The organism is Ruegeria sp. CDSA089 (assembly GCF_059612205.1).
Genome location: NZ_JBXWQD010000001.1, coordinates 392,235 through 445,979 on the forward strand (window position 1 = coordinate 392,235; position 53,745 = coordinate 445,979).

At 59.8% G+C, this 53,745-nt stretch carries 57 protein-coding genes (1 of these 57 cut by a window edge); 26 read left to right on the forward strand and 31 right to left on the reverse strand.

Annotated elements, in window-relative coordinates; translation table 11 throughout:
* Nucleotides 1-82: 82 nt before the first annotated feature.
* The 3 genes from AC2FJ6_RS01960 to AC2FJ6_RS01970 form a co-directional block, all read right to left on the reverse strand.
* On the reverse strand, nt 83-1,192 hold the full coding sequence (locus tag AC2FJ6_RS01960; protein ID WP_170774392.1) for a YhaZ family DNA alkylation repair protein: 1,110 nt from the start codon (nt 1,190-1,192) through the stop codon (nt 83-85).
* A 3-nt stretch (nt 1,193-1,195) separates the two neighbouring features.
* Nucleotides 1,196-1,975, reverse strand: a complete 780-nt coding sequence (locus AC2FJ6_RS01965; RefSeq protein ID WP_170774394.1) for an SDR family oxidoreductase — start codon at nt 1,973-1,975, stop codon at nt 1,196-1,198.
* A gap of 73 nt (nt 1,976-2,048) precedes the next feature.
* Nucleotides 2,049-2,411, reverse strand: a complete 363-nt coding sequence (locus tag AC2FJ6_RS01970; RefSeq protein ID WP_170774396.1) for a nuclear transport factor 2 family protein — start codon at nt 2,409-2,411, stop codon at nt 2,049-2,051.
* Between the two features lie 109 nt (nt 2,412-2,520).
* Here AC2FJ6_RS01970 and AC2FJ6_RS01975 point away from each other — a divergent pair, with 109 nt between their 5' ends.
* The 3 genes from AC2FJ6_RS01975 (at nt 2,521) to AC2FJ6_RS01985 (ending at nt 6,670) form a co-directional block, all read left to right on the forward strand.
* The gene (locus AC2FJ6_RS01975; RefSeq protein WP_170774398.1) at nt 2,521-4,125 is read left to right on the forward strand and encodes a peptide chain release factor 3; all 1,605 of its coding nucleotides are present in this window, start codon (nt 2,521-2,523) and stop codon (nt 4,123-4,125) included.
* Between the two features lie 18 nt (nt 4,126-4,143).
* Nucleotides 4,144-5,082, forward strand: coding sequence for a glycosyltransferase family 2 protein (locus AC2FJ6_RS01980; protein WP_170774400.1), 939 nt, complete (start codon nt 4,144-4,146; stop codon nt 5,080-5,082).
* A gap of 184 nt (nt 5,083-5,266) precedes the next feature.
* Nucleotides 5,267-6,670 (forward strand): DEAD/DEAH box helicase, encoded by a 1,404-nt coding sequence (locus AC2FJ6_RS01985; RefSeq protein WP_170774402.1) that lies wholly within the window; start codon nt 5,267-5,269, stop codon nt 6,668-6,670.
* Here the strand turns inward: AC2FJ6_RS01985 and AC2FJ6_RS01990 are convergent.
* Genes AC2FJ6_RS01990 through AC2FJ6_RS02000 form a run of 3 tightly spaced genes read right to left on the reverse strand, consistent with a single transcriptional unit; the run spans nt 6,667 to nt 8,665 of the window.
* Nucleotides 6,667-7,569 carry an EamA family transporter gene (locus tag AC2FJ6_RS01990; protein ID WP_480857304.1) on the reverse strand — a complete coding sequence of 301 codons (903 nt, stop codon included), beginning with the start codon at nt 7,567-7,569 and terminating at the stop codon, nt 6,667-6,669. The two genes, AC2FJ6_RS01985 and AC2FJ6_RS01990, sit on opposite strands and share 4 nt — an antisense overlap.
* Before the next feature lie 21 nt (nt 7,570-7,590).
* Entirely contained in the window at nt 7,591-8,469 is an 879-nt protein-coding gene (locus AC2FJ6_RS01995) for a fatty acid desaturase (RefSeq protein WP_496668289.1), read from the reverse strand.
* Nucleotides 8,462-8,665, reverse strand: a complete 204-nt coding sequence (locus AC2FJ6_RS02000) for a DUF2061 domain-containing protein (protein ID WP_170774408.1) — start codon at nt 8,663-8,665, stop codon at nt 8,462-8,464. Before AC2FJ6_RS02000 ends, AC2FJ6_RS01995 begins: the two co-directional genes overlap by 8 nt.
* A gap of 106 nt (nt 8,666-8,771) precedes the next feature.
* Between AC2FJ6_RS02000 and AC2FJ6_RS02005 the strand changes: the two genes are divergently transcribed.
* Together AC2FJ6_RS02005 and AC2FJ6_RS02010 are read left to right on the forward strand one after the other, a co-directional pair.
* Nucleotides 8,772-9,632: a helix-turn-helix domain-containing protein gene (locus AC2FJ6_RS02005; RefSeq protein ID WP_480548200.1), complete on the forward strand. Its 861-nt coding sequence runs from the start codon at nt 8,772-8,774 to the stop codon at nt 9,630-9,632.
* A gap of 71 nt (nt 9,633-9,703) precedes the next feature.
* Nucleotides 9,704-9,886, forward strand: coding sequence for a hypothetical protein (locus tag AC2FJ6_RS02010; RefSeq protein ID WP_170354385.1), 183 nt, complete (start codon nt 9,704-9,706; stop codon nt 9,884-9,886).
* Here the strand turns inward: AC2FJ6_RS02010 and AC2FJ6_RS02015 are convergent.
* From AC2FJ6_RS02015 to bcoG, 3 genes are read right to left on the reverse strand one after another with little or no spacing between them, the layout of a single operon-like run.
* Nucleotides 9,883-10,644, reverse strand: coding sequence for an SDR family oxidoreductase (locus AC2FJ6_RS02015; RefSeq protein WP_496668291.1), 762 nt, complete (start codon nt 10,642-10,644; stop codon nt 9,883-9,885). The two genes, AC2FJ6_RS02010 and AC2FJ6_RS02015, sit on opposite strands and share 4 nt — an antisense overlap.
* Nucleotides 10,641-12,122, reverse strand: a complete 1,482-nt coding sequence (locus AC2FJ6_RS02020) for a carnitine 3-dehydrogenase (RefSeq protein WP_170774414.1) — start codon at nt 12,120-12,122, stop codon at nt 10,641-10,643. The genes AC2FJ6_RS02015 and AC2FJ6_RS02020 overlap by 4 nt, the downstream gene beginning before the upstream one ends.
* A gap of 48 nt (nt 12,123-12,170) precedes the next feature.
* Nucleotides 12,171-13,085: a 3-dehydrocarnitine:acetyl-CoA trimethylamine transferase BcoG gene (gene bcoG, locus AC2FJ6_RS02025; protein WP_170774416.1), complete on the reverse strand. Its 915-nt coding sequence runs from the start codon at nt 13,083-13,085 to the stop codon at nt 12,171-12,173.
* A 131-nt stretch (nt 13,086-13,216) separates the two neighbouring features.
* Here bcoG and AC2FJ6_RS02030 point away from each other — a divergent pair, with 131 nt between their 5' ends.
* Nucleotides 13,217-14,203: a GlxA family transcriptional regulator gene (locus tag AC2FJ6_RS02030; RefSeq protein WP_170788710.1), complete on the forward strand. Its 987-nt coding sequence runs from the start codon at nt 13,217-13,219 to the stop codon at nt 14,201-14,203.
* 88 nt (nt 14,204-14,291) lie between these two features.
* Here AC2FJ6_RS02030 and AC2FJ6_RS02035 read toward each other — a convergent pair whose 3' ends face one another.
* From AC2FJ6_RS02035 to AC2FJ6_RS02045, 3 genes are read right to left on the reverse strand one after another with little or no spacing between them, the layout of a single operon-like run.
* Nucleotides 14,292-15,338 (reverse strand): aldo/keto reductase, encoded by a 1,047-nt coding sequence (locus tag AC2FJ6_RS02035; protein ID WP_480897235.1) that lies wholly within the window; start codon nt 15,336-15,338, stop codon nt 14,292-14,294.
* 32 nt (nt 15,339-15,370) lie between these two features.
* Complete coding sequence (locus AC2FJ6_RS02040) at nt 15,371-15,829, reverse strand: DNA polymerase III subunit chi (protein ID WP_480874152.1); 459 nt, start codon at nt 15,827-15,829, stop codon at nt 15,371-15,373.
* Nucleotides 15,830-15,833: 4 nt separating this feature from the next.
* On the reverse strand, nt 15,834-17,300 hold the full coding sequence (locus tag AC2FJ6_RS02045; protein WP_496668293.1) for a leucyl aminopeptidase: 1,467 nt from the start codon (nt 17,298-17,300) through the stop codon (nt 15,834-15,836).
* Between the two features lie 231 nt (nt 17,301-17,531).
* Here AC2FJ6_RS02045 and lptG point away from each other — a divergent pair, with 231 nt between their 5' ends.
* From lptG to rsmA, 5 genes are all read left to right on the forward strand, one after another.
* Nucleotides 17,532-18,632: an LPS export ABC transporter permease LptG gene (lptG, locus tag AC2FJ6_RS02050; RefSeq protein ID WP_496668295.1), complete on the forward strand. Its 1,101-nt coding sequence runs from the start codon at nt 17,532-17,534 to the stop codon at nt 18,630-18,632.
* Nucleotides 18,632-20,794, forward strand: coding sequence for an LPS-assembly protein LptD (locus AC2FJ6_RS02055; RefSeq protein ID WP_170774429.1), 2,163 nt, complete (start codon nt 18,632-18,634; stop codon nt 20,792-20,794). The genes lptG and AC2FJ6_RS02055 overlap by 1 nt, the downstream gene beginning before the upstream one ends.
* Nucleotides 20,785-22,038: a peptidylprolyl isomerase gene (locus tag AC2FJ6_RS02060; protein WP_170774430.1), complete on the forward strand. Its 1,254-nt coding sequence runs from the start codon at nt 20,785-20,787 to the stop codon at nt 22,036-22,038. Before AC2FJ6_RS02055 ends, AC2FJ6_RS02060 begins: the two co-directional genes overlap by 10 nt.
* On the forward strand, nt 22,035-23,000 hold the full coding sequence (gene pdxA, locus AC2FJ6_RS02065; protein ID WP_496668297.1) for a 4-hydroxythreonine-4-phosphate dehydrogenase PdxA: 966 nt from the start codon (nt 22,035-22,037) through the stop codon (nt 22,998-23,000). The genes AC2FJ6_RS02060 and pdxA overlap by 4 nt, the downstream gene beginning before the upstream one ends.
* Before the next feature lie 81 nt (nt 23,001-23,081).
* The gene (gene rsmA / locus AC2FJ6_RS02070; RefSeq protein WP_170788717.1) at nt 23,082-23,924 is read left to right on the forward strand and encodes a 16S rRNA (adenine(1518)-N(6)/adenine(1519)-N(6))-dimethyltransferase RsmA; all 843 of its coding nucleotides are present in this window, start codon (nt 23,082-23,084) and stop codon (nt 23,922-23,924) included.
* A 55-nt stretch (nt 23,925-23,979) separates the two neighbouring features.
* Here the strand turns inward: rsmA and AC2FJ6_RS02075 are convergent, their stop codons facing one another.
* The 3 genes from AC2FJ6_RS02075 to prfA all read right to left on the reverse strand — a co-directional run bounded on the left by AC2FJ6_RS02075 (nt 23,980) and on the right by prfA (nt 26,690).
* Nucleotides 23,980-24,555, reverse strand: coding sequence for a DUF4167 domain-containing protein (locus AC2FJ6_RS02075; protein ID WP_170774436.1), 576 nt, complete (start codon nt 24,553-24,555; stop codon nt 23,980-23,982).
* 237 nt (nt 24,556-24,792) lie between these two features.
* Nucleotides 24,793-25,638 carry a peptide chain release factor N(5)-glutamine methyltransferase gene (gene prmC, locus AC2FJ6_RS02080; RefSeq protein WP_496668299.1) on the reverse strand — a complete coding sequence of 282 codons (846 nt, stop codon included), beginning with the start codon at nt 25,636-25,638 and terminating at the stop codon, nt 24,793-24,795.
* On the reverse strand, nt 25,635-26,690 hold the full coding sequence (prfA, locus tag AC2FJ6_RS02085) for a peptide chain release factor 1 (protein WP_496668301.1): 1,056 nt from the start codon (nt 26,688-26,690) through the stop codon (nt 25,635-25,637). Before prfA ends, prmC begins: the two co-directional genes overlap by 4 nt.
* A 108-nt stretch (nt 26,691-26,798) precedes the next feature.
* Between prfA and AC2FJ6_RS02090 the strand changes: the two genes are divergently transcribed.
* Nucleotides 26,799-27,041 carry a hypothetical protein gene (locus AC2FJ6_RS02090; protein WP_496668303.1) on the forward strand — a complete coding sequence of 81 codons (243 nt, stop codon included), beginning with the start codon at nt 26,799-26,801 and terminating at the stop codon, nt 27,039-27,041.
* On the opposite strand, the gene AC2FJ6_RS02095 is transcribed toward AC2FJ6_RS02090, so the two are convergent.
* The 4 genes from AC2FJ6_RS02095 to AC2FJ6_RS02110 all read right to left on the reverse strand — a co-directional run bounded on the left by AC2FJ6_RS02095 (nt 26,982) and on the right by AC2FJ6_RS02110 (nt 30,608).
* Nucleotides 26,982-27,389 (reverse strand): DUF1499 domain-containing protein, encoded by a 408-nt coding sequence (locus AC2FJ6_RS02095; RefSeq protein ID WP_170774445.1) that lies wholly within the window; start codon nt 27,387-27,389, stop codon nt 26,982-26,984. The genes AC2FJ6_RS02090 and AC2FJ6_RS02095 overlap by 60 nt on opposite strands.
* Before the next feature lie 66 nt (nt 27,390-27,455).
* Nucleotides 27,456-28,403, reverse strand: a complete 948-nt coding sequence (speB, locus tag AC2FJ6_RS02100; RefSeq protein ID WP_170774447.1) for an agmatinase — start codon at nt 28,401-28,403, stop codon at nt 27,456-27,458.
* A gap of 63 nt (nt 28,404-28,466) precedes the next feature.
* Entirely contained in the window at nt 28,467-29,432 is a 966-nt protein-coding gene (gene speB / locus AC2FJ6_RS02105) for an agmatinase (RefSeq protein ID WP_170774449.1), read from the reverse strand.
* 12 nt (nt 29,433-29,444) lie between these two features.
* The gene (locus AC2FJ6_RS02110; RefSeq protein WP_170774451.1) at nt 29,445-30,608 is read right to left on the reverse strand and encodes a M20 aminoacylase family protein; all 1,164 of its coding nucleotides are present in this window, start codon (nt 30,606-30,608) and stop codon (nt 29,445-29,447) included.
* Between the two features lie 66 nt (nt 30,609-30,674).
* Between AC2FJ6_RS02110 and mazG the strand changes: the two genes are divergently transcribed.
* The 3 genes from mazG (at nt 30,675) to AC2FJ6_RS02125 (ending at nt 32,980) form a co-directional block, all read left to right on the forward strand.
* Nucleotides 30,675-31,532, forward strand: coding sequence for a nucleoside triphosphate pyrophosphohydrolase (mazG, locus tag AC2FJ6_RS02115; RefSeq protein ID WP_170774452.1), 858 nt, complete (start codon nt 30,675-30,677; stop codon nt 31,530-31,532).
* A 63-nt stretch (nt 31,533-31,595) separates the two neighbouring features.
* Nucleotides 31,596-32,534, forward strand: a complete 939-nt coding sequence (locus AC2FJ6_RS02120; RefSeq protein ID WP_170774454.1) for a nucleoside hydrolase — start codon at nt 31,596-31,598, stop codon at nt 32,532-32,534.
* Complete coding sequence (locus AC2FJ6_RS02125; protein WP_496668305.1) at nt 32,531-32,980, forward strand: GNAT family N-acetyltransferase; 450 nt, start codon at nt 32,531-32,533, stop codon at nt 32,978-32,980. Before AC2FJ6_RS02120 ends, AC2FJ6_RS02125 begins: the two co-directional genes overlap by 4 nt.
* A gap of 35 nt (nt 32,981-33,015) precedes the next feature.
* On the opposite strand, the gene AC2FJ6_RS02130 is transcribed toward AC2FJ6_RS02125, so the two are convergent.
* The 5 genes from AC2FJ6_RS02130 to AC2FJ6_RS02150 all read right to left on the reverse strand — a co-directional run bounded on the left by AC2FJ6_RS02130 (nt 33,016) and on the right by AC2FJ6_RS02150 (nt 37,108).
* Nucleotides 33,016-33,183, reverse strand: coding sequence for a hypothetical protein (locus tag AC2FJ6_RS02130; RefSeq protein WP_170774459.1), 168 nt, complete (start codon nt 33,181-33,183; stop codon nt 33,016-33,018).
* Nucleotides 33,184-33,507: 324 nt separating this feature from the next.
* Nucleotides 33,508-34,785 (reverse strand): phosphopyruvate hydratase, encoded by a 1,278-nt coding sequence (gene eno, locus AC2FJ6_RS02135; protein WP_170788726.1) that lies wholly within the window; start codon nt 34,783-34,785, stop codon nt 33,508-33,510.
* Between the two features lie 124 nt (nt 34,786-34,909).
* A complete protein-coding gene (locus AC2FJ6_RS02140) occupies nt 34,910-35,791 on the reverse strand; it encodes a DMT family transporter (protein ID WP_496668307.1) in 882 nt (293 codons plus the stop codon).
* Between the two features lie 124 nt (nt 35,792-35,915).
* Nucleotides 35,916-36,329, reverse strand: a complete 414-nt coding sequence (locus AC2FJ6_RS02145; RefSeq protein ID WP_170774464.1) for a Fur family transcriptional regulator — start codon at nt 36,327-36,329, stop codon at nt 35,916-35,918.
* Between the two features lie 74 nt (nt 36,330-36,403).
* Nucleotides 36,404-37,108 (reverse strand): endonuclease/exonuclease/phosphatase family protein, encoded by a 705-nt coding sequence (locus AC2FJ6_RS02150; protein WP_170774466.1) that lies wholly within the window; start codon nt 37,106-37,108, stop codon nt 36,404-36,406.
* A gap of 165 nt (nt 37,109-37,273) precedes the next feature.
* Between AC2FJ6_RS02150 and AC2FJ6_RS02155 the strand changes: the two genes are divergently transcribed.
* Nucleotides 37,274-38,185 (forward strand): FHA domain-containing protein, encoded by a 912-nt coding sequence (locus AC2FJ6_RS02155; protein ID WP_170774468.1) that lies wholly within the window; start codon nt 37,274-37,276, stop codon nt 38,183-38,185.
* On the opposite strand, the gene AC2FJ6_RS02160 is transcribed toward AC2FJ6_RS02155, so the two are convergent.
* A complete protein-coding gene (locus AC2FJ6_RS02160; RefSeq protein ID WP_170774619.1) occupies nt 38,161-39,579 on the reverse strand; it encodes a protein adenylyltransferase SelO in 1,419 nt (472 codons plus the stop codon). The two genes, AC2FJ6_RS02155 and AC2FJ6_RS02160, sit on opposite strands and share 25 nt — an antisense overlap.
* 87 nt (nt 39,580-39,666) lie before the next feature.
* Here AC2FJ6_RS02160 and AC2FJ6_RS02165 point away from each other — a divergent pair, with 87 nt between their 5' ends.
* Nucleotides 39,667-40,086, forward strand: a complete 420-nt coding sequence (locus AC2FJ6_RS02165; RefSeq protein ID WP_170774469.1) for a cupin domain-containing protein — start codon at nt 39,667-39,669, stop codon at nt 40,084-40,086.
* Between the two features lie 3 nt (nt 40,087-40,089).
* Nucleotides 40,090-40,980 carry a fatty acid desaturase gene (locus AC2FJ6_RS02170; protein ID WP_170774471.1) on the forward strand — a complete coding sequence of 297 codons (891 nt, stop codon included), beginning with the start codon at nt 40,090-40,092 and terminating at the stop codon, nt 40,978-40,980.
* Between the two features lie 65 nt (nt 40,981-41,045).
* Here AC2FJ6_RS02170 and AC2FJ6_RS02175 read toward each other — a convergent pair whose 3' ends face one another.
* Both AC2FJ6_RS02175 and AC2FJ6_RS02180 read right to left on the reverse strand, forming a co-directional pair.
* Nucleotides 41,046-42,020, reverse strand: a complete 975-nt coding sequence (locus AC2FJ6_RS02175) for a leishmanolysin-related zinc metalloendopeptidase (RefSeq protein ID WP_170774473.1) — start codon at nt 42,018-42,020, stop codon at nt 41,046-41,048.
* Between the two features lie 197 nt (nt 42,021-42,217).
* Nucleotides 42,218-43,351, reverse strand: coding sequence for an anhydro-N-acetylmuramic acid kinase (locus AC2FJ6_RS02180; protein WP_170774475.1), 1,134 nt, complete (start codon nt 43,349-43,351; stop codon nt 42,218-42,220).
* A 181-nt stretch (nt 43,352-43,532) separates the two neighbouring features.
* On the opposite strand from AC2FJ6_RS02180, the gene tyrS reads away from it, so the two are divergent.
* On the forward strand, nt 43,533-44,777 hold the full coding sequence (gene tyrS / locus AC2FJ6_RS02185; RefSeq protein ID WP_170774478.1) for a tyrosine--tRNA ligase: 1,245 nt from the start codon (nt 43,533-43,535) through the stop codon (nt 44,775-44,777).
* 69 nt (nt 44,778-44,846) lie between these two features.
* On the opposite strand, the gene AC2FJ6_RS02190 is transcribed toward tyrS, so the two are convergent.
* The gene (locus tag AC2FJ6_RS02190; RefSeq protein ID WP_496668309.1) at nt 44,847-45,635 is read right to left on the reverse strand and encodes a hypothetical protein; all 789 of its coding nucleotides are present in this window, start codon (nt 45,633-45,635) and stop codon (nt 44,847-44,849) included.
* Nucleotides 45,636-45,841: 206 nt separating this feature from the next.
* On the opposite strand from AC2FJ6_RS02190, the gene AC2FJ6_RS02195 reads away from it, so the two are divergent.
* Complete coding sequence (locus AC2FJ6_RS02195) at nt 45,842-46,597, forward strand: 3-hydroxyacyl-CoA dehydrogenase (protein ID WP_170774482.1); 756 nt, start codon at nt 45,842-45,844, stop codon at nt 46,595-46,597.
* A 9-nt stretch (nt 46,598-46,606) separates the two neighbouring features.
* Nucleotides 46,607-47,155, forward strand: a complete 549-nt coding sequence (locus tag AC2FJ6_RS02200) for a sugar O-acetyltransferase (protein ID WP_170774484.1) — start codon at nt 46,607-46,609, stop codon at nt 47,153-47,155.
* Here AC2FJ6_RS02200 and AC2FJ6_RS02205 read toward each other — a convergent pair.
* The 3 genes from AC2FJ6_RS02205 to AC2FJ6_RS02215 form a co-directional block, all read right to left on the reverse strand.
* A complete protein-coding gene (locus AC2FJ6_RS02205) occupies nt 47,152-48,960 on the reverse strand; it encodes an ABC-F family ATP-binding cassette domain-containing protein (protein WP_496668311.1) in 1,809 nt (602 codons plus the stop codon). The genes AC2FJ6_RS02200 and AC2FJ6_RS02205 overlap by 4 nt on opposite strands.
* A 69-nt stretch (nt 48,961-49,029) precedes the next feature.
* Complete coding sequence (locus AC2FJ6_RS02210) at nt 49,030-49,764, reverse strand: GNAT family N-acetyltransferase (protein ID WP_496668313.1); 735 nt, start codon at nt 49,762-49,764, stop codon at nt 49,030-49,032.
* 102 nt (nt 49,765-49,866) lie between these two features.
* Nucleotides 49,867-50,343: an outer membrane protein assembly factor BamE gene (locus AC2FJ6_RS02215; RefSeq protein ID WP_170774488.1), complete on the reverse strand. Its 477-nt coding sequence runs from the start codon at nt 50,341-50,343 to the stop codon at nt 49,867-49,869.
* Between the two features lie 85 nt (nt 50,344-50,428).
* Between AC2FJ6_RS02215 and AC2FJ6_RS02220 the strand changes: the two genes are divergently transcribed.
* From AC2FJ6_RS02220 to ihfA, 5 genes are all read left to right on the forward strand, one after another.
* Nucleotides 50,429-50,965 (forward strand): YceD family protein, encoded by a 537-nt coding sequence (locus tag AC2FJ6_RS02220; RefSeq protein ID WP_170774490.1) that lies wholly within the window; start codon nt 50,429-50,431, stop codon nt 50,963-50,965.
* Between the two features lie 206 nt (nt 50,966-51,171).
* On the forward strand, nt 51,172-51,378 hold the full coding sequence (gene rpmF, locus AC2FJ6_RS02225; protein ID WP_037316137.1) for a 50S ribosomal protein L32: 207 nt from the start codon (nt 51,172-51,174) through the stop codon (nt 51,376-51,378).
* Nucleotides 51,379-51,402: 24 nt separating this feature from the next.
* Complete coding sequence (plsX, locus tag AC2FJ6_RS02230; protein WP_170774492.1) at nt 51,403-52,491, forward strand: phosphate acyltransferase PlsX; 1,089 nt, start codon at nt 51,403-51,405, stop codon at nt 52,489-52,491.
* Nucleotides 52,492-52,512: 21 nt separating this feature from the next.
* Nucleotides 52,513-53,484, forward strand: coding sequence for a beta-ketoacyl-ACP synthase III (locus AC2FJ6_RS02235; RefSeq protein WP_170774494.1), 972 nt, complete (start codon nt 52,513-52,515; stop codon nt 53,482-53,484).
* A 96-nt stretch (nt 53,485-53,580) separates the two neighbouring features.
* On the forward strand, nt 53,581-53,745 hold the 5' portion of the coding sequence (gene ihfA, locus AC2FJ6_RS02240) for an integration host factor subunit alpha (protein ID WP_120633007.1). It continues 138 nt past the right edge of the window; 165 of the gene's 303 nt are visible here — the first part of the coding sequence; it begins with the start codon at nt 53,581-53,583; the stop codon falls past the right edge of the window.

Sequence of the window (53,745 nt, forward strand, 5' to 3'; positions counted from 1 at the left end):
CTATCCCCTGTGTTTGGTTAGGGATCAGCTAATGCAGCAAGCGCCCTCGCGCAATCCGCACATGTGCGATTTTACAAAAGCGTTACTCTAGCAGTTGGAAGTCCACGCCCGCACGCACATGTCCGTTCACCTGAACCTCAAGCCGGTGCGGACCCGGCACCAGTTTGAACGTGGTGGCATTGCCCTTCAGCTTGTGGGTCTTGCTAAGCGTCAGAGCGCCATCGCGCAGCGCGGTCTGTTTCAACTTATGCACCTTGGCCGAGGTTTTTCCGCCAGAGCGTTGAAAGTGAATGATATAATCAATCAATACAGGCTGATCCCCGGTCCCGCCAAGGGATACATCGAAGGTCAACGCTCCTCCGATTCTGGCCTCATCGTTGACCTGAATGTCGGCCGAGATCGCCGCATCAGGATCAAACCCAAGCATCTTCATCGCACCGGGATGGCCGGATTTCACCAGTCCGCGTAGGGTGTGGCTAGTCATCCAACGCAACTCATCCGCATCCTGACCGCCCTCGCGCCATTGCAGTAAACGGTCCAGCACCAGATCGGGGTCTTTCTTGGTGATATCGTTCAGATGGTTCGCCACCGACCGCGTCACGTATCGCGTCGGATCTCTGTGCAGGCGATCCAGCAAAGGCAACGGGTCGGTCAGTTCCAGGCCCACCGCCTGCCCCCATGGCAAACGCGGGCGAGTGCCTTCGCTGACCAAGCGCCGCACATGATAGCTGTCATGCGCGCACCACGCCTGCATCCTGTCCAGCACCTTGTCCTGATGGGCGTTCAGGAACGGGCGAATGGCCCATTCCATCGAGAATCTCTGCGTCAGTTCCTCAAGCACGTCCAATGCCAGATCGGGATGGGCGAGGCCAACGGCCACTACCCAATCGCCCAAGGGTGCAAAGATGAAATCACCGAAATCATCATCTGTCTTTGACGGGTCCAGCGGCGGTGGCAGCGCACTTAACAGCCTAGGCGCAATGTCCGGCAGCGCGCCGGGGATGGCCTGTTGAAGGCAGTCGGCTATCCACGCCATGCGCTCTTTCAATTCCAGATCCAGCAGGCGGGACATGACCTGAACCTCGAACACCTCTGCCTCGAAAGCGGGGTCGGCCGCCGAAAAAAGCCCCGCCAGATAGCGGGTCTTTTCTGCATTAAACAGCTGGTCTTTCAGTGAAAAATTCTGCGCCATCGCCTACATCGTCAAATTGGTTCCGCCACCGTCCAGTAGGATGTTCTGGCCCACGATAAAGCCCGCATGTTGCGAACACAGAAAGGCGCAGGCAGCCCCAAATTCCTGCCGTGTGCCATAGCGGCGCGCAGGGATCGTGGCGGCGCGCTCTGCACGGGCGTCTTCCATCGAGATGTTCTTTTGCAGCGAAACCGCACTATCTAGGGACTCCGCGCGGTCAGTGGCGTGGATACCCGGCAGCAGATTGTTGATTGTCACCCCTTGCGGGGCTACCTGCCGCGCGGTTCCCGCGACGTAGCCGGTCAACCCAGTCCGCGCCGCGTTCGACAGGCCGAGCACGGCAATCGGCGCGCGCACCGATTGCGAAGTGATATTGACCACACGCCCCCAGCCCTTTTCCATCATCCCCGGCAACAACGCCTTCATGAAAGCAATCGGTGTCAGCATGTTGGCATCCAGCGCTTTGATGAAGTCTTCACGCTCCCAATCCGACCACATACCCGGAGGCGGACCGCCCGCATTTGTCACAAGGATATCAACACCCTGTGCGGCTTCGGTCACCTGCGCCTGCCCCTCGGTCGAGGTCACATCACAGGCCACCGTCTGAACATCAACGCGATAGGTGTCCCGCAAGCGCGCGGCTTCGGCCTCAAGCGCCTCGGCTCCGCGGGCGTTCATCACCAGATTGACACCGGCCTCGGCCAAAGCTTCGGCACAGCCCAGACCCAAACCCTTGCTGCTGGCACAGACCAGCGCGCGTTTTCCTTTAATACCTAGATCCATCTGATCCTCCCCATCTGTTATTGTTGCCATGTCTAGCACCGGCCAGACGGAGAAGACCAGATTTCAAGCAATATCAGTAAAAGAACTCTTCCCGAACGATCTTGCCATTTGCGACGTGATAGACACCAACTTCTTTCATATCAAAGGCTTCACCGGTCTCTTTTACCTTACCTTGGACCTCGAAGATCACAGCAAAACGGTCTTCACCATGGGGCATCGGGTCGCTGACCGAGGCACCGGAAACCTCATGCGCGCCTTCCCACCATTCATGTTTGCCCCGGATCGCGTCGCGACCGTGGGTTTCGCGGCCCATATCCATGAAATCCTGCGCTTCGACCGAGACGGCATCCTCAGCATAGAGTTTCTCAAGATTTTCCTTGGCGCGGTCCTCGCGGCAACCTGCGACCAGCTCGTCGGCAATCTCTTTCAAATTCATTGTCTCTCTCCACTATTTGTTCACTATATGTTCTTATTGCCATAGGTGTATGGCTCGAACCACCCCCTTTGTCTTGCCTCGGCAAGATTCCCCGCCTATACGCGCGATTATGCTTGATACCTCGAACCAACCCACCCTGCCGCCCGAGATCGCCCGTCGCCGGACCTTCGCGATCATCTCGCACCCTGATGCGGGCAAAACGACGCTGACGGAAAAGTTCCTGCTTTATGGCGGCGCGATCCAGATGGCCGGTCAGGTGCGCGCCAAGGGTGAGGCGCGGCGCACGCGCTCGGATTTCATGCAGATGGAGAAGGATCGCGGTATCTCGGTTTCCGCCTCGGCCATGTCGTTTGATTATGGGAACTTCCGGTTCAATCTGGTGGACACGCCCGGCCACAGCGATTTCTCGGAAGATACCTATCGCACTCTGACTGCCGTGGACGCCGCCGTCATGGTAATCGACGGCGCGAAAGGTGTGGAAAGCCAGACGCAGAAACTGTTCGAGGTTTGCCGCCTGCGCGATCTGCCGATCCTGACCTTCTGTAACAAGATGGACCGCGAAAGCCGCGATACGTTCGAGATCATTGACGAGATTCAGGAAATGCTGGCCATCGACGTCACGCCCGCCGCGTGGCCGATTGGCGTGGGTCGCGATTTCATCGGCTGCTATGACATGCTGCGCGACCGGCTGGAACTGATGGACCGCGCCGACCGCAACAAGGTAGCCGAGAGCATTCAGATCGACGGTCTGGATGACCCGAAACTAGCCGAACATGTTCCCGAGCACTTGCTTGAGAAACTGCTGGAAGAGGTCGAGATGGCGCGCGAATTGCTGCCCGCGCTGGACCCGCAGGCGGTTCTTGAGGGGCATATGACCCCCATCTGGTTCGGTTCGGCGATCAACTCGTTCGGTGTCAAAGAACTGATGGAGGGCATCGGCGCTTACGGCCCGCAGCCGCAAGTGCAATCGGCCGAACCACGTCAGATCGCGCCGGATGAAAAGAAGGTCGCAGGCTTTGTCTTCAAGGTTCAGGCCAATATGGACCCCAAGCACCGCGACCGGGTGGCCTTTGTACGGATGGCCTCGGGCCATTTCAAACGCGGCATGAAACTGACCCATGTGCGGTCCAAGAAGCCCATGGCAATCTCGAACCCGGTGCTGTTTCTGGCCTCGGATCGCGAACTAGCGGATGAAGCATGGGCCGGTGACATCATCGGCATCCCCAACCATGGCCAGTTGCGCATCGGCGACACGCTGACCGAAGGTGAGGCGCTGCGCGTGACCGGCATCCCGTCCTTCGCGCCGGAATTGCTGCAAGGCGTGCGTGCGGGCGACCCGATGAAGGCCAAGCACCTGGAAAAGGCACTCATGCAATTTGCCGAGGAAGGCGCAGCCAAGGTGTTCAAACCCTCGATTGGGTCGGGCTTTATCGTGGGTGTCGTCGGCGCGCTGCAATTCGAAGTGCTCGCCAGCCGGATCGAGATGGAATACGGCCTGCCTGTGCGGTTCGAGGCGTCTCAGTTCACATCCGCCCGCTGGGTCAGTGGTGACAAGGTGGCGGTGGACAAGTTCGTCAACGCCAACAAGCAGCACATCGCGCATGATCATGACGGCGACACCGTCTACCTGACACGTCTGCAATGGGATATCGACCGGGTGGTCCGGGACTATCCTGACCTGACCCTGACTGCGACCAAGGAAATGATGACGTGACCGGCCAAAGGGCCGCGCATGGGTGATAAATCGACCTGGGGCATCGTCTCGACGGTACGGGGGATGGCCCCGGACATCCTGCGTTTCGTGGCCTATCACCTCGACCTTGGGGTGGATCGGATGCATGTCTATCTGGACGAGCCCTGCCCCAAGGCCTTCAACGCCCTGAACCGGCACCCAAAGGTTGAGGTCCGCAATTGCGACGACGGGTTCTGGGCCAATCGTAAGCGGGAGCGCCCCGACAAGCATCAGGTGCGCCAGACAGCCAACGCCTCATTCACTTACCGAAAGGCCAGCGAAGACTGGTTGCTGCATATTGATCTGGACGAGTTTCTGTGTCCCGACCGCCCGGTAGCCGATCTGCTGGACGAGGTCGCGCAGGGTACCCCTTATATCCGCGTACGCCCGGAAGAGGCAGTGGCCGACGCCAAGGACCTGTACAAAGCCTATATCCCGTCCGGGCCTGATCGTGCCGCAACGGTGCAGGCGCTCTATCCCAACTATGGGGCTTTCGTGAAGGGTGGGTTTCTCAGTCACCTGCAAGGCAAGGTGTTTGCTCGCACCGGTTTGCCAGGCATCAACTTCCGCATTCACGGGTTGTTCCAGCATGGGGAACGCCTGATCTGCAAAGCGGAACTTGCCGAGGCTGCGCTCTGCCACCGGCACGCCCCGGATTGGGATCACTGGCTGGCGCATTACCGGTTCCGACTTGAGCGTGGGTCATACAAACCCGGAATGACGCCAAATGTCCCGCGGGATGAGGGCGGGATGAACATGAACGAACTGCTCAGCTGGATCGAAAGCGAGGACGGTGTCGACGGCTTGAGCGCGTTTTTCGATGAGATCAGCGGCGCGCACCCCGAGGTGCGGGCACGGCTTGAACAACACGGGTTGATCCGGCATCGGCCACTGGATCTGGACCGGAAGCTTGCGAAACATTTCCCCGGAAGCATCTGAATTGTTGCATTAAATCTGCACAGTATCGGAGCACAGGGGTCTGAAACCCTCTTCATTTGACCCTGCCCAACGTTTTTGTTATGTCCCGCCTCAGCCGAAATGCGCGGGATGCGCATGGCCATCCGGGCCCGGCACACCTTCATACGCGCGGGCCAGGTCGAGTGTCCGCAAAAACCGGACATACATGACAAAGTTTAACGAACTGAACCTGAACCCAAAGGTCCTCAAAGCCATTGAGGAAGCCGGATACGAAACCCCCACCCCGATTCAAGCCGGAGCGATTCCACCTGCGCTTGAAGGCAAGGATGTGCTGGGCATCGCCCAGACCGGCACCGGCAAAACCGCCAGCTTCACACTGCCGATGATCACCCTGCTGGCCCGTGGCCGCGCACGCGCGCGGATGCCGCGCTCGCTGGTGCTGTGCCCGACGCGGGAACTGGCCGCGCAGGTGGCTGAGAACTTCGACACCTACACCAAGCACCTGAAACTGACCAAAGCGCTGTTGATCGGCGGCGTCAGCTTCAAGGAACAAGAAGCTCTGATCGATCGGGGCGTCGACGTGCTGATCGCCACTCCGGGCCGCCTGCTGGACCATTTCGAACGTGGAAAGCTGCTGCTGACCGGTGTTCAGATCATGGTGGTGGATGAGGCCGACCGGATGCTGGATATGGGGTTCATCCCCGATATCGAGCGCATCTTCTCTCTGACGCCGTTCACCCGCCAGACGCTGTTCTTCTCAGCCACCATGGCGTCCGAGATTGAGCGGATTACCGACACATTCCTGTCTGCCCCTGCCCGGATCGAGGTTGCCCGTCAGGCCACCGCGTCCGAGACGATCGAACAGGGCGTGGTTATGTTCAAAGGTGGCCGTCGCGACCGCGAGGCCAGCGCCAAGCGCAAGGTTCTGCGCGCGCTGATCGACGCCGAGGGTGAAGGCTGCACCAACGCGATCATTTTCTGTAACCGCAAGACGGATGTAGATATCTGCGCGAAATCGCTGAAAAAATACGGCTATAACGCCGCCGCCATTCACGGCGATCTGGATCAGTCGCAGCGCATGAAAACCCTGGACGGATTCCGCGACGGCTCACTACGCCTGCTGGTGGCCTCGGACGTGGCCGCACGGGGGTTGGATATCCCCTCGGTCAGCCATGTGTTCAACTTTGACGTCCCCGGCCATGCCGAGGATTACGTTCACCGCATCGGTCGCACCGGTCGAGCGGGGCGCGAGGGAAAGGCGATCACGATCTGCTCGGGCCGTGATGAAAAGGCTCTGGACGCAATTGAGAAGCTGATCCAGAAGGACATTCCCCGGCTCGACAATCCGGTCAAGGAAGAGCCTAAGGACGAAAAGCCCAAGCGCGAGAAAAAGATTAAGCCTGTCGACGAGGCAAAGGTCGACAAAAAGCCCGAGCGCAAGAAGGACTCGGACCGTCGAAAGGACAAGGAACCGCGTGGCCGTGGTCGCCGAAACGATTCAGGTCCGGCGGTTGTTGGCATGGGTGATCACCTGCCCAGCTTCATCGCGCTGAGCTTTGACGAACGTCGCGCAGGCGTAACGGCGCTGGCCGAGGCGGACGCCTCCTAAATCGTCAACACAAGCGCCAGGATAGAGGCCCCCAGCAACGCCATCCCGGCGATCTCGCGCCGGGTGATGGTTTCGCGGAAGAACAGGATCGAAGCAAACAGGCTGAGGATCAGTTCGACCTGCCCCAGCGCCTTCACATAAGCCGCATTCTGCAATGTGAAGGCGAAAAACCAGCAAAACGACCCGCTCAGGCTGGTGAGGCCTACGAAGACACCGGTGCGCCGCGTCTCCCACACCGCGCGCAGTTCGGCGCGGTCTCGCCACAGCAGCCACAGCCCCATGCTGACGAATTGGAATGTCACAACAACGGCCAGCGTCACCAGCGCGCGGAACCATGCGTCGATCTCGCCAAGCTGCAGTGATGCGCCCCGGTAGCTGACTGAGGAAAAGGCGAACAGAATCCCCGACCCCAGCCCCAGCCGTGACGCGCGATTGGTCAGGTGTTTCCACCACGCACCGTCCCCTCCGGGGTTTTTCGACAGCAGCAGAACTGCGGTCAGGCCCATCAGAATGGCGACTAGCGCTCCGGCTGAAACCTGGTCGCCCAGAACGAGGAAACCGACGATAGCGGTCTGGATCACCTCGGTTTTCTTGAACGTGATTCCGACCGCGAAGTTGCGCTGCTTGAACAAGGAGACCACACAGATGGTTGCCAAGATCTGCGTTGTGCCGCCAATGGTCGCGAACAGCCAGAACAGGGGTGGCATCGAAGGCAAAGACAACTCGCTGAGTTGCAGTGCAGCCCAAAGCGCCAGAACGGCCAACGGCATCGAATAGGCAAATCTGGCAAAGGTCGCACCTGCGGCGGACAATTTCACGCTGCTCAGTGATTTTTGAAGCATAAACCGCACGGTCTGAAACGAGGCGGCGGCGATGGTGACGGGTATCCAGAGGCTCATACCGCCCCTTGTGGCCGCAATTTACCCCTTTGGCCAGAGCGGATGCGGCACCGGATCCTTGGCCTTTAGGAAATGGGCTCGAAACACCTGCGCGTAAGAGCGATAGACATAAGCCTCGTTCCGCGCCAAGTACGTGTCTTGCCCTGCGCGATACAAGGCGGGCAACCGGTACCACGGCGCCGCTGGATTCATGTGATGAACCACGTGCAGGTTGTTGTGAAGAAAGAGAAAGGCCAAGGGCCCCCGATCTTCGATGATCACCGTACGAGCCGAAGCCCGATCATGGGCGCGGTGTTCAAGAAAGGTTCGGATCTTCACCAAGCCTAGCCCCAGATATGCAGCCAGAACATAGGCCCAGATTGGCATGGGCGACAGCGACACAATCCACAGCACCACCAGAACACCGCATAGATGCAATGCCCAGGCAAGCAGTATTTTTGGTTGCAAAACGCACCGTAACTCATTCCGAACGAACACGAATTGACCAATGGCCGGGCCCAACACGATGCGCCCTAGTAACGTATTGTTCACTGCCAGCAAGCGTTTCTGCCAACCGCGCAGACCTGCCCAGACCTGTGGATCCAGATAGTTAGATTCGGGGTCGTCATAGGGGTCGGTCAGCGTCGCATCCCGATGATGTGCCAGATGCTGGTCGCGGAACCGGCGGTACGGAATGAACAGCGTCAACGGCAACGCCATCAACGCCTCATTCGACGCCTTTTGCCGAAAGGGGTGGCCGTGGATCGCTTCATGCGTCAGCGAAGAATGCAGTGCCGCCACGACGCCCACCAATGGCACAGCGGCCCAAACCGGCAAATAAAACAGCATCGCTAACCACGCCCCATAGCACCCAAGGATCAGGGCAAGGGTGCCCCATTCAGGCCCTGCACGCTCAGACATTGCGGCCCCATGAGATACCTGCCCATATACGTTCGTAAATCACGTAGAGCGTCAGGCCGATGGCCGTGTTGACCAAAGCCAAACCGCCCCCGATCGCGGCTGAGCCGGTTGCGACCAACCCCACAACGGTCATCACCACAAGGCCCACCGCATTCCACAATACGGCCTTCACGACTGATCTGCGTCGTGTCTCCATTCCGTCACCCATATTTTTGTTATGGCTTAAGAATTACGGATCACGCAGATGGTGAACATTCTGAATGTGATTAACAAAATTCATCATCTGTGATAAAACCAAACACATGTCCGAAAATATCGACAAACGAGACCGTGCCGCACAGTTCCGCCTCCGCCTTGCCCGCGCGATGGAGGAGCGGCACGTGAGCCAAAGTGCTCTGGCGCGAAACATCGGCGTAGATCGCTCGACCGTGTCGCAACTTCTGACCGGCGACGGAGCTCGTTTGCCGAATGCGCATGTGGTTGGTGGCTGCGCGTCAGCGCTGGGAGTTTCGGCGGATTGGCTCCTGTCGCTCTCGGACCGACCCGAAAGCGCGGCTGAACTTTTGGCGGGTGCGCTAACTGTGACTGAGGCCGCCCGCGCGTTGGTGGATGAGCGGATATTCGAATGGCATCAAGAGGCCGCCGGATACAAAATCCGTTATGTTCCAGCGACTTTGCCGGACATGTTAAAGACCCGCGCCGTGCTGGAATGGGAGTATGCTCCGCATCTGGGGCGGACGGCAGATCAGGCCATCGGCGCATCTGAGGACCGGTTGACCTGGATGCGCCGAGCGCAGTCGGACTACGAAATTGCCATGCCTTTGTTTGAAATCGAAAGCTTCGCAAGCGCAACGGGATATTACCGAGGGCTGGATCTGCAAACACGTCAGGATCAGATCGACCATCTACTTGCTCTGTGCGACCAACTCTACCCGCGCCTGCGCGTCTATCTGTTTGATGCAAAAAGGCTTTATTCGGCACCAGTCACGATCTTTGGCCCCTTGCTCTGCGTGTTCTATGCGGGCAGCCACTATATGGCGTTCCGCGACCGTGACCGGATCGAAACGTTCACCCGCCATTTTGACACTCTGGTCCGCGAGGCCGACGTCACCGCGCGGGATTTTCCCGGCCATCTGCGCGCGCTACGCGACAGTATGCGTTGAACTCAATTATGTGCTAACGTCACTGGGCGCGAACCCTTTCGCATTCCGATTATGAACGGAGGAGCACAGGAATGGACGCAATGCAAACCGCCCAATACGCACGGGCCTTATATTCCGCCCACGGAGACAGAGCCGAGGCGGAAGCTGCGCAGAAGATGCGTGAATGCGAGGCCGCCGGAAATATGCAACAGGCACAGGATTGGCAGGCGGTCCGCCAGACCATCCGCCAGATTCGTGGTCCCAATCAGGGCTAAATCTTGGGGTCGGGGTTGACGGTATGCCCGTCCACCGCGATCACTTGCCCAGAAACCAGCCGCGCCGCGTCTGACGCCAGAAACACGGCCATATCGGCAATGTCGCGCCCCTCGACAAACCGTCCCATCGAGGTACCTGCGGCATAGCCGTTATACACCTGATCGCGGGTCATGCCTTTGGCATTGGCTTCGCGGGCTAGAACGCCCTCCATCCGAGGGCCTTCGACCGCGCCGGGGCAGATCGTGTTGCAGCGTACGCCATGTGGGCCAAGCTCCATCGCCAGCGTTTTGGCCAGCCCGATGACCCCCCATTTCGCCGCCGCATAGGGCGCGCGATTGGGATATCCGTATTGCCCGGCCGTAGACGAGGTGATGATGATCGCCCCACTGCCCTGACGCTTGAGGATCGGCGCGGCGTATTTCGCACAAAGAAACGCCCCCTCAAGGTTGACCGCCAGACAGGCACGCCATTCGTCAAGCGCCACATCCTCGACCAACGCCGTCGGCCCGGCGATCCCGGCATTGGCGCAGAGCGTATCCAGCCCGCCCCAGTGCGCCGCAATCTCGGCGAACAGGGCAGCAACCGAGGGCTCATCCGCCACATCCACCTGCGACCGTTTCCAATGCTTTGGGCACGCGCTTAACGCCTCCGCATCCAGATCGGCGACCCAGACCTGCGCCCCAACGGCGTCGAACGCCTCGGCCATGGCCCGGCCGACGCCCGAGGCCCCGGCCGTGATCAGAACCCGCCCGCTCATGCAGGTTTACGGATCGCCGCCCCCGCGCCTTCGGGATAAGGCAACCCGGCCTGCGCCTCGGCAATGCGGGCCAGGGCCGCCTCGATCTGTGGCGACGGAGCACTTGGACGGCGGGTGTCCAGACTGACATGCAGCAGAAAGCTTTCACCCGTGGCCAGCAGTTTGTCGCCCTCATACATACTGTGGAAAACGTGCAGTTTTTTGCCCTGCCCCAACAGCATCTGCGTGCGCACCTGTATCTTTGCGCCTGCATGGACCTCATCCACATAGCGGATGTGGTTTTCAGCGGTGAAGTAGCTGCCGCCCGAGGCGATATAGTCCGCGTCGCAGCCAATAACCTCCATGAACCGATCGGTGGCGGCGGCGAAGGCTTCCAGATAGCGCGCCTCGTTCATGTGGCCGTTATAGTCGGTCCAATCCAGCGGCACGGCGCGCGACAGGGTCAGGATCGGTTGGCTGAGATCAGCCTGATCGATCGTAGGCAACGCACCGGGTTTCAGCATCGCATCATGCTGGTTCAGTACCGCCCCCGCGCCATAGTTTTGCGCCTTGAGCGCGCGCATCATGCCCACGAGGTTATTGTCGCGGATGCGCTCCAGTTCACGGATGGAATGCATCCCCGATTGCGCATCCGACTGATCAGCTATCAGATCAACCAACTCATCGGTGAACTCGGGCACATCCATCAGCTTGGTCCAGGGCCATTTCAGCGCTGGCCCAAACTGAGCCATAAAGTGCCGCATCCCGGCCTCGCCTCCGGCCACGCGGTAGGTCTCGAACAGGCCCATCTGCGCCCAGCGGATGCCGAACCCCATACGGATCGCCTCGTCCACCTCTTCGGTGGTGGCGATGCCATCCTTGACCAGCCACAGCGCCTCGCGCCAGACCGCCTCAAGGAAACGGTCGGCGATATGGGCGTCGATCTCTTTCTTGATGTGCAGCGGGAAGAACCCCACGGATTTCAACAGTTCCTGCGCGCGGGCAACCATTTCGGGCAGGTTCTTGTCGGTCGGCACCAGTTCGATCAGTGGCAGTAGATAAACCGGATTGAACGGATGCGTCACCACGATCTGTTCGGGCCGCAACGCACCCTCTTGCAGTTCCGAAGGTTTGAACCCGCTGGTCGAGGACCCAATGATCGCGCCCGGATCACACGCCTCCTGCAACCCCTTGTAAACCTTCAACTTAAGATCCAACCGCTCGGGCACACTTTCCTGAATCCACTCCGCGCCCTGCACGGCCTCAACCATATCTTCATGGAAACTCAGAGAACCCTCGGGTGGCAACGGAACATCACTCAGCCCCGGCAACGAACACCGCGCATTGTCCAGAACCTCCCCAATCTTGCGCTCAGCTTCAGGATCAGGGTCAAAAACCCGAACATCCCACCCGTTCAGCAAAAACCGCGCGGCCCAACCGCCGCCGATCACACCACCACCAATGATTGCCGCTGTTTTCACGTCGATCCGCCTCTTCATCTGGCTAAAAATATCCCGGGGGTTTGGGGGCAGGCCCCCAATCCGCGCTTATTTCGCCGCCGGCGCACGCTTGGTCAAACCCAGCTTCTCGCGCACCTCAGCAGGCCCAATGACCTTCGCGCCCATATTCTCGATAATGGTCCCCGCACGCTCGACCAACTGCCAGTTCTCGGCCAGAACGCCCTTGTCCAGCCACAGATTGTCCTCCAACCCAACCCGCACGTTGCCGCCAGCCAGCACCGAGGCCGCCACATAAGCCATCTGGTTCCGCCCCAAGGAAAACGCGCTGAACGTCCAGTCGTCGGGCACATTGTTCACCATGGCCATGAACGTATTCAGATCATCCGGCGCGCCCCACGGCACGCCCATGCACAGCTGAACCAAAGCGTTCGGTTCCAGCACCCCCTCTTTCACCAGTTGCTTGGCGAACCAAAGATGGCCAGTATCAAAGGCTTCAATCTCGGGCTTCACACCCATATCCGTCATCATCTGCCCCATCGCCCGCAGCGCGCCTGGGGTGTTGGTCATGACGTAATCCGCCTCGGCAAAGTTCATGGTACCGCAGTCCAGCGTGCAAATCTCAGGCAGACATTCCGCGATATGCGTGACGCGCTCGGAGGCGCCGATCATGTCGGTGCCCTCAGCCACCGGAAACGGGCTCTCGACGCCGCCGAACACGATATCCCCACCCATCCCGGCCGTCAGGTTCAGCACTACATCCACATCCGCATCGCGAATCCGGTCCGTCACCTCGCGATACAGGTCCAGCCGTCGGCTGGGTGCGCCGGTCTCGGGGTCGCGCACATGGCAATGCACCACCGCCGCCCCTGCTTTGGCCGCGGCAATCGCGCTGTCGGCAATCTGCTGCGGCGAGCGCGGTACATGCGGGCTGCGATCCTGCGTTCCGCCCGAGCCGGTCACGGCACAGGTGACAAATACTTCGCGGTTCATTTCCAAAGGCATGGCGTTCTCCCCAGCTTATACCCGGTTTTGCCCTGAGTTTTCCCCAGACTTCTCCCCGGCAATCGATTTGCGTTGCCTGCGACTCTGACGCAGCCTTGTGGAAACACTTGCCAGAATGCGAATCGAACTTGATGAAATCCGCAAAAAACATCCTCCAACCCGAACATCGCGCCCTGAAAACGGCTGTGCTGGTGCTGGACGACTGCAACACGCTTAGTTTTGCATCCGCTGTAGACCCCATGCGCGCAGCCAACCGTCTGGCCGATCGCCCCGCCTTTGACTGGGATTATGTCACTGCCACGCCTGAGCCCGCGATGCTGACCAGCGCACTGACCGTACCGGGTATCCCGCTGGCGCGCCTGCAAAGCTGCGACCTGATGATCGTGGTCGCAGGCTTCCAACTGGCGCGCCACGCAACCCCCAGTCTGTTGGCTGGACTACGCCGGATCGCAAACACCGGCGCCACAATGGCAGGCATCGACGGAGGCCCCTGGCTACTGGCCGAAGCAGGCCTGCTGGACGGCCACGCCGCAACAACCCATTGGGAAGATCTGGATAATTTCGCAGCCCGTTTCCCCGAAGTCGACGTCCGCCCCGACCGGTTCGCTGTCTCGCAAAACCGCCTCACCTCAGGCGGCGCAATCCCAGCGGTCGAAATGATGCTGCATATCATCGCCGCCCGCCACGGCGCAGGCTTCGCCGCACGCGTCTCGGGCCTATTCCTCTATGACGGCGCGCCCGACCCCAGCAAACCGCAAAGCCGCACCGGCGCCCCACACCGCCACACAGCGCTGACGGCCAAAGCCAACAGCCTGATGCAATCCGCGCTGGATGACCCCCTGCCGCTGACCAACATAGCCGAGACACTGGGTACCAGCCCCCGCACCCTGCAACAGCAATTCCGCCTGCGCCTAAACACCACGCCGCAAGACCACTACCTGCAACTGCGCCTGGCCGAGGCCCGCCGTCTGGTCACAGATACTGACATGCCGCTGATGGACGTAGCACTAGCCACAGGCTTTGCCTCGCAATCAAGCTTCGCCCGCGCCTTCCGCACGGCCCACGGCCTGTCGGCCCGTGACCTAAGACAAGAACGCGCGCACCCCACCCATCACTGACCGGATCCGCTTTGATCTGGCCAAAAATATCCCGGGGGAGACGCCCGTAAAGGGCGGCGGGGGCAGAGCCCCCGACCCACCGCGAAACCTAGTACGGCATCGGAAAGGCGCGATGGGCCGCGGTGATCTCGCTCAAAACTTCCGAGGACAACTCAAGATCCTTACCCGCAAGGATACGTTCCAGTTGCTTGACCGTCGTGGCCCCGAATATTGCCGACAACATGAACTTCCGTGTCTGGCACCATGCTAGCGACATCTGGACCGGGTCCAGCCCATGCCGATCTGCAATATCAAGATAGGCCGCAACCGCGTCAAACACACGATCTGACTTGCGCCCACCCATCTCGGCATTGATCGACATGCGCGATCCGTCGGGCACCGCACCGCCCTGATACTTACCAGTCAGGAACCCCGCAGCCAAAGGTGAGAACGCCATCAATCCCACATCCTCATGCACGCTCAACTCGGCCATATCGGTATCGAAATGCCGACAAAGCAGTGAATACTCATTCTGAACCGAAGCCACCCGTGGCCCCGCCCCTGCCTCAGCCAAGCGCAACCATTGCGCGGTGCCCCAAGCGCTTTCGTTGGACAGGCCAAAGGCGCGGATATTGCCCTTGTTCACCTGCACCTGCAGCGCCTCCAGACACTCCTGCATGTTGGCCAGCACTTCGTCGGTGTTGTCACCTGCCGGCGCAAAGGTCCAATTCTGGCGGAACATGTAGCTGCCCCGGTTTGGCCAGTGAAATTGGTAAAGGTCGATGCAGTCCGTCTTCAACCGCCGCAGGGATCCCTCGACCGCCTCTGGAATGGTTTGGGCAGAGATTGGAGCCCCGTTCCGCGCATGCGTAAACCCTGCTCCTGAATGTTTGGTCGCCAGCACATAGTCACTGCGGCGCGACGGGTTTGCCGCGTTCCAGTTCCCCAAGATCTCTTCGGTGCGCCCCACCGTTTCGGCCGAGATCGGGTTAACCGGATACATCTCGGCTGCGTCGACGAAATTGATCCCGGCCTCCAACGCCATATCCATCTGAATGTGGGCGTCCGCCTCGGATGTCTGGGTTCCGAATGTCATGGTCCCAAGACATAGATCGGTCACCATGATGCCGGTGCGGCCCAAAGGCTTCATTTCCATTTATCACTCTCCTGAAATCTGTACGGCAGGGCCTAAGCCTCGGCCTTCTTCTCCCATCGACCCGAGGCCTCGGACCAGTATTGCGCCGAACAACCTGCGTCAGTCAGTGCTTTCCACTGCCCCCGCGCGTGCTGCACCGCCTGTTCATCATTGCCGTCGAACAGGATGCATACCCGCTCCAACGCGTTCACTTCGTCCGGGGCAACAGCGGCACCGTCAACAGCCATCACACAAGCCGGATCATTGCCAGCCTGCGGGCCGGTGGTCAGCAAGATGGGCTGATCCGCGTCATGCGGACCTCCCGCAAGACCATGCGGCAGGAACCCATCCTCGGGCCCCAGCCACAGTTTTTCATCCAGCCAGTCCATCCGTGCGGGATCAGTGCCCCGCACGGCAATCCGCCACCCGGCCTGACGCGCCTTGTCCAGCAACACCGGCAAAGTGTGCTCCAGCGGGCGTTGGGTCAGGTGGTAGAAATAGACAGCCCCCATCCGATTACTCGAAATTGTCCTGCACAAACCGGCTGAGCGCCCGCACGCCCCATCCTGTTGCCCCTTTGGGCGCATAAGACGTCTCGGACGCGACCGAGGCCACACCAGCGATATCCAGGTGAATCCACGGCGTTTCCTCTTTCACGAACCGCTGCAGGAACTGCGCCGCCGTGATTGAGCCCGCAGGCCGTCCGCCCACGTTCTTCATATCCGCGATACGCGACTTCAACAGCTTGTCATAGGCATCACCCAACGGCATCCGCCACGCGCCCTCATCCTCGGCCTTGGCGGATTTCAGGAAGGCTTCGCAGAACGTGTCATTGTTCGAGAAGACCCCCGCATTCTCATGCCCCAGACCGATGATGATCGCGCCGGTCAGGGTCGCCAGATCGACCATGCCCACCGGGCTGAAGCGTTCCTGCGCGTACCACATCACGTCGCACAGGACCAATCGGCCCTCGGCATCGGTGTTGATGATCTCGACCGTGTCGCCTTTCATGGACTTGACCACATCGCCGGGACGCGTGGCATTACCCGAAGGCATGTTCTCGACCAGCCCGACAAGGCCGACTACATTGGCCTTAGCCTTGCGCTTGGCCAGCGCGCGCATGGTGCCAGCAACAACTCCTGCGCCGCCCATATCCATGGTCATGTCTTCCATGCCACCCGCAGGCTTCAACGAAATCCCGCCGGTATCGAACACAACGCCTTTGCCCACCAGCGCCAGCGGGGCATCGCCTTTGTCGCCACCGTTCCACTGCATCACCACAACCTTCGACGGGCTGACCGAACCCTGCCCGACGCTGAGCAACGTGCGCATGCCCAACTCTTCCAGCTTGTCCTCTTCCAGTACCTCGACTTCAAGGCCCAGCTCTTTCATCTCGGCCAGACGGTCGGCGAATTCGGTGGTGGTCAGAACGTTTGCAGGCTCATTGGTCAGATCGCGCGTCATTCGCACGCCGTCGGCAATGGCATAAAGGGGGGCAAATGCCGCCTCGACCTCATCGGGTTTTTGATGCGCGATCGTGACCGGAGCGGCCGCGTCGGTATCTTTTGTCTTGTGCGCATCGAAATCATAGCTGCGCAGGGCGATACCAAGGGCCAGTTCCTCGGTCCTAATCTGGTTCGCCGCCATGACCAATAGCGCTTTGCCGCCCGCCAGTTTGGCAAGCGCAACACCGCCCTTGCGGGCCTCAGCCGGATCAGGGCGGCGGGGCAGAATCAGGATGTCCAGTGCCTCGGCCACCATTCCTCCGGGCCAAGCCAGGGTGATCACGTCACCGCTTTTCACCTTGCCGAAGCGTTCGCTTTCCACCAGTCGTGCGACGGCGCCACGGGTCAGGCGATTGGCACGCCGTGCCGCTGGGCCCATCTTACCATCGTCCGTGATGATTATCGCCACGCGCCCCTCGGCGTGTGCCATTACGTCGATGTCGAAAGACTGAAACTGGATCGGGATAAGACTGCTCATGGTGAACTCCTGAAAATCTATTTCCCAAGACCTAGCCCGCGCTGCCCGGCTTGACCAGATAGCAGTTTTCCCCGACAGGCATTTGCAGTACAGTCGCGAAAAAATTCCGGCAGGTTGGTGGGAGAGTGCAGTGGTAAGACGGGGCAGGCATATGCCGTCGCAAATAAGCGCGGCCCGCGGTGAGTCCGACCCGTTGCCTCCCACAAATATTGGTCCGGCAGGATGGGTGCTATGATCCTCGACCGCTACTTCGCCCGCCGCTTCATGCAGAGTTTTTTAGTCATCGGCGCGATTTTCTTAACCCTGCTGATTCTGATCGACCTGATCGAACAGGTGCGCCGCTTCGACGACGAAAACCTGTCTTTCGGTCGCCTGCTGCATTTGACCCTGCTGAATACCCCCGCTGCCATCAGCGAGATGCTTCCCCTCTTGGTGATCCTGTCCACCATCGCGCTATTTGTCGGTCTGGCCCGCAGCTCAGAACTGGTGGTAACCCGCGCTACCGGGAGATCCGGAATTCGCGCGCTGTTGGCACCCGCCACGCTGGCGCTGGTCATCGGCGCAGGAGCGGTCGCCCTGCTGAACCCCATCGCCGCTGCCACGTCCGAGGAATATCAACGCCTGTCCGACAGCTACCGCAACAACGGAAGTTCGGCCTTTTCGATCAGCAGCGAAGGCCTGTGGTTGCGACAGGGCTCGCGCAATGGACAATCGGTAATCCACGCGCGTGGCACCGCAAATGGGAACACTTTGGTCCTGAACGAGGTGACAATCATCACCTTTTCACCTGACGGGACACCGAACCAGCAGATCCAGGCAGACGCGGCTGAACTTAAGGACGGGAATTGGATCCTCAGCAACGCAAAGGTCTGGCCGTTGATCCAAGGCGTCAATCCGGAAACCAACGCGACAGAGCATGAAAGGCTGGAGATTCCGACCTCGCTCACCCGTCAGCGTATTCTGGATACATTGGGCGATCAGGGATCCGTGTCGGTCTATGACCTGCCAGAACTGATCCGCGATTTGGGTGAAGCGGGGTTTTCGACCAAACAATATGAGGTCTGGCTGCAAGTTCAGCTTGCCCGGCCCTTCTTTCTGGTGGCAATGGTCCTGATCGGGGCCGCCTTCACCATGCGCCATGTAAGGTTCGGAGGCACCGGGATCGCGGTACTGTCGGCGGTTCTGCTGGGATTCGCCATCTACTTCGTAAGAAACTTTGCCCAAATTCTGGGAGAAAACGGACAATTGCCTATCTTCGTCGCGGCCTGGGCTCCGCCATTTGCAGCCATTCTTTTGTCGCTCGGCCTCCTTTTACACGCGGAGGACGGCTGATGCGTCTTTTCGCGCGTTTATTGTTGTCTGGTGCCGTCGCGCTCACACTGCCCGTAGCTGCGACAGCGCAAGCACAGCCCACAGCCGCCCCAGTGCAGGATCAGGAGCAACAGGATGAACCGGCGTTGCTGGTGGCCGACAAGATCTTTATCACCCCCGACCGCGTTCTGGTGGCTGAGGGCAATGTCGAGGCGTTTCAGGGCGACGCCAAAGTCACCGCCAACCGGATCACGTATAACCGCGACACCGGCGAGCTGAATCTGGAAGGCCCCGTGCGCATTGATCAGGCCGGGACAACCACGATTCTGGCGGATTCGGCCACGTTGGACAGCGGCATCCAAAACGGCCTGCTGATAGGTGCGCGGATGGTGTTCGAACAGCAGGTGCAGATTGCATCCGTTCAGGCCAAACGCGCGGGCGGACGGTATACGCAGTTCGACAAGGTCTCGGCCACATCCTGTCATATCTGTTCGGACGGCAGGCCGCCTCTTTGGCAGATCCGGGCGCGGAAAGTCACGCATGACCAGTTGGAGCGGCAACTATATTTCGAAGGCGCACAGTTCAGGATTCTGGACCTGCCTGTCTTCTACTTTCCTTATCTGCGCCTTCCCGATCCGACGCTGGACCGCGCCACGGGATTTCTGGTGCCGTCGATCCGCACGACGTCGCAGCTTGGGACCGGGGTTCAGGTTCCCTATTTCTTCAAGCTGGGTGATCACCGGGATCTGACGCTAACGCCTTATATCTCGCCCGAAACCAAAACGCTGGGCTATCGTTATCGGCAGGCGTTCAAGCGGGGGCGGATCGAAATAGATGGCGCGTATACACGTGACGATCTGGAACCCGGTGAGGATCGCGGGTTCTTATTTGCAAACGGATATTTTGGGCTTAACGACGGATATCTGCTCAGTTTCAACCTGCAAACCACGTCGGACGACGCGTATCTGGCCGATTATGGCCTGCCCGAATTCGACCGCCTGCGCAGTGAAATTGCATTGGAACGGTACGAGCGCGATACCGCATTCCGCACCAGCTTTATCCACTTCAAAACCCTGCGCGACAGTGAAGATCAGGATGAAATCCCATCGCGCATCTTCGATCTGTTCTACGAGAAACGCCTGTTTCCCAAATCGGTCGGAGGCGAAGTACGGCTAGGCGTCGAGACCCACGCGCATGAGCGCACCAGCGACGAAGACGTGCTGGGCCGCGACGTCGCACGGGCGACATTCGATGCGGAATGGCTTCGCAGCTGGACTTTTGCATCCGGGCTGCGTGCCGACGCGCAACTGGGTGCGTCTGTGGACACATTCAACATTCGCCATGACAGCAATTTTCCCGATCAGGTGACGCGCACCACGCCGCGCGCCGCGCTGACCCTGCGCTATCCGATGGCACGCCGCGAACAAAGCGGGGCAACACAGGTGCTGGAGCCGATTGCGCAGGTCGGTTGGACCCAGGTTTCGACCAATGATGTGCCGCTGGATGAAAGCACCTTTCAGGAATTCGACCAAGGGAACCTTTTGTCCCTGTCGCGCTTTCCCGCACCCGACAGGCGCGAGGATGGGGTCACGGGCGTATTCGGGCTCAACTGGTCCCGATATGCGGGCAATGGTCGCCGTGCGTTGGTTACAGTCGGGCAGGTCTATCGCGCAGATGCAGACCCCGAGTTCAACCTGACCTCGGGCTTGCAGGGAACCTCGTCCGATCTGTTGCTGGCCGGGCAGCTGCAAACCGCCAATGGTTGGTCCCTCGCGGGGCGCGGTCTGTTGAACGGCGATTTCAGCTTCGCCAAGGCCGAGATGCGCGCGGCCTGGCAAAGGGACACCGTTGGGATCGTAGGAAGTTACGTCTGGCAAGAACCCGACCCGGATGAAAATATCGACGACGAGATATCGGAAATACGTTTGGACGGGCGCTATACAATCGACCAAAACTGGCTGACCCAGGCCCTCGCCCGATATGATATTAGTGAATCCGAGCCGATCCGATACGGGCTTGGCGTCACCTACCGCAACGAATGCGTACAAGTTAACATGAGTGTCAGCAGGCGCTTTACTTCGTCATCAAGTATTGAGCCTTCGACAGAATTCGGCTTTACCGTAGCTTTGACGGGATATTCCGTTGAAGGCAGTGGCCAACAGTTCAAGAGAAGATGCAGTTGATTCCAGGTTTCTCAAGTTTCCTTCGTTCCGGTTGGCTTAAACCGGTTGCTCCGGTTTTGACCGCGCTTGTCCTTGCTTTCGTCGCTCCGCAAACGCAGGCCCAAAGCCTGTTCTCGCCTGCAATCAAGGTCAATCAGGATATCGTCACCTGGTACGAACTGGATCAACGGCAGCAATTCCTGACCGTTCTGGGCGCGCCGGGCGCATCAGACGAAGAAGTCCGCCAGGCCCTTATTGATGACCGTCTACGCCGACAGGTCATGCGTCAGGCCGGAATCTCGGCCAACCCCGAGGCCGTTCAACTGGGCATTGACGAGTTCGCAGCACGCGGCCAGCTTTCCAGCGATGAATTCCTGCAACTCCTTGCTGATGCCGGGGTATCACGTGAAACCGTACGTGATTTTATCGCCGACCAACTCTCGTGGCGTGATTTCATCAGCGCCCGGTTTATCTCGCAAGCGCGCCCGACCGAGGATGAGATTAACCGTGCCCTGGGCCAATCGGGCAGCGGCGGCCTTCAGGTTTTGCTCTCCGAAATCATCATCCCCGTGACACCGCAGACTCTGCCGCAAGTGCAATTGTTGGCCGACGAAATCGCTCTGGTTGAAGGGTTCGATGCCTTTTCAGCGGCGGCAACGCAATATTCGGCCGCCGGCACCCGCACCAATGGCGGTCAATTGGACTGGTTGAACCTGACCGAGCTTCCGCCCGCTTTGCAGCCGGTTATTCTTGGGTTGAAGACCGGTGACATCACCCAACCCATATCCCTGTCCAACGCCGTCGCACTGTTTCAGATGCGGGGCATCCGGGAAAGCGCAACAGCCGCGCCACAGTACTCCAAGGTCGATTACGCAATCTACAATCTGCCAGGCGGACGCAGCCCGGCAACCCTCGCGCGCGCAGCCGAATTGCGTGAAGAGGTCGATACCTGCGACGATCTCTACGGTATCGCACAGGATCAGCCCCCAGAAGTTCTGGAACGGATTGAGGCCGCACCAGCCGAGATTCCGCGCGATATAGCGCTGGAACTGGCCAAGCTGGACCTCAACGAGGTATCCACCACCCTGACCAGCAACAATGGTCAGACACTGCGCTTCCTGATGCTGTGCACGCGCACACTGGACCGTGGAGAAGAAACATCGCGGGCAGACGTCGCCAACGCCCTGACGCAGCAGCGCCTGCAAGCCTTTTCCGAAAGCCTTCTGGAGCAGCTGCGCGCCGACGCCACGATCGTCGAGCAATGATAGCCCCTATCGCGCTAAGCTGCGGTGACCCGGCCGGTATCGGCCCGGAAATCGCAGCAAAAGCTTGGGCCGAGCTGCGCGACACCTGCCCGTTCTTCTTCATCGGAGACGCAGCGCATTTGCCGGGCGGGACCCCGACCGCAAAAATTTCGGATCCGGCCGAGGCAATGAAACTTAGCGCCACGGCCCTGCCCGTCCTACAGCTCGACTTTCCCGAATCCGCTCTTCCCGGCCGCCCTGCCTCCGCCAACGCGCCAGGGGTCATTGATGCAATCGAGTTTGGCGTATCCCTGGTCCAATCCGGTGCGGCCTCCGCGCTGTGTACGGCACCGATCCACAAAAAGGCACTGATCGACGGCGCCGGTTTCGCCTATCCCGGCCATACCGAGTTTCTGGCGGCGCTTTCTGGTTGCAAACGGGTGGTGATGATGCTGGCCAGCGACCAGCTTCGTGTGGTGCCCGCAACGATCCACATTCCGCTGTCCCGCGTCCCGGCGGAACTGACCCCTGACCTCCTGCAAGACACGATCGAGATCACCGCGCATGGCCTACGCACCCAATTCGGCATCCCGAACCCTCGCATCGCCATCGCGGGCCTCAACCCTCACGCAGGCGAAGGCGGCAAAATGGGGCATGAGGAACTGGACTGGATCGGCCCCCTGATCGACGCGCTGCCCACCGATGGCTACACCGTGACCGGCCCGCACCCCGCCGACACGATGTTTCACGCCGCTGCCCGCGCCCGCTATGACGCGGCCATCGCCATGTATCACGACCAGGCGCTGATCCCGATCAAAACGCTGGATTTCGACCGGGGCGTGAACGTGACGCTGGGCCTGCCTTTCATCCGCACCTCACCCGATCACGGCACCGCCATGGATATTGCAGGGCAAGGCATCGCCAACCCCTCCAGCCTGATCGAGGCCCTGAAGCTTGCCCAACGCATGGCGCAAAGCACTTGACCCTTCACCTGGCTGAAAATATCCCCGCCGGAGGCACAAAAACTGGCGCACCGCCTCAACCCGCGCCACGGTAATCGGATCATGAGCGCCATCGACACCCTTCCCCCACTGCGCGAAGTCATCGCTGCACACCAGCTTTCGGCCCGCAAATCTCTGGGCCAGAATTTTCTGCTGGATCTGAACCTAACTGCCAAGATCGCCCGTCAGGCCGGTGATCTGACTACATGTGACGTGCTGGAAATCGGCCCCGGTCCCGGCGGCCTGACCCGTGGGCTTCTGTCCGAAGGCGCCCGTAAAGTCGTCGCCGTCGAAAAAGACACCCGCTGCATCGCGGCTCTCAACGAGATCGCAACCGCCTATCCTGGAAGGCTAGAGGTTATCAACGGCGACGCGCTTGAAATCAATCCGCTCGCCCACCTGACGCCCCCCATTCGTATTGCCGCGAACCTGCCCTACAATGTGGGCACCGAATTGCTGGTGCGCTGGCTGACCCCGCCGGAATGGCCCCCGTTCTGGCAAAGCCTCACCCTTATGTTCCAACGCGAAGTGGCCGAGCGGATCGTCGCCCAACCCGGCAGCAAAGCATATGGCCGCCTTGCCATCCTTGCGCAATGGCGGGCCGAGGCAAGGATCGCCATGTCCCTGCCGCCGGGTGCCTTTACGCCACCCCCAAAAGTTTCCAGCGCGGTGGTCCACCTGACCGCCCTGCCCGAGCCTCGTTTTCCGGCAGATGCAGCCACCCTGTCCCGCGTTGTCGCGGCAGCCTTCAACCAGCGGCGCAAAATGCTGCGCGCCTCGTTGAAAGGCGTCGCCCCCGATATCGAAGACAGGTTGCGCGCTGCTGGCATAGAACCCACCGAAAGGGCCGAACAGGTCCCGTTGGAAGCCTTCTGCGCTCTGGCTCGTGCAGTGAAGCAGCCCTAAGAAACAAAAAAACCTCGGGTCGAAACCCGAGGCCTAACTTTGCTATTCAAACCGATTACTCAGCCGCCTCCGGGGCGTCTCCCTTGTCGGCAGCGGGTTCTTCCGCTGCGGGCGCGGCCTTGGGCTTGCGCGCACGTGGCTTGCGTGCCGGTTTTTCTTTCTTCTCAGGTGCGGCGTCGCCGCCTTTGCTTTCGGGTGTCTCCACCAGACCGGATTCAGGTGCCGCATCTTCGGGCGCGAACCCCATCACATCAGGCTGCGGAGCCTCTGCCGGGTCGGCTTGACGGGCTGCTTCACGTTCCTGACGCTCGGCGCGCTCGCGGTCACGTTCGGCCTGGCGTTCGCGGTTCTGACGCTCTTGCTCTTCGCGGCGGGCTTCCATCTCGCGTTGGGCTTCGCTCAGCAGGCGCAGGTAATGCTCGGCATGTTGCTGGAAATTCTCGGCGGCCACACGGTCATTGGACAGCTGCGCATCGCGGGCAAGCTGGTTGTACTTGTCAATGATCTGCTGGGGCGTGCCTCGCACTTTGCCTTCCGGCCCCGAGCTGTCAAAGACCCGGTTTACAACGTTGCCGCCAGAAGGACGATTGCGGTTATTCTTGGCCCGCGAGCGGGATTTTGAAGATCTCATCTACTTTCGTCAGCCTTGTCTTACGATGTCGATCACCTCGCGACGTACACTGCTCAAAGGTTTTAGCTGTGACGCGGTGTCGACTTTTTGGGCTTGGCGTCAGGGGCGCGCTGTAACGGCGTCAACCTCGCTGACTATTCCTGAGTAAACATGTCCGGCAGGTTCAGACAAGGGGTTTGTCCCATTTTTCGCTGATTTTTTACATCAATCGGCAGAAATCGGCCTCAGAACGTGTCGTCATTGCGGCATTCTGGCGAAAACGACGCGATCGCGCCCATCCAGATCAGGAATAACGCGCGTCTCAGACAAACCTGCCGCATCAAAAAGCGCCGCCACGGCAGCGCCCTGCGTCGGGCCAATTTCCACCAGCAACCGCCCGCCCGGTAATAGAAAATCAGGCACACCGGCGGCGATGCGTCTATACGCCCCAAGCCCATCCCCTTCGTCGGTCAGAGCCATGCGCGGTTCATGCTCGCGCACTTCCGGGGACAGCGCCTCCATTTCGGACAGCGAAATATACGGGGGATTCGAGACAATAAGATCGAATTCACCCTCAATGTTTCCAAACCAATCGGATTGAAGAACCTCCACCCGGTCTTGTACCTGATGCTGCACGGCATTCGCACTGGTTTGCAGGCAGGCCGATTCACTCAGATCAACGCCAACACCGGACGCGCTGGTGCGTTCAGCCAGCAGAGTGATCAGAATACAGCCCGAACCTGTGCCCAGGTCCAGAACGTGATCGAACGGCTCGCTCAGGGCGGCTTCGATCAAGGTCTCTGTCTCGGGGCGTGGGTCCAGAACATCGCGACTGACCCGGAACCTACGGCCATAGAATTCACGCTCGCCCAGCAGATGCGACACCGGCACCCGAATGGCCCGCAGCGCGATCAGCTGGTCATAACGTTCGGCGATTTCCGGAGCCAATTCCTCTGGCGCGATCAGGGTGACACGACTGGCCTCGATCCGGGCGGCATGGGCAAGCAGAACACGTGCATCGCGCGCCGGATCATCGACCCCCGCCGCACGCAGCCGCGCCGTCGCGGCAACCATCGCCATAGCCGCTGTCTGCGGCCCGTTCATTGTGCCATCTCGGCCAGCAAACGCGCCTGATCGTCAGCGGTGAGCGCGTCGATGATTTCGTCCAAGTCGCCCTGCATCACATGATCCAACTTATAAAGCGTCAGGTTGATACGGTGATCCGTCATGCGGCCCTGCGGGAAGTTATAGGTCCTGATCCGCTCAGAGCGGTCCCCGGACCCCACCTGACTGGCCCGATCGGCTGAGCGTTCACTGTCGATCCGCTGGCGCTCCAAGTCATAGAGGCGCGTTTTCAGCACCTGCATAGCAATCTCGCGGTTGCGGTGTTGGGATTTCTCGGAACTGGTCACAACCAGCCCGGTCGGAAGGTGGGTAATGCGCACCGCCGAGTCGGTAGTGTTCACATGCTGTCCCCCCGCGCCCGAGCTGCGCATGGTGTCGATACGGATGTCATTGGCGTCGACTTGAATGTCCACATCCTCAGCCTCGGGCAAAACGGCCACGGTGGCTGCCGAGGTATGAATCCGCCCCCCGCTTTCGGTTTCGGGCACGCGCTGCACCCGGTGCACGCCGGATTCGTACTTCATCCGGGCAAAGACGTTCTCGCCCTTGATATGGGCCACCACCTCTTTGATGCCACCCAGATCGGAGGCCTGTTCTTCGATGATCTCAAACCGCCAGCCGCGCGCCTCGGCATAGCGCTGATACATGCGCAACAGATCGCCTGCGAACAATGCGGCCTCGTCCCCACCCGTGCCCGGTCGGATTTCCAGCATCGCTGGGCGTGCGTCGGCCTCGTCTCGGGGCAACAGCGCCAATTGCAGCGCATGTTCTGCCTGCGGGATACGGGCCTGAAGATCAGGAATTTCCTCTTCGGCCAGTTCCTTCATGTCGGGGTCGGCCAGCATCGCCTCGGCCTCGGCCAAATCGGCCCGCAAATGGCGCCAGGCCATGATCTGATCAACCACGGGCTTGAGATCCCAATACTCCTTGGCCAAGGCCGCAATATCTCCACCCGAGGCACCATCGGACATGGCCGCTTCGAGGTATTGGAATCGCTGGGTTATCTGCTCAAGGCGTTCTTCGGGGATCATCTGGGCGGTGTCCCCTAATATGCCGCTTTGGTCAAGGGCCGAGCTTGTGCTAACATACCCGGCATGAAGGGGTTGGTTTTCGTTTTATCGCTGTTTGCGGTGCCTGCCATGGCGGATTACGTCGGGCCGGACGGTAAGGTGCGCGACTGCTATTGCACAGACAAATCAGGTGCACGCGTGGATTTGGGTGAGATGATCTGCTTGCAGGTCGATGGCCGCATGTTCATGGCACAGTGTCAGATGTCGTTGAACGTGCCAATGTGGCGCGAGGTGTCCGAGGGGTGTTTGTCCTCAGGGTTGGAGCGCAGCAAGCCACTCATCAACTCGGTCTCGGTTTACCCCAAAATCTGATCGCCCAAAGCGCAGGCGTGCATGGATGCGCAGGGTATCGCCGTCTTGCTGGACCGTGGTGTAGTCGGGAAAGCCGATCACTTTGCTGCGGGTAATGTAGGTGATCATCCCCTCATTCACCGACCCGGCCAGCACAGTAGTGCGCGGCGTGGCCTGCGCGATGTCGTCCAGTCGGGCAAGACCTTCCGGCCCGGTTTCAACGATGCGAATGACGCCGCCTTGCATATTCGTATCCGCCGTTGCAGTCAGCGGTATATGCCATTGGGCAGGGTCAGAGGGTGCGAGACGGATATAAACCCACAGAGCCACAACAGCCCCGACTAGCACCCAAACGACCATCTTCTTCATCCTGAACCTCGTGTTTCCGCAGAACCTATTTGGTTCTCAGCGCCCGGCAAGGCACCAAGCGCCCCCTTACCGTGACGTCACGCTAGGCAGTATGCATAGCAGTTCGAAAAGCAGGTTTGCCGCCGTCAGCGCCGTCGTCCCCGCAGGGTCATAGGGCGGAGACACCTCGACCAGATCGCAGCCCACCACGTTCACCCCACTCAAAGCTTGAAGCAATTGCAGAGCTTGCGGCGTGGTCAATCCGGCGATCTCAGGCGTACCGGTGCCGGGCGCAAAGGCCGGATCAAGGCTGTCGATATCATAGGTGATATAAGTCGGATGCTCTCCGATCTCATTGCGAATTTGCGCGCCAATTACCGTCAGGTTCTGCTGCCACAACTCCCACGCGGGGAATTGCTTGAAACCCCAGCCCTTGGCCTGGGTGAAATCTGACGCCGCATAGCCCGAGCCGCGAATGCCGATCTGAAAGGTCTTGTCGGGGACGATCAGGCCCTCTTCATAGGCGCGGCGGAAGACGGTGCCATGGGTTTCACGCTCGCCAAACATCTCGTCATTCACGTCGGCGTGCGCATCCACATGCACCAGCGCCACAGGCCCGTGCTTGGCCGCGATCGCCCGCAGGATTGGCAGGGTGATCGAATGATCGCCGCCCATCGCAACTGGCGTCACCCCCTGCGCCAGAATGGCGTCATAGCTTTCCTTGATGATCTTCAGGCTTTCTGCCAGTGAAAACGTGTTGATCGCAAGATCGCCAATATCGGCGATCTGAAGGCTGTCAAAGGGCGCGGCAAAACTGGCCATGTTATAGGGCCGTATCATCGCACTTTCGGCGCGGATCTGTTTTGGCCCGAACCGCGTGCCCGACCGCCACGAGGTGCCGATATCCATCGGAATGCCCAGCACGGCCACATCCAGCCCCGCCAGAGACTCCGCCTGCGGCAGGCGCATGAACGTGTTCGGCCCCGAAAACCGCGCCAGATCATTGCCGCTGAGGGGTTGGTTAAACTGTGTCATGCCCGTATCTCTCCCGTCCGACCTTTTGGCTAAGGTGATACCGGAAAGACGGCTAACCAATGGTTAAGGCTGCAGTTTGTTCCATCCCAAAAGACAAATAATCTGCGTCGCCACATGGGCACCGGCGATCGCCGTCGCGCCCGAGGTATCAAAAGGCGGAGAGACCTCGACTACATCGCCGCCCTTGATGTTGATCCCGGCAATGTCACGCAAGATGATCTGCGCCTGAATAGAACTCAGACCACCCCAGACGGGTGTACCGGTGCCGGGGGCAAATGCCGGGTCCAAACCGTCGATGTCGAAGCTCAAGTAAACGGGGCTATCGCCCATGATCTCTTTGATCTTTTGCGCCACGGCAGCGGGGCCGGATTCGTAGACCTCACGCGCGTCGATGATGTTGACGCCCAGCGTGTCCTCGTTGGTGGTGCGGATACCCACCTGAACGGATCGCTTGGGGTCCACGATCCCCGACTTTACCGCCTTGTAAAACATCGTCCCGTGATCCACGCGGGTCATATCGTCATCGGCCCATGTGTCCGTATGCGCATCGAATTGCAGCAGCGACATGGGCCCGTATTTCTCGGCATAGGCTTTCAGGATCGGGAAACTGATATAGTGATCCCCGCCCAAAGTGACCGAGGCCACATCGGCGGCAAGAATGGTGCGGATATGATCCGTCAGCGTGTCGGGAAAGGCTGGGATATTGGCATAGTCATAGGCCATGTCGCCATAGTCTACGATGGCCAACTCGCTGAGTGCATCAAAGGGCCAGCCATAGGGCGCGTCGGGCGATTGCAGCGCGCTGGCCTCGCGGATTGCGCGCGGGCCCAGCCTGGTGCCGGGGCGGTTCGTCACCGCCTGATCGAACGGCACGCCGGTCACGGCGATGTCCACCCCTTTCAGGTCCTTGGTGTATAGCCGCCGCAGAAACGACGTCGCTCCACCAAAGGTATTCTCGAACGACAGCCCCTTGAGGTCGGGGTTGGTGAATGCCTCATCCACCTGAGTTTTTGCGTCTTCCAGTCCCATGTCTTTCCCTTATCAGCCCAGTGGCTGTGCCTTTTCGACGATCCGCGCAAAGAAGGATGCCCCGATGGGCGCGATCTCATCGTTGAAGTTGTATTTCGGATGGTGCAGCCCGGCGCCATCACCCTGCCCCACAAACAGATAGGCACCGGGGCGCGATTGTAGCATGAATGAGAAATCCTCGGCCCCCATCATCGGCGGAACCTCGGTCAGCACGCGCTCATCCCCCGAGATATCGCGCGCCACATCGGCGGCGAATTCAGCCTTGGCGGCGTCGTTGATCGTGGCGGGGTAATTGACCTCATAATCCAGCCGAGCTTCGACCCCGTAAGACTGCGCCTGACCCTGCACGATCTGCGCCATTCGATCCATCACCATCTTCTGTACATTCGGATCAAAGGTGCGCACGGTACCGTTGATATAGGCAGTATCAGGGATCACGTTGTTCACCGAACCGGTATGGATCTGAGTGACCGAGACCACCAGATCGTCCAGCGCATAGTTGTTGCGACTGACAATGGTCTGAATCGCCTGCGCAATCCCGCAGGCTGCCATCACAGGATCGCGGGTTTCATGCGGCATCGCCCCGTGGCCGCCGACACCTTGAATATGAACTTCAAACGTGTCCACCGCAGCCATGATCGGACCGGTATTGGTCTGAAACATCCCCTCGGGCACGCCCGGCGCATTGTGCAGGGCGTAGACCTGAGAGATGTCGAACCGCTCCATGATGCCTTCCTCGACCATGACGCCCGCGCCGCCGCCATCCTCTTCGGCGGGTTGAAAGATCAGGGCCACGCGGCCCGAAAAATTCCGCGTCTCGGCCAGATAGCGCGCCGCGCCCAGCAGCATTGTCGTATGTCCGTCGTGACCGCAGGCGTGCATATTCCCCGGCTTGGTCGAGGCATAGTCCACCCCGGTTTCCTCAGGGATCGGCAGCGCATCCATATCAGCGCGCAGACCGATGGTAGGCCCTTCGCCCTGCCCGTTGATAATGGCGACGATGCCGGTGGTGGCGATCCCCTCGTGAATCTCGTCCACACCGAATTCACGCAGACGCTCGGCCACGAAAGCTGCCGTTTCATGGCATTCGAATTTCAGTTCAGGGATCGTATGCAGGTGCTGCCGCCACGCGGTCATATCGGCGGTATAATCGGCAATTCGGTTGACGACGGGCATCTGGGGTGGACTCCTGTTGCGGTCTGCGGAATGGATGCATCTGACACCGGAACGAAAGGGTTCGCAATGGCCGAAAATCCTCTGATCCACGATAAAGACGCAGGCATCGAACGTCTGCTGGAGATCATGCGCCGCCTGCGCGACCCGCAGACTGGCTGTCCGTGGGATATCGAGCAGGATTTTGCGACCATCGCCCCATACACGATCGAAGAAGCCTATGAGGTCGCTGATGCTATCGAACGCGAGGCTTATGACGAGCTGAAGGGAGAGTTGGGCGACCTGCTGTTCCAATCGGTTTTTCACGCGCAAATGGCTGAAGAAGCTGGGCATTTCACCTTTCAGGACGTGGTCCGCACCATGTCCGACAAGATGGTTGCGCGTCACCCACATGTGTTCGGTGACGAATCCCGCGACAAGTCTGCCGAACAGCAGACGCTGGATTGGGAAACGATCAAGGCAGCGGAACGTGCAGGTAAGGAACAGAAAGGCGCGCTAGACGGTGTGGCCGCGAACCTGCCTGCCCTGCTGCGCGCGCACAAGCTGCAAAAACGCGCCGCGCGCGTGGGGTTCGACTGGCCCGACGCCAGCCATGTTCTAGCCAAGATCACCGAAGAGGCCGCTGAACTGGAAGAGGCCCGCGACAGCATGGATGCCGACGCGCTCGAAGATGAATTCGGCGATCTGCTGTTCGTGATCGTCAATCTGGGCCGTCATCTGGGAATCGAGCCTGAGGCCGCTCTGCGCCGCACCAACGCCAAGTTCACCCGCCGCTTTGAACAGGTCGAATCCCGCCTGGCCGAACGCGGTAAAACACCCAGCCAAAGCGATCTGGCCGAGATGGATGCCCTGTGGGACGAGGTGAAAACCGAGGAGCATCGCGCCAATGGCAAACTCCCGCCGGTGGATGTCGCCACGGGGGTCTGAAACCGCTGGACAAGTGCTTTGACACTTGCGAGTGTCCGCCCTTCACCACCCCCGGAGACACCCATGCCGCGCAAAATCATTATCGACACCGACCCCGGTCAGGACGACGCCGTTGCCATCCTGTTGGCGCTGGCCAGCCCGGATGAAATCGACTTGCTGGGCGTAACAGCCGTCGCCGGGAACGTGCCGCTGGAGCTAACCGCCAAGAACGCGCGCATCGTCTGCGAACTGGCCGGCCACACGGACGTGCCGGTTTATGCAGGCTGTGATCGGCCGCTGAACCGCCCTTTGGTCACAGCAGAACATGTGCACGGCAAAACCGGACTGGACGGTCCCGTTCTGCCCGATCCGCAAATGCCGTTGGCCCAAGGGCACGCGGTCGATTTCATCATCGACACCCTGCGCGCGCATGAGCCGGGTACGGTGACTCTATGCCCTCTGGGGCCGCTCACCAATATTGCGACGGCTTTCACCAAGGCCCCCGATATCGTTGACCGGGTACAGGAAATCGTGCTGATGGGTGGGGCGTACTTTGAGGTCGGCAACATCACTCCGGCGGCGGAATTCAATATCTATGTCGACCCTGAAGCCGCTGATATCGTGTTCAAATCCGGCGCGCACATCGTTGTCATGCCACTGGACGTGACCCATGACGCGCTGGTCACGCCACACCGCAACGACGCCTTCCGCGCGCTGGACAGCAAGGTCGGACACGCAGTGGCCGAGATGACTGATTTCTTCGAACGGTTCGACAAGGAAAAATACGGATCGGAGGGCGCACCCCTGCACGATCCCTGCGTGACCGCCTATCTGATCCGGCCTGAGCTGTTCTCGGGCCGTCACATCAATGTCGAGATCGAGACCCAGTCCGAGCTGACACTGGGCATGACCGTTGCCGATTGGTGGCGCGTCACAGATCGCCCGGCAAACGCCATGTTCATGGGCAGCGTCGATGCACAAGGGTTCTTCGATCTGCTAACCGAACGGCTGGCTCGACTATGAGTGCTGCACTTAAACTCGCCCGGCCTGAGGATCTGGGCCGTCTGATGACCCTTGTCGCCGCCTTTCACGCCGAAGCGGGCATCGATCAGGACGCTGATCACCGGCGCAACGCGCTGGCACCGCTGCTGGACGGTATTCCCCATGGCTGCGTATATTTGATCGGTCCGGCGCGTGCACCGCTTGGATACGCGGTTTTGACCTTTGGGTGGTCTGTCGAGTTCGGCGGAATGGACGCCTTTATCGACGAGATTTACATCCGCCCCACCGTGCGAGGTCGCGGCATCGCCACCGAGGTGCTGCTGGACCTGCCCAAAGCCCTTGCCAATGCCGGGCTGACCGCCCTGCACCTTGAGGTCGACCGCACCAATGAAACCGCGCAGAAGCTATATCTGCGCACCGGCTTCAAACCGCGCGATCGCTATGTATTGATGAGCAAGAAGCTCTGATAGCAGTCTTTTGTCAGCCCCCCAGCGACAGCACGTTAGCGCAACTCGCCTCTATACATATAGATGGGCGAATCCATGTCTTTGACGGGGTCGGTTGCCGAAACTGACTGCCCTGAAACCGGGTAAACACCTGGTGCCGAGCAGGCCGCCAGAAAAACAGTACTAATCACTGTTGCCGCAAGAAGGAATTTGGAACCAGTCATGGTATTCTCCTTTCGAGTAGTGACCTCAGGTTAGGGTTTGGCGGCCTCGCCCAAATAGGGAAAAGTTCACACAAAATTGCCTTTATGTTGCCACAATGCTGGCAACTACCTGCAAACGTTGGACAAAAATTTTTCGAAAAATTGAAGATTCTTTACCTAACGTAACCTGCGCGCACTTTTCAGGCGACAGCACGAGGTTTTCAACGCGCATAAAGGGTGCGGATCGGACAATCCGCATAACCGATTCCCCACGAGTTCAGGGCGAGAGACGAAAAAGCCCGGCCTTCCAGCGAAGACCGGGCCTATTTGCGTTTTTTGGTACGATCAGCGTTTGAGGATCGAAGCCCCCGCATATTCTGCGACCTCACCTAGCGATTCCTCGATGCGGATCAGCTGGTTGTATTTGGCTAGCCGGTCCGACCGCGCGAGGCTGCCGGTTTTGATCTGACCGCAATTGGTCGCAACCGCCAGATCTGCAATGGTGGCGTCCTCGGTCTCGCCCGAACGGTGCGACATCACGTTGGTGTACCGCGCGCGGTGGGCCATATCGACAGCGCGCAGCGTCTCGGTCAGCGAACCGATCTGGTTCACTTTGACCAGCATCGAGTTCGCACAGCCGCGATCGATGCCTTCGGCCAGACGTTCAGGGTTGGTCACGAACAGGTCGTCACCCACCAATTGCACCTCGTTGCCGATGGCGTCGGTCAGAGCTTTCCAGCCGTCCCAGTCATCTTCGGACATGCCGTCTTCGATCGAGATGATCGGATAATCATTGACCAGCGCCGCCAGATAGGCCGCGTTTTCCTCGGACGTCAGTGTTGTGCCCTCGCCCGCCAGCACGTATTTGCCGTCTTTGTAGTATTCGGTCGCGGCGCAATCCAACGCCAGGTGGATTTCTTCGCCCGGTTTGTAGCCAGCCTTTTCGATGGATTTCAGGATGAAATCCAGCGCCTCGCGCGTGCTGGCAATGTTGGGGGCAAAGCCGCCCTCATCACCGACGCCGGTGGCCAGACCTGCGGCGGACAGTTCTTTCTTCAGGGTGTGGAACACCTCGGACCCCATGCGCACCGCCTCGCGGATATTCGCGGCCGAGGTCGGCATGATCATGAATTCCTGAATGTCGATAGGGTTGTCGGCATGTTCGCCGCCATTGATGATGTTCATCATCGGCACTGGCAGAACGCGGGCCGAGGTGCCGCCGACATAGCGGTACAAAGGCTGGGTGGTGAAATCGGCCGCCGCCTTGGCCGCCGCTAGCGAGACACCCAGAATAGCGTTTGCGCCCAGACGACCTTTATTCTCGGTCCCGTCCAATTCGATCATCGCCTGGTCGATGGCGACCTGTTCAGTCGCGTCGAAACCCACCAGTTCCTCGGCAATCTCACCGTTCACGGCAGCGACTGCTTCCAGCACGCCCTTGCCCATATAGCGCGCCTTGTCACCGTCGCGCTTTTCCACCGCCTCATAGGCCCCTGTGGACGCGCCCGAGGGCACAGCCGCGCGGCCCATGGTGCCGTCTTCCAAGATCACGTCCACCTCGACCGTCGGGTTGCCCCGGCTGTCCAGAATTTCGCGTGCGTGGATGTCGATAATCGTGCTCATGAGGCGCGTCCCTGTGGCTGCAATGCGTTGACCGCCTCATAGCACCACCGGGCAAAAAGTAAACCATGCATGTTATCGCTAACACAATTCGCCGCAGGTGTTTGCGCAAACCTGCGACAATCCGTCAAGCCGCAGCCACCATGACCCGCGCCAAACGACGTTCCCGCAGGAAAGTGTAAAGCCCCGATCCCAGGATCAACGAGGCCCCCGCAATGGTCATCAGGTCCGGGCGTTCGCCGAACATGATCATGCCTGCCGTGATCGAAAACACCAGCCGTGTATAGCGGAACGGAGTCAGCGCCGAGGCGTCCCCCACTCGCATCGCCGTGACGATGCCGTAGTAGCCCAAAACACTAAACAGAACGGCCCCAGTCAACGGCCCCATCTGCGGGCCTGTGATCGGCACCAGCGGTTGCGCCTGTACCACCATCAGCACCAACCCGCCCAAGATCGCCGCGATATAGGCCTGCATCGCCACTACGGACGAGGCGATATCAGCGTCCAGTCGCCGTGTAATCAAATCCCGTGCGGCAATACAGACAACGCTGATCACAACCAACAGGGTCTCAGGCTGGAACCCGGCCAGACCGGGGCGGATGATCATCAAAACGCCCAGAAACCCGACGCAGACCGCGCTCCACCTGCGCCAACCGACTTGTTCGCCCAGAAACAGCGCCGCGCCGACAGTTACGGCAAGCGGCAATGCCTGGAAAACGGCGGCGACTGTGGACAGATCAACTAAGGCCAGCGCAGTCACGAAGGCAATCGCACCGACCCCTTCGCTGCCTGCGCGGATTAGTGGCAAGGGGCGCCATGCAGCCCGCTCAAAGATCCGCTTGCGTGTGACGACGGTCATCACCGCAAAGATCAGGCCGCATACCGCGCCCAGCAAAATCATGATCTGACCGGTCGGCACCGACGCGGACATGTGTTTGATGAACATATCCTCAAGCGCAAAGGCCGCCATCGCGCCGACGACCAGCAAGATGCCGTTTACGTTGTTCATGTTCCAATCCGTCAAAAATGCTGTTCGCTCGATCACAGAAATCGAACGCGGCTTGGTCAGGCAAGTCCTATCCGCATGGAATCCATGAATTCGCGTGCGGTCACCGTTCGCGGTTCGTGATAAATCAGTCCTGTTCCAGCGGAACACCATAGAGTTCCAGCCGGTGGCCTTTCAGCTTATAGCCCAGCTTGGCAGCGATCTTTTCCTGCAAAGCCTCGATCTCGGGGTCGACGAATTCAATGACCTGCCCCGATTGCATGTCGATCAGATGGTCGTGATGGTCCCGTTCAGCATCCTCATAGCGCGCGCGGCCATCACCGAATTCCAGACGCTCGAGAATCCCGGCTTCTTCGAACAGCTTCACAGTGCGATAGACCGTCGCGATAGAGATCCCCGCATCGACCTTTGAGGCGCGGGCATACAGTTCTTCTACATCCGGGTGATCGTCGCTTTGTTGCAGCACCTGGGCGATGGTGCGGCGCTGACCGGTCATGCGCAGGCCCTTGGCCTCGCAACGGGCGATGATCGTGTCGGACATGAGTGACCCTCGGGGTGTATTCGGTTCTCTGTCTTAATACGTCTGCGCACTCTGCGCCACAGGGGAATTGTATCTTAGGCAACGCGCCGCAGGTCGGCCCAGATCGGCAAATGGTCCGAGGCGATATGCGCAGGTCGCGCATCGTGAACGCCATGCACCACAGCCTCAAGCCCTGCGCCCAGCGCGATGCGATCCAGCGCGCCCAAAGGTTGCGCTGCGGGAAAGCTGGGAACCGGAGGCAGAAACCGCATGTCAGGCGCCAGATGGTCCAGCACCGGCTGACGCGACCATTCGTTGAAGTCCCCGGCCCAGACCGTGGGCATCTGCGTCAGGTCAACGTCACAGCGGCGGATATGGGTGATCTGCTGACGGCGCGATGCGGGCAGCAGACCCAGATGCATGCCCATTACGCGCAGCGGCCCGATGGGGGTGTCGAATTCAACCCGCACCGCCCCCCGAGGCTCCAGCCCCGGAAGGTCGTGATGTCCGGTCTGTCGCACTTGGATCGTGTCACCCTTCCAGATCACCGCATTTCCATGCCAGCCCAGACTGCCCGCTCCGCCCAGATCGACAATCTGCCATCCGGCCTCGTCCAGCATGAAATGCGGCAGGGCTGCGGGGCGCGGTGGCAGGCGTTTGTCGGCCTCCTGCAACACCACGATATCGGCCTTCATATTGTCGATGACCTGCATGATGCGCTGCGGCTGGCGGCGGAAATCAAGCCCGACGCATTTTTGGATGTTGTAGCTGGCAATGCGAAGCGTTGGCGTGGATGTCATAGCGCTCGGATCAAAAATCTTATCCCAACAGTGCCACGCCCTGCGCCCAGCGCAACATTAAATTTCCGCGCGTGTCGCAAGGATCGGATGTGCAAGAGGGTTTTCGCCTTGTATACCCTTTGGCATAACAGTCCATACACCGCCTGCCCAAACCGAGGACCCCACGTGAGCACCACCTTCGCGACCCTGGTCATTGCTGATATTTCCGGCAGCACGCCTTTGTACAAGGCCGTGGGCGATGCCGAGGCACAAAGGCTGATCCAGTTGGAACTGGATCGCCTGCGGCGCGTCCTGTTTGAGCATGGCGGGGTTCAGGTCGGTCAAAAGGGGGACGATGTTCTCAGCTATTTTAAGGATGCGGATGCGGCAATCAACGCCGTCCTGACCCTGATCGAAGGATCGCCCGAAACCTCGCTGTCGGTCCATGTCGGCGTTCACTGCGGGCCGATCGTCATCGCGGAAAAGGGTGTCTATGGCGAGGCCGTGAACGTAACCGCCCGTCTTGCCTCTGTGGCCAATCCCGGCGAGGCCTGCGTCAGTGACGAAGCCGCCGCGTTGCTGCACAACGGCGCGCGCCAGATGCTGACCCCGCTGGGTCAGCTCAACCTCAAGGGTTTGACCGAACAATTCGCGGCGCATTCGCTGATCAGCCCTACGGCAAATTCCTTCACCCAAACCCGCCTGCCCCAATCCTATGGCCGCACCGAAGACAATCTTGCCGCACCCGAGCATCTGACGCTGGTCCTGCGACACGAGGGCCAAAGCTGGAGCTGCCCCGACAATGGCGAGCTGACGGTTGGTCGATCGCCGGGATGCGACGTGGTGCTCAGCCAGCCTTGGGTGTCCCGTCTGCATATGGTGATCACCATGAAAGACGGCAGGCTGATCCTGTCGGATCGCAGCACATCAGGCACCTATGTCAAATCCGAAGGCGGGCGGGAAATCCAGCTTAAGCGTGAAACTGTCATGCTGGCTGATAGCGGCCTGATCTCTCCCACATTGCCCCTCGAACATTCCGAGGCCTGTTTAGAATTCGAGATCCTAGGCCGTCGTCAGGTGCCGCAAAACGTGGCGTGAACCACTTCACCTTCCGAAGGCGGGCGCGTCAGGTCGATCGCTTCAGGCTGATCCTCATAAGGGCGCGACAGCACGTCATTCAAACGGTGGAACGGGGCATAATCGCCCCGTAAAGCGGCTTGTATCATCTGCTCGACACGGTGATTGCGCGGGATGAAGACCGGGTTCGCCGACATCATGGTGGCACGTGGATCGTTTTCCCGCTGCAGCCGCGCCTTCCAAGCATCGGTCCATTGATCAAAGGCCTGCGGGTCTGTGAACTGATCGCGCGCAGTATCACCGCCCAGCGCGCGGAAGGTATTTGTAAAGTCAGCCTGGTTCTGCGCCATTCGCGCCAAAAGGTCCGAAACCAGTTGCCGATCTCCGTCCTCCTCGGTCACAAGCCCGATCTTGGCCCGAAACCGCGTCAGCCAGTGCTGTTCCAGCAAATCGGGCATGGCGTGAACGATCTCGGTCGCTTCTTCCACAGCGGCCTCTTTGTCGTCCATCTGCTGGATCAGGGCCGTCGCCAGTTGCGCCAAATTCCACACCGCGATGCCCGGTTGGTTCGAATAGGCATAGCGTCCCATCCGGTCGATCGAGCTGTAGACCGTGTTCGGATGATAGCTGTCCATGAAGGCGCAGGGGCCGTAGTCGATGGTCTCGCCGGCGATCGAGCAATTGTCGGTATTCATTACACCATGGATGAAACCCACGCTCATCCACCCGGCAATCAGTTCAGATTGCGCCTGCGCCACGGCGCGCAACAGACCCATAGGACCCGCAGCCTGCGGAAAGTGGCGTTCGATGGCATATTCAGTCAGGCGGCGCAGGCTGTCCAACTGCCCCCGCGCGGCAAAGACCTGAAACGTACCCACGCGCAGATGGCTACGTGCGACGCGGGTCAGAACCGCGCCCGGCATGGGTTCTTCGCGGAAAACAACCTCGCCCGTCTCGACAGCAGCCAAAGCCCGCGTCGTGGGGATGCCCAGAGCGTGCATCGCCTCGGACACCACGTATTCGCGCAAAACAGGCCCCGACCAAGCGCGCCCGTCCCCCTGACGGCTAAAGGGCGTGGGGCCAGACCCTTTCAACTGAATATCCCGGCGCAGACCGTCTGTTCCGACGGTCTCACCCAGCAAAACGGCACGCCCGTCCCCCAATTGGGGATTGTAGTTGCCGAATTGATGCCCTGAATAAAGCTGCGCGATGGGTTCGGCCCCCTCGGGTAGCGTATTGCCAGCAAAAGCCTCGGCCATATCCTGCACCTCACCCGGGGTGATCCGCAGGACCTTCGCCAGATCGGTGTTAAAGGCGATCAATTGCGGCGCGCGCACAGGCACTGGGGCCTGCCGGGCGTAGAAGCTGTTGGGAAGGCGAGCGTAGCTGTTGTCAAATGGGATCGTCAGGGTCATGCGCAAAAGATATTCCTCATCCACGCGAATACCATAGCGGATCACGCAATCCCGTGCATAATCGCCCCAAACACCCCCGAGGGCCCCATGACCGCACAAGAGATCATCGACCACCTGAACCTGCAACAGCACCCCGAGGGCGGCTGGTTCCGCGAGACATGGCGCGCCGACAACGCAGGCCGCGCCGCCGGCACCTGTATCTACTTCCTACTGGCCGAAGGGGAACGCAGCCATTGGCACCGCGTCGATGCGACCGAGATCTGGCTGTACCACGCGGGCGATCCGCTAATCCTGTCGCTCAGCGCCTCGGATGACGGCCCGGCGACCGAGCACCTCTTGTCCCCCGACCTGACACAAGGCGCGCCGCAACTGATCGTCCCCAAGAGTCATTGGCAGGCCGCGCGCAGCACCGGCGCCTATACGCTGGTCAGCTGCACGGTTTCCCCGGGATTCGAGTTCGACGGGTTTGAGCTGGCCGCGCCCGGTTTCGACATCCCCAAGGGCTAAGCCATGGATCACCGCGCCCTCATCGCGTCGATCCCGCCCGAGGCGAAAGACAAACTGCAAGAGCGGTCCAACACGGCCGGGCTGCGGCATCTGGCGCTGTATGTGCTGGCATTGACCGCCACCAGTATTGGCATCATCGCGCAGGTGCCTTTCTGGCCTTTGCTGATCCTGCCTCAGGGTATCCTGTTGGTCTTCCTGTTCACCCTCAGCCATGAATGCACGCACAAGACGCCGTTTAAATCCCCTTGGCTGAACGAGGCCATTGGCCATCTGGTGGCGATACCGATTGCCCTGCCCTTTGTCTGGTTCCGCTATTTTCACCTGGCCCATCACAAATGGACCAACCACCCCGAGAATGATCCCGAACTGGGCGGCAAACCCAAGCCCGACAATTGGTCCAGCCTGCTGATTTACCTCAGCGGCTGGCCCTATTGGCGCGGCATGGCGCAGGTTCTGGTGCAAAATGCCCGTGGCCGGATCAACGCGCCCTATCTACCGGCGCGTCAGCACAAAGCCATGCGGCTGGAGGCGCGGGTGCTACTGGGCCTCTACGCCCTAGCGCTTGTCAGCCTGTTTATATCACCCGTGCTGTGGTGGCTGTGGCTGCTCCCCGTTCTGGTCGGCCAGCCCTTTCTAAGGCTGTACCTTCTGGCCGAACACGGACTCTGTCCGCCGGTCGCGAATATGCTCGAGAATTCCCGAACCACTTTCACCAACCGCCTGATCCGCTTTCTGGCCTGGAACATGCCCTACCACGCCGAGCACCACGCCTTTCCGAATGTCCCCTTCCATCAGCTACCCGCGCTGCACAGATGGACCCGAGCGCATTTGAGATCGACATCAGACGGGTATTCTGACTTTACAAGCGCGTACATCCGCAAAGTAAGGAACTAACAACACCGGCGGTTGCTCTGGATGGCTAGCAACCAGACGTCATCAAGCAGCTTATGACCAGAATATTATGCCAGTGCGATTTCGTTTTCGATGCCAGCCGCACCTTCCGCAAGGACATAACCAAGATCCTCTAGGGACGCGACTGACCAATCTGACAAATAGTTGGTGGCATCATACGAGCCATCATCTGCCACATACCCGATATACCCGGTCATCAGCTCATCCTGATACTCTTCTTCGTCCCAGTGTCCTCCGGCTGTGCCCGACCCACCGTCAGTCTCTACAAACAAGAAATCGTCTTCAGTGAAGTAGCCGACATATGCTGAGTTCGCTGCATCACCGGTATAAACGCTGGTCACTATGTCATCAGTCGGCCGTCTGGTGCCATTGTCATCCACCACAGTCGATACCAGACCGTAGTAATCCCAAAGCGTACCAAGACCCATGACATGCATCATTTCATGCAGAACAATATCATCGAATTGCCCAGCATCATGATACGCCAGAGCGTCCGCTTCATCGAACGTCATTTCTCCCAAAGCTGGCAAACCAGTATCAGAGCGTATTGCGGTCGGACCCGCCTGCCCCAGCACGCCGCCTTCTCCGTCTATGGCATCCAAATCCGCCATGATGACGAGGTCGTCGTAGAGGTTCCCTTCTCCATCGACAGCGTCTTCGATATCGCCATCAACAAGCGAAGCCAAATAGTTTGCGGACGCAATGAACACTGACTTCAGATCTTCAGGCCAGTCACCAACAAACCGGACTTCAATATTGTATTGAAGGCTGTCGTCGATTCCGTCGCCTTGACCGGTGATGTACGTGTCCGTGACAACCTCTGTTTCGGTTTCACCCCCGCCGCCTATGCCTGCTGGCGGCCCTTTGCTGCCCCTGGCGGCCGCTGACTCATCGATCATCAGCAGATCACCGCTCAAAGTTCCGATGGATTGTTTGTTATTTTCGGATTCATGCAGACGCGAAGCTCCCGCGCCTGATGACTTCACGTAGTCAAGGAAATTTCCACTGTTTTCAGATGGCATACCCTTCTCCCTCGAGCCTAGTCGAATACCGCCACCCAGTTTATTTTCGAGGATCTAATCCAAACAAAAGAAAATGACTAAAATGTGACTTGACGCGAATTTAGTGCACTCATTTCACAACAATAGACCAATAAATCTAGGCTTTGTTTGCATAAAGCACACTAAATGATAGTTATTGGTGTGACACATAGAGTGATCTAAAAACGCTTAATCGAGTCCTCAATACGCTCGACACTACTCACTACGCCTCCTCCCACAAGCGCGCTGACGCCTGTGGTTCCGGGGCATGAGGTCGGCAAGCCCCGCGCCACACGGACGGCGAGATAGGCGAAGGCTTGGGCCTCCAGCATGTCTCCGTCCAGACCCACGGTCTCGACCGGTTCGACCGCGCAATCGAGGCCCGCGCGCAGCATGTCCATCAGAACCGGGTTGCGGCGGCCTCCGCCCGTAACCAGCACGCGCGCGGGGGGTTTGGGGCAATGCTCCATCCCCTGCATCACGCCTGCGGCACACATGCCGGTCAGGGTCGCTACGGCGTCGGCGTCCGAGAGTTCCTGCACCAGACGGATCATCTCGGCAAAGTCGTTCCGGTCCAGCGATTTGGGGGGCATTTTGCGAAAGAACGGCTCGGACAGGAACAACTCCAGCGCACCCGCCTCGACCGACCCTTGGCGAGCCAGCGCGCCGTCCCGGTCCATCGGCAGGCCCAGCCGCGCCTGCATAAGGTCATCCACGGGCGCGTTTGCCGGGCCCGTGTCGAACGCCAGCAGCGCGCCAGGGGCCTCAGGGCCGTCAAAGCTGGGGTCCACATAGGTCAGGTTCCCCACCCCGCCCAAGTTCAGGAAGCACAAGGGTTCGGTCGCGCCGATCCACTTGGCGCAGGCAAAATGGAAGAACGGCGCCAGCGGAGCACCCTCGCCCCCCATCGCTACATCGTCGCTGCGGAAATCCCACACGACCGGAACACCCAGCGCCTGTGTCAGACCGTCTCCATCGCCCACCTGCAACGTCCCCCGCCCGCGCGGCTCATGCGCCAAGGTCTGACCGTGAAAACCGATCAAGTCAATTTCATCGAACTCGGACAGCGCCTCGGCATGGGCAACCGTGACTAACTCGGCGGCGGCATCGACCTCGGGCCCGTGCCACTGGCCCAGCGCGGCCCGCAGAACCGCACGCTCGGCATCAGAATAGGCCCGGTATCCGCTGGGACCAAAGCCCAGAATGCGCACACCATCGGTTTCGACCACAGCCGTATCAACACCATCCAAAGACGTGCCCGACATGGCGCCCAATGCCTTAACCGCGCCCGTTTTGCTGATCGCCCGACCCATGTTTGCCCTCGCGTTCCTCACGCCCGTTGATCCGGCGCGTTGGCCTCAACCTGCACGGTAACGCGAAGACAGTGCAAGCCACATCGGGCGTGGCCCGCGCTTTTCGTGCAAAAGGTGCCTTTTCCTTGCCACCCCCAAAGCCTATACACTGCCCCGCAACATAAACCCAAAGGGCACGGATATGACCTACCACCCCAAATCGGATTTCATCGCCACGATGATCGAGCGCGGCTTTCTCGCCGACTGCACCGATTATCAGGGCCTTGACGAGGCGCTGATCAGCGGGGTGCAAACAGCCTATATCGGTTATGACGCCACCGCGCAGTCGCTGCATGTGGGGCACCTGATGAACATCATGGTGCTGCGCTGGCTGCAAAAGACCGGCCATAAGCCGATCACTCTGATGGGCGGCGGTACGACCAAGGTGGGCGACCCCTCGTTTCGGTCGGATGAACGCCCCCTGCTGGGGCCCGAACAGATCGACGCCAACATCGCAGGGATGCAGAAGGTCTTCGCCAAGTACCTGTCGTATGATGACAGCGAGACCGGCGCGCTGATGCTGAACAATGCGGAATGGCTGGACAGCCTGAACTACCTCGATTTCCTGCGCGATATCGGGCGGCACTTCTCGGTCAACCGGATGCTGTCGTTCGAGTCCGTAAAATCGCGGCTGGACCGCGAACAATCGCTGAGCTTTCTCGAATTCAACTACATGATCCTGCAGGCCTATGACTTCCTTGAGCTGAACCGCCGCTATAGCTGCGTTCTGCAGATGGGAGGTTCAGACCAATGGGGCAACATCGTCAACGGTATCGACCTGACCCGCCGCGTATTGGATCACGAGATATACGGCCTGACCACACCGCTGCTGACCACCAGCGACGGCCGCAAGATGGGCAAGTCGCAGGGCGGTGCGGTTTGGCTGAACGGCGACATGCTGTCAGCCTATGAGTTCTGGCAGTTCTGGCGCAACACCACCGATGCGGATGTTGGCCGGTTCCTGAAGATCTTCACCGAACTTCCGGTGGATGAATGCGACCGTCTGGCCGCGTTGCAAGGATCTGAGATCAACGAGGCCAAAATCCGCCTCGCCAACGAAGTCACTACTCTGCTGCACGGGGCCGATGCCGCCGCAACCGCCGCGGCGACCGCCCGCGAAGTGTTTGAAAAAGGCGGCGTGGGCGATGATCTTCCAACGCTGACGCTGCGCGCAGATGATCTACCTACTTCGATCGTGCAGTTGATCGTGAAATCAGGCCTGGCCAAAACCGGCAAAGAGGCCAAGCGCCTGATCGCCGAAAACGGAGCCAAACTGGATGACGCGCCGCTGACTGATGCAGGGTTGATGATCGACGCCGGTGCGCTGTCGTCTCCGATCAAACTGAGCGCGGGTAAAAAGCGCCACGCGCTGGTGCAACTGGGCTAAGCTCAGTTCTACGCTAAGAAAAACGGCCACCCAAATGGGTGGCCGTCGTCGTTTCAGGTTTGGCCTGTCTCAGCGGTTCCCACGGTTGCCATTGTTGCCGCCGTTACCGTTTCCGCCGCCACCGTTGCCCGAGCCGCCGCCCTGACCGTTATTGCCGCCGTCATTACCGGTGCCGGGACCGGAGCCGCCATTGTTGCCACCGCCGTTACCGGGGTTGCCACCATTGCCGTTCCCGTTTCCGGGGCCGCCATTGTTCCCACCGTTGCCGTTTCCGCCACCGTTGCCACCGCCATTGTTTCCGCCGTTACCACCGCCGCCATTGCCGGGTCCACCACCATTGCCGGGGCCACCGCCACCATCACCTGGTTCGTCGCCGCCACCGCCATCACCCGGCCCATCTCCGCCGTCACCAGGCCCGTCACCGGGGCCACCATCACCGGGCCCATCGCCGCCGCCACCGTCACCCGGCCCATCGCCAGAGTTTCCGCCACCGCCCGGACCGCCGACACCCGGCCCTGCATCGGCCGACTGCTCGTTGTCACGATCTTCCCCAAGCGGAGCGTTGGATCCGATCGAGGCAGTCGGGACATCTGTTAGCAAACCTGCAAGCCCCGGACATTGTTCGCCCGTTACCTGCAAAGTGGTCAGAAAATCACTCTGTTTTTGCAACCGCTCCAAAAAGCTGGGCGTCACTTGCGCACAGTCGCACAAGGCCGCGTAGTCCCCGCTTTTGGTCACATCGCGCGCGGTTTTCCAATTGCACACTTCAGGCGCCGCCGAGGCTTCACCCACAAACATCACACTCGCCAAGGGGACAACTAAAAGCCCTCCGGCCGCACCTTTCAAAACATTACGCATCACAGCACCTCCATTCACCAAACACGCGAATTGCAAAGTTTCTTCGGTCACGAAGTGGCGATTGGACGTGATCCCCACATGAGCCAAACATGAAGACGCCTTTATATTTGCTCGTGGCACTGCCCCTTCCCTGCAACCAGTCACTGGACAGACAGGGTGGCGACACGTTATTGAACAGGTGTTCATATTTTGCAAAGGAGCCCGCAATGCACCTGTCCAACACAGCCGCACTCATCACCGGCGGAGCGTCGGGTCTGGGCGAGGCAACCGCGCGCCACTTCGCTGATCAGGGTGCGCAGGTCACGATTCTGGACCGCGATGCCGACCGGGGCCCAAATGTCGCCAACGAAATCGGTGGTCACTTTGTCCAGACCGATGTGACCAACGAGGCATCGGTGACCGAAGCCGTTGCATTTGCGACAAGTAAGATGGGGCGTGTCACGGTAGCTGTGAATTGCGCAGGCATCGCCTTGGGCATCAAGACCGTTGGACGCGACGGCCCGCACCCTCTGGACGCGTTTCAGCGCACAATCGACATCAATCTGGTCGGCTCGTTCAACGTCTCGCGCCTTGCGGCGGCTGAGATGGCCAAGAATGACCCAGAACCGGACGGTGCACGCGGCGTGATCATCAACACGGCCTCTATCGCGGCGTTCGACGGGCAAAAGGGGCAGACGGCCTATGCGGCCTCAAAAGGAGGGATCGTGGGAATGACCCTGCCCATGGCGCGCGACCTGGCCTCGACCGGTATCCGCGTGATGGCGATTGCACCGGGTATATTCATGACGCCCATGCTGGCCGGACTACCGGAAGACGTGCAAAAGCAGCTGGCCGCCGATGTGCCTAACCCTGCCCGCCTTGGCGACCCGCACGAATATGGGAGGCTGGCCGGGTTCATCGTGGAAATGGGCTATCTGAACGGAGAGGTCATCCGCATCGACGGTGCGCTCAGAATGCGGTAAACCTGCGCCATGAACGAGCGCGAGAAAATGGAGGCCGGGCAGTGGTATTGTTGTCTGGACCCGGAACTGAACGCCTTGCGCGATCAAACCAGACGCGCCGTTCATGCGCACAACACCAGTTCACCGGACCGGCGCACCGACATGGGGCCGGAACTACGCGCCCTCTTGGGTCATGTGGGCGCGGACTGTTTGCTAGAAGCACCGTTTCACTGTGCCTATGGGATGAACATTTATCTGGGTGACAGAGTTTATTTCAACGCCGGTTGCGTCGTTCTGGATACGGCCCCGGTCCGGATCGGCGACGATACGATGTTCGGGCCCCATGTGCAGATTTTTTGCGCCCAACATGCCAAAGATCCGGCAGATCGCGCGCAGGGGCTGGAGGTTGGTTTGCCTGTCACAATCGGCAAACATGTCTGGGTCGGTGGCGGAGCAATCCTGTTGCCCGGTATCACCATCGGCGACAATGCCACCATCGGCGCGGGCAGCGTAGTCACAAAGGATGTCGTCGCCGGGCAGACCGTGGTTGGAAACCCAGCCCGCGTGCTGCCAGCCTAAGCGCCCTCAGCTTTTTCCTCTAGCATCAGCCATTCCTCTTCGGCAGCGGCGAGTTTTTCCTGCCGCTCGACCAAAGCCTCGGCCGCTTTCTGGAACTTAACCGGCTCGCGGGTGAACAACTCGGGATCGGACATCAGCTCTTCCAGCTTGCCGATCTCGGCCTCAAGCCGTTCCATCTCGGCAGGCAGTTTTTCAAGGCGATGTTTTTCCGAGAAGGACAGACCCGCCTTCGGCTGCGCCTCTTGCTTGACCTTCGGCTTGGAAGGTTTTGATTTCTCTTCCTTCTTAGGCAGGAGATCGCCGCGTTGTGCGATGTAATCCGACCAACCACCCGCATAGACAGTGGCGCGGCCATTGCCTTCCATCGCGATGGTCGTAGTAGCGACACGGTCCAGAAAATCGCGGTCGTGGCTAACCAGCAGAACGGTGCCGTCATAATCGTCCAACAGCTCTTGCAGCAGGTCCAGCGTTTCCACGTCCAGATCGTTGGTCGGTTCGTCCAGCACCAGCAAGTTGGAAGTCTTGGCCATCAACTTGGCCAACAACAGCCGCGCTTTTTCGCCCCCTGACAGAGACTTAACCGCTGCCCGCGCCTGCCGTTCGTCGAACAGGAATTCCTTGAGGTAGCCGACCACATGTTTGGGCTGTCCGCCCACCATGACTTGATCGGCCTTGCCCGAAACCCGCATTTCGGGATCGCCGGTCAGGCTGTCCCACAGGGTCATCTCGGGGTCTAACTGGGCACGGGTCTGGTCGAAGACCGCAACCTCAAGATTGGTGCCCAGCGTGACTGCGCCCTCATCCGGGGTTTCCTGACCCAGCAGCATTTTCAGTAGCGTCGTCTTGCCCACACCGTTGGGGCCAACAAAGGCCACACGATCACCGCGCTGCACCAGCAGATCAAAATTCCGCACGATGGGTATTGAATCAAAAGCCTTGACCAACCCTTTGGCTTCGATCACCTTGCGCCCCGATTTAGGCCCTGCCTCCAACGTCATCGCCGCCGAGCCCTGACGTTTGATCTGCGCTGCCTTCTCAGCCCGCAACGCCTGCAAGGCGCGCACTCGGCCCTGATTGCGTTTGCGGCGGGCGCTGATGCCTTCAACGGCCCATTTCGCCTCGGATTTGATCAGGCGGTTCAGCTTGTGGCGCTGCTGATCCTCTTCTTCCCAGATCTTGTCGCGCCATGCCTCGAACGCATCAAACCCCTGTTCCTGCCGCCGCACCGCACCCCGGTCGATCCAAAGGGTCGCACGGGTCAAAGCGCGTAGAAAAGCGCGGTCGTGCGAGATCAGGACATAAGCCGCGCGGGTCGAGCCCAGCTCACGTTCCAGCCAGGCAATCGCTTCGATATCCAGATGGTTGGTCGGTTCGTCCAGCAGCATCAGGTCGGGCGCTTCGGCCATCAGTTTCGCCAAGGCCGCGCGACGACGTTCCCCGCCCGAGGCGGTTTCAACCGGGCGCGCGGGATCAAACTTTAACCCCTCGCCTGCGCGTTCGACCTTGTAAAGTTCACCTGGCTCTAGCTCGCTGGAGGCATAGTCGCCCAGCGTCGCAAACCCCTCCATGCCGGGGTCTTGTTCCATATAACCGACCGACTTGCCCGGAGGCACAACGATGTCGCCCTGATCCGGTTCGACCAGGCCGGCCATCACTTTCATAAGGGTCGATTTGCCGGACCCGTTGCGCCCCACCAACGCCACGCGGTCGCCGGGTTGCACCACCAAATCAAGCTCGGAAAACACCGGATCGCCCCCGAAAGTCAGGGAAATGCCGGACATCTGCAACAAAGGAATTCTCGCCATACCCGCCAGCTAAACCGGCAGGGTCGGCGCGTCAACGCCCAGCCCTTGTTCTCGTCAAAAATACGGAATCTACCCAGCCACCACCCGCAACAGACGTTTCCGGGCTGGCGGAATCGCCCCGATCTCTAGCCCGGTAAACACGTGCAGCGTGTTCATATGCCGATCGACCACTGCATGATCACTGACCCAGCCGCCCATCAACAGATAGGTGCGCAGCAAGGGCGGCATCCGCAACATCGCTTTTTTGACGTCGGGCCGACGCCGCAACCGTGCGGCAAAACGAAAGACATCCGGTGCCTTGACCCGTGGCAACCAGCGCTTGGGCGCCAGATGACGGTGTTTTAGCATTGCAAAAGCATCCAGATACTCGGCCGTTTCTGTCCCGGCAAAGGACGAACAGCCAAACAGCATCTCAACGTTGTTCTGATCCACATAAGCCGTCATCGCGCCCCATGCGACGCGCAGTATGTCAGGATCGGTCCAGTCGGGCTGAATGCAGAACCGCCCCATCTCGACCATGCGCCCCTGAAAATCCTCCAAAGCGGACAGATCGTAAAATTGCGCTGAATAGCTGAGGCCGATTTCGTCCCCACGCTCCATCGTCAACATGCGGAAACAGCAGACGAGTTCGCCACTGGAACGCATATCTTCGACAAGAACATGCGCACAGAGGCGATCAAAATCATCCCGATCCGTCTGATCCGTTCCAAAGGCCAGAGTGCGCAACTTCTGTGCCGCCACGATGTCCGCCCCAGTTAATGCCAACCGGGCGCGATACCGGCCTTTGCCAAGCAGTAAAGCCATGGTCGTCCTCTATTCGGCGATCACCGACCCGTTTCATCCCGTCTCGTTGCCTACCACATTATGTGTGACCATCCTGTGACGCGGACAAGAGGCCAAGGCTGATTAGTTGGTCGCGCCCGGAATATTGGCCGGGTTGAAGTTGCCGATATTGCCAAACAGCTGGCGCAGGAATCCGCGGTTCTGAATGCTCGATTCGGTTACCCGCCGCTCCAGAGGGACCACGATCCCGTCTTCAAGGCCGAACCGTTCGATGTTCCGCACCACACCACCCTGATCAAAGCTGATGGCGACAAGCTCACGCTCGACCACTTCGGGTCGCTTCGGACCATAGTGACGCACCCGAGACCGCACATAGTAGAACCCAGAATCCCGCACTACGCCGGACGAGGACGGCGCACCGACCGAGTCGAGGACGCTTTCGCGTGTGTCCACGCCTACCTGAATCTCGGCCAGATCTTCGGGGGGCGGGATGTACCCGTGATTCTCGAACACAGGTGAGCACGCGCTGATACCTGCCACACAGGCTGCAAGCACGAGCGTTCTGGACGCCGGTTTCAACCTGTTCACAACCTTTAACATGCACACCCTCTTGCCTTGGTCCCTTGCGGACCCTATCCGCTTACATCAAACCGCAGCCCCGGTTCAACACAGGAAAGGGTAACGAATGAGCAACCAGACATCTCTGCGGGTGGCCGACCTGCCGCAAAACGCGCCAACCTCGTTCGATCTGCGCCCCGACACCAAAGCGCTTGAGGCGATCCGCGATGACCTGGGCCTGCTGGGTCTGCGAAAGCTCAGCTTTGTCGGAGACGTCCGCGCGCAAGGAAAACGCGACTGGGCACTCGCAGGTAAGCTGGGCGCAACAGTGATCCAGCCCTGCGTCGTCACGCTAGAGCCGGTGACGACCCGGATCGACGTGCCCGTCACGCGGGTATTTCTGGCCGATTGGACCGCCCCCGATGAGGAAGAGTTCGAAATCCCAGAAGGCGACGAGTCGGAGCCTTTGGGGTCCGAGATCGACCCAGCCATTGTAATGATCGAGGCGCTGTCGCTGTCCCTGCCCCAATACCCGCGCAAAGATGGTGCGGAACTGGAACAGGCCGACTATACAGAGCCGGGCAAACAGGCGATGACAGATGAAGATACCAAACCCTTTGCCGGACTTGCCAGCCTGCGCGATGCACTGAAAAAAGACGAGTGACACGGGTCTGATTTCCTGTCATAGCACGCCCTCAGAAAAATCGCTTGAACATGTCGAGAATCGCAGTATTTTCGCGCGCTCATCGGAATTTGGGTTGGACATTGCGGGGCTCGTCCCCTAAACGCGCGTCAAACCACGTAAAAAACGAAGAATGAAACCCGGTCGGCAGCGAATCTGCGGACCCTCAGTAGACAAAGGTTGAGACCATGGCCGTCCAACAGAACAAAGTTTCCAAGTCGCGTCGCAACAACCGCCGCGCACACGACGCTCTGGTTGCTGCAAACCCGAACGAATGCGCAAACTGCGGCGAGCTGAAGCGCCCGCACCATGTCTGTGCGTCCTGCGGCCACTATGATGACCGCGAAGTCGTCGCTCAGGCCGACGAAATCGACCTGGACGAAGACGCGGCCTAAGCCTTTCAAAGCGCAGGCCAAGGCATGACGGAACAGCCCACGCAAACCGGACGGATCACCATCTCGGTTGACGCTATGGGCGGAGATTCGGGTCCCGCCGCAGTTGTGGCGGGGATCGCCAAATCGGCGGACAAGAACCCCGACATCGCGTTCATCCTGCACGGGCCTGAGGCTGAGTTGCGCAAACTTGTTGCGAAACGACGTGTCCTGAATGGGCGCGTCGTTTTTCGTGATTGCACCGACGTGGTCACGATGGAGGACAAGCCCAGCCAGGTTGTACGCCACGGCAAGCAGACCTCAATGTGGTCGACACTGGAATCGGTGCGCCAGGGCGAAGCCCATGGTGCGGTGTCCTGCGGCAATACCGGGGCGTTGATGGCGCTGTCGATGATGCGGCTGCGCAAATTGCCTGGCGTGAACCGCCCGGCGATCGCGATTCTGTGGCCTTCGCGCAACCCGCAGGGGTTCAACGTGATGCTGGATGTGGGCGCCGATGTACGCGCCGACGCGAAGGATCTGCTGCAATACGCGCTGATGGGCGCCTCGTACGCGCGCAACGGCATGGCGCTGGAACGCCCCCGGATCGGCCTGCTGAACGTAGGCACGGAAGAACACAAGGGCCGCGCTGAATTGAAAGAAGCGCATGCCATGATCACGGACTTTGCGGATCAGGCGAGCTTTGATTTCGTGGGCTTTGTCGAAGGCAGTGATATCCCCGGTGACAAGGCAGATGTCATTGTAACCGATGGGTTTACCGGCAATGTCGCGATCAAGACCGGCGAAGGCACGGCCAGCCTGATCGGGGACCTTCTGCGTGAGGCGTTCAAATACTCGCCCCTGTCTCGGCTGGCGTCGGTTCTGGCCATCACCTCACTGAACCGGTTGAAGAAACGTATCGACCCACGCCGTGTAAATGGCGGGGTTTTCCTGGGCCTCAATGGGACTGTGGTGAAATCTCATGGCGGCGCAGATGCCACCGGAGTTTCGGCCGCCGTGAAACTGGCCTTTACCCTGGCACAGTCCGGGTTCTCTGAAAAATTGGCGGCACGGGTTGCATCGACAGTCGAGCTTGCACAAGATGCCGCCCAAGCTCCGTCCAAGGCGGGCGAATAACAAAAAAGGCAGTACCCCAACATGGCAGGCCGTTCAGTTGTTGTAGGTGTCGGACATTATTTGCCAGAGCGAATTGTGCCGAATTCCGAGTTCGAAAAGTCGCTTGATACCTCCGATGAGTGGATCAAGACGCGGTCCGGCATCGAACGCCGCCATTTCGCAGCCGAGGGCGAGACCACATCCGACATGGCCACAAAGGCGGCCGAAGCAGCGCTTGCCGATGCTGGACTGACGGCCGACGACATCGACGCCATCGTTCTGGCCACATCGACGGCGGACCTGACCTTCCCTTCAGCGGCCACCATGGTGCAATCGCGGTTGGGTATGACCAAAGGGTTTGCCTTTGACGTTCAGGCCGTCTGTGCGGGATTCGTTTACGCTCTGACTAATGCCAACGCACTGATCCTTTCGGATCAGGCCAAGCGGGTGCTGGTAATCGGGGCCGAGACCTTCTCGCGAATCATGGATTGGACGGACCGGTCCACCTGCGTGCTTTTTGGCGATGGTGCGGGCGCGCTGATTCTTGAACGACAAGAAGGTGACGGCACGGCCGAAGATCGCGGTATTCTCGCCACTGATCTGAATTCCGACGGTCGCTATAAAGACTTGTTGTATGTAGACGGCGGCGTGTCGACGCAAACAACGGGCTATCTGCGGATGAAGGGCAATCAGCTGTTCCGCCAGGCGGTTGAACGTTTGACCTCAACTGCCGAGACTTGCTTGGAAAAAGTGGGTTTGGGTCACGAGGATGTGGATTGGATTGTCCCCCATCAAGCCAATATCCGCATCATTCAGGGCACCGCCAAGAAACTGGGTGTTCCCATGGATCACGTCGTAGTCACCCTACAGGATCACGGCAACACCTCTGCGGCATCGATTCCCTTGGCCATGTCCGTGGCCAAGCAACGCGGCCAGTTCAAACCGGGTGATTTACTTGTTACTGAGGCAATCGGTGGTGGATTGGCCTGGGGATCAGTCCTCCTTCGGTGGTAACAGGCGCAAAACGGCTTACACACAGACCTGCAATTCATTGATATTGACAGTGAATTTGCCCTGACCCTATGCTCTACCATCAACAGGGGGATTGGCATGGGCGACAAAACACTGACCCGAATGGATCTGAGCGAGGCCGTTTTTCGCGAGGTTGGCCTTTCACGCAATGAAAGCGCACAGCTGGTCGAAAGCGTTCTGGACCATATGTCCGACGCGCTGGTGCGGGGTGAGCAAGTCAAGATTTCGTCTTTCGGAACATTC

What these genes read in the sequence shown, in the direction of transcription:
- AC2FJ6_RS01960 (WP_170774392.1), bottom strand. Translation starts at nt 1,192, where the DNA reads ATGGCGCAGAATTTTTCACTGAAAGACCAGCTGTTTAATGCAGAAAAG.
- AC2FJ6_RS01965 (WP_170774394.1), bottom strand. Translation starts at nt 1,975, where the DNA reads ATGGATCTAGGTATTAAAGGAAAACGCGCGCTGGTCTGTGCCAGCAGC.
- AC2FJ6_RS01970 (WP_170774396.1), bottom strand. Translation starts at nt 2,411, where the DNA reads ATGAATTTGAAAGAGATTGCCGACGAGCTGGTCGCAGGTTGCCGCGAG.
- AC2FJ6_RS01975 (WP_170774398.1), top strand. Translation starts at nt 2,521, where the DNA reads ATGCTTGATACCTCGAACCAACCCACCCTGCCGCCCGAGATCGCCCGT.
- AC2FJ6_RS01980 (WP_170774400.1), top strand. Translation starts at nt 4,144, where the DNA reads ATGGGTGATAAATCGACCTGGGGCATCGTCTCGACGGTACGGGGGATG.
- AC2FJ6_RS01985 (WP_170774402.1), top strand. Translation starts at nt 5,267, where the DNA reads ATGACAAAGTTTAACGAACTGAACCTGAACCCAAAGGTCCTCAAAGCC.
- AC2FJ6_RS01990 (WP_480857304.1), bottom strand. Translation starts at nt 7,569, where the DNA reads ATGAGCCTCTGGATACCCGTCACCATCGCCGCCGCCTCGTTTCAGACC.
- AC2FJ6_RS01995 (WP_496668289.1), bottom strand. Translation starts at nt 8,469, where the DNA reads ATGTCTGAGCGTGCAGGGCCTGAATGGGGCACCCTTGCCCTGATCCTT.
- AC2FJ6_RS02000 (WP_170774408.1), bottom strand. Translation starts at nt 8,665, where the DNA reads ATGGAGACACGACGCAGATCAGTCGTGAAGGCCGTATTGTGGAATGCG.
- AC2FJ6_RS02005 (WP_480548200.1), top strand. Translation starts at nt 8,772, where the DNA reads ATGTCCGAAAATATCGACAAACGAGACCGTGCCGCACAGTTCCGCCTC.
- AC2FJ6_RS02010 (WP_170354385.1), top strand. Translation starts at nt 9,704, where the DNA reads ATGGACGCAATGCAAACCGCCCAATACGCACGGGCCTTATATTCCGCC.
- AC2FJ6_RS02015 (WP_496668291.1), bottom strand. Translation starts at nt 10,644, where the DNA reads ATGAGCGGGCGGGTTCTGATCACGGCCGGGGCCTCGGGCGTCGGCCGG.
- AC2FJ6_RS02020 (WP_170774414.1), bottom strand. Translation starts at nt 12,122, where the DNA reads ATGAAGAGGCGGATCGACGTGAAAACAGCGGCAATCATTGGTGGTGGT.
- bcoG (WP_170774416.1), bottom strand. Translation starts at nt 13,085, where the DNA reads ATGCCTTTGGAAATGAACCGCGAAGTATTTGTCACCTGTGCCGTGACC.
- AC2FJ6_RS02030 (WP_170788710.1), top strand. Translation starts at nt 13,217, where the DNA reads ATGAAATCCGCAAAAAACATCCTCCAACCCGAACATCGCGCCCTGAAA.
- AC2FJ6_RS02035 (WP_480897235.1), bottom strand. Translation starts at nt 15,338, where the DNA reads ATGGAAATGAAGCCTTTGGGCCGCACCGGCATCATGGTGACCGATCTA.
- AC2FJ6_RS02040 (WP_480874152.1), bottom strand. Translation starts at nt 15,829, where the DNA reads ATGGGGGCTGTCTATTTCTACCACCTGACCCAACGCCCGCTGGAGCAC.
- AC2FJ6_RS02045 (WP_496668293.1), bottom strand. Translation starts at nt 17,300, where the DNA reads ATGAGCAGTCTTATCCCGATCCAGTTTCAGTCTTTCGACATCGACGTA.
- lptG (WP_496668295.1), top strand. Translation starts at nt 17,532, where the DNA reads ATGATCCTCGACCGCTACTTCGCCCGCCGCTTCATGCAGAGTTTTTTA.
- AC2FJ6_RS02055 (WP_170774429.1), top strand. Translation starts at nt 18,632, where the DNA reads ATGCGTCTTTTCGCGCGTTTATTGTTGTCTGGTGCCGTCGCGCTCACA.
- AC2FJ6_RS02060 (WP_170774430.1), top strand. Translation starts at nt 20,785, where the DNA reads ATGCAGTTGATTCCAGGTTTCTCAAGTTTCCTTCGTTCCGGTTGGCTT.
- pdxA (WP_496668297.1), top strand. Translation starts at nt 22,035, where the DNA reads ATGATAGCCCCTATCGCGCTAAGCTGCGGTGACCCGGCCGGTATCGGC.
- rsmA (WP_170788717.1), top strand. Translation starts at nt 23,082, where the DNA reads ATGAGCGCCATCGACACCCTTCCCCCACTGCGCGAAGTCATCGCTGCA.
- AC2FJ6_RS02075 (WP_170774436.1), bottom strand. Translation starts at nt 24,555, where the DNA reads ATGAGATCTTCAAAATCCCGCTCGCGGGCCAAGAATAACCGCAATCGT.
- prmC (WP_496668299.1), bottom strand. Translation starts at nt 25,638, where the DNA reads ATGAACGGGCCGCAGACAGCGGCTATGGCGATGGTTGCCGCGACGGCG.
- prfA (WP_496668301.1), bottom strand. Translation starts at nt 26,690, where the DNA reads ATGATCCCCGAAGAACGCCTTGAGCAGATAACCCAGCGATTCCAATAC.
- AC2FJ6_RS02090 (WP_496668303.1), top strand. Translation starts at nt 26,799, where the DNA reads ATGGCGGATTACGTCGGGCCGGACGGTAAGGTGCGCGACTGCTATTGC.
- AC2FJ6_RS02095 (WP_170774445.1), bottom strand. Translation starts at nt 27,389, where the DNA reads ATGAAGAAGATGGTCGTTTGGGTGCTAGTCGGGGCTGTTGTGGCTCTG.
- speB (WP_170774447.1), bottom strand. Translation starts at nt 28,403, where the DNA reads ATGACACAGTTTAACCAACCCCTCAGCGGCAATGATCTGGCGCGGTTT.
- speB (WP_170774449.1), bottom strand. Translation starts at nt 29,432, where the DNA reads ATGGGACTGGAAGACGCAAAAACTCAGGTGGATGAGGCATTCACCAAC.
- AC2FJ6_RS02110 (WP_170774451.1), bottom strand. Translation starts at nt 30,608, where the DNA reads ATGCCCGTCGTCAACCGAATTGCCGATTATACCGCCGATATGACCGCG.
- mazG (WP_170774452.1), top strand. Translation starts at nt 30,675, where the DNA reads ATGGCCGAAAATCCTCTGATCCACGATAAAGACGCAGGCATCGAACGT.
- AC2FJ6_RS02120 (WP_170774454.1), top strand. Translation starts at nt 31,596, where the DNA reads ATGCCGCGCAAAATCATTATCGACACCGACCCCGGTCAGGACGACGCC.
- AC2FJ6_RS02125 (WP_496668305.1), top strand. Translation starts at nt 32,531, where the DNA reads ATGAGTGCTGCACTTAAACTCGCCCGGCCTGAGGATCTGGGCCGTCTG.
- AC2FJ6_RS02130 (WP_170774459.1), bottom strand. Translation starts at nt 33,183, where the DNA reads ATGACTGGTTCCAAATTCCTTCTTGCGGCAACAGTGATTAGTACTGTT.
- eno (WP_170788726.1), bottom strand. Translation starts at nt 34,785, where the DNA reads ATGAGCACGATTATCGACATCCACGCACGCGAAATTCTGGACAGCCGG.
- AC2FJ6_RS02140 (WP_496668307.1), bottom strand. Translation starts at nt 35,791, where the DNA reads ATGAACAACGTAAACGGCATCTTGCTGGTCGTCGGCGCGATGGCGGCC.
- AC2FJ6_RS02145 (WP_170774464.1), bottom strand. Translation starts at nt 36,329, where the DNA reads ATGTCCGACACGATCATCGCCCGTTGCGAGGCCAAGGGCCTGCGCATG.
- AC2FJ6_RS02150 (WP_170774466.1), bottom strand. Translation starts at nt 37,108, where the DNA reads ATGACATCCACGCCAACGCTTCGCATTGCCAGCTACAACATCCAAAAA.
- AC2FJ6_RS02160 (WP_170774619.1), bottom strand. Translation starts at nt 39,579, where the DNA reads ATGACCCTGACGATCCCATTTGACAACAGCTACGCTCGCCTTCCCAAC.
- AC2FJ6_RS02165 (WP_170774469.1), top strand. Translation starts at nt 39,667, where the DNA reads ATGACCGCACAAGAGATCATCGACCACCTGAACCTGCAACAGCACCCC.
- AC2FJ6_RS02170 (WP_170774471.1), top strand. Translation starts at nt 40,090, where the DNA reads ATGGATCACCGCGCCCTCATCGCGTCGATCCCGCCCGAGGCGAAAGAC.
- AC2FJ6_RS02175 (WP_170774473.1), bottom strand. Translation starts at nt 42,020, where the DNA reads ATGCCATCTGAAAACAGTGGAAATTTCCTTGACTACGTGAAGTCATCA.
- AC2FJ6_RS02180 (WP_170774475.1), bottom strand. Translation starts at nt 43,351, where the DNA reads ATGGGTCGGGCGATCAGCAAAACGGGCGCGGTTAAGGCATTGGGCGCC.
- tyrS (WP_170774478.1), top strand. Translation starts at nt 43,533, where the DNA reads ATGACCTACCACCCCAAATCGGATTTCATCGCCACGATGATCGAGCGC.
- AC2FJ6_RS02190 (WP_496668309.1), bottom strand. Translation starts at nt 45,635, where the DNA reads ATGCGTAATGTTTTGAAAGGTGCGGCCGGAGGGCTTTTAGTTGTCCCC.
- AC2FJ6_RS02195 (WP_170774482.1), top strand. Translation starts at nt 45,842, where the DNA reads ATGCACCTGTCCAACACAGCCGCACTCATCACCGGCGGAGCGTCGGGT.
- AC2FJ6_RS02200 (WP_170774484.1), top strand. Translation starts at nt 46,607, where the DNA reads ATGAACGAGCGCGAGAAAATGGAGGCCGGGCAGTGGTATTGTTGTCTG.
- AC2FJ6_RS02205 (WP_496668311.1), bottom strand. Translation starts at nt 48,960, where the DNA reads ATGGCGAGAATTCCTTTGTTGCAGATGTCCGGCATTTCCCTGACTTTC.
- AC2FJ6_RS02210 (WP_496668313.1), bottom strand. Translation starts at nt 49,764, where the DNA reads ATGGCTTTACTGCTTGGCAAAGGCCGGTATCGCGCCCGGTTGGCATTA.
- AC2FJ6_RS02215 (WP_170774488.1), bottom strand. Translation starts at nt 50,343, where the DNA reads ATGTTAAAGGTTGTGAACAGGTTGAAACCGGCGTCCAGAACGCTCGTG.
- AC2FJ6_RS02220 (WP_170774490.1), top strand. Translation starts at nt 50,429, where the DNA reads ATGAGCAACCAGACATCTCTGCGGGTGGCCGACCTGCCGCAAAACGCG.
- rpmF (WP_037316137.1), top strand. Translation starts at nt 51,172, where the DNA reads ATGGCCGTCCAACAGAACAAAGTTTCCAAGTCGCGTCGCAACAACCGC.
- plsX (WP_170774492.1), top strand. Translation starts at nt 51,403, where the DNA reads ATGACGGAACAGCCCACGCAAACCGGACGGATCACCATCTCGGTTGAC.
- AC2FJ6_RS02235 (WP_170774494.1), top strand. Translation starts at nt 52,513, where the DNA reads ATGGCAGGCCGTTCAGTTGTTGTAGGTGTCGGACATTATTTGCCAGAG.